Annotated in this window: 59 protein-coding genes (2 of these 59 running past the window's edge); 21 read left to right on the plus strand and 38 right to left on the minus strand. The window is 71.8% G+C overall.

Annotated features, from left to right (window positions below):
• The 5 genes from ABD285_RS02330 to ABD285_RS02350 all read right to left on the minus strand — a co-directional run.
• On the minus strand, positions 1–864 hold the 5' portion of the coding sequence (locus ABD285_RS02330; RefSeq protein ID WP_425564923.1) for a 1,4-dihydroxy-2-naphthoate polyprenyltransferase. 225 nt of this gene lie to the left of the window's left edge; 864 of the gene's 1,089 nt are visible here — the first part of the coding sequence; the start codon lies at positions 862–864; the stop codon falls past the left edge of the window.
• Positions 865–893: 29 nt separating this feature from the next.
• Positions 894–1,997 carry an AMP-binding protein gene (locus tag ABD285_RS02335; protein ID WP_344199963.1) on the minus strand — a complete coding sequence of 368 codons (1,104 nt, stop codon included), beginning with the start codon at positions 1,995–1,997 and terminating at the stop codon, positions 894–896.
• A gap of 118 nt (positions 1,998–2,115) precedes the next feature.
• Complete coding sequence (locus tag ABD285_RS02340) at positions 2,116–3,009, minus strand: 1,4-dihydroxy-2-naphthoyl-CoA synthase (protein ID WP_344199966.1); 894 nt, start codon at positions 3,007–3,009, stop codon at positions 2,116–2,118.
• Positions 3,006–3,416, minus strand: coding sequence for a hypothetical protein (locus ABD285_RS02345; RefSeq protein ID WP_344199969.1), 411 nt, complete (start codon positions 3,414–3,416; stop codon positions 3,006–3,008). The genes ABD285_RS02340 and ABD285_RS02345 overlap by 4 nt, the downstream gene beginning before the upstream one ends.
• A 7-nt stretch (positions 3,417–3,423) precedes the next feature.
• Positions 3,424–3,924 carry a hypothetical protein gene (locus ABD285_RS02350; RefSeq protein ID WP_284253685.1) on the minus strand — a complete coding sequence of 167 codons (501 nt, stop codon included), beginning with the start codon at positions 3,922–3,924 and terminating at the stop codon, positions 3,424–3,426.
• A 37-nt stretch (positions 3,925–3,961) separates the two neighbouring features.
• Between ABD285_RS02350 and ABD285_RS02355 the strand changes: the two genes are divergently transcribed.
• Complete coding sequence (locus tag ABD285_RS02355) at positions 3,962–4,957, plus strand: o-succinylbenzoate synthase (RefSeq protein WP_284253686.1); 996 nt, start codon at positions 3,962–3,964, stop codon at positions 4,955–4,957.
• An 8-nt stretch (positions 4,958–4,965) separates the two neighbouring features.
• On the opposite strand, the gene ccsB is transcribed toward ABD285_RS02355, so the two are convergent.
• The 5 genes from ccsB to ABD285_RS02380 are packed head-to-tail and all read right to left on the minus strand — an operon-like array spanning position 4,966 to position 9,671.
• Positions 4,966–5,976 (minus strand): c-type cytochrome biogenesis protein CcsB, encoded by a 1,011-nt coding sequence (gene ccsB, locus ABD285_RS02360; RefSeq protein ID WP_425564924.1) that lies wholly within the window; start codon positions 5,974–5,976, stop codon positions 4,966–4,968.
• A gap of 9 nt (positions 5,977–5,985) precedes the next feature.
• Entirely contained in the window at positions 5,986–7,707 is a 1,722-nt protein-coding gene (gene resB / locus ABD285_RS02365; protein WP_344199972.1) for a cytochrome c biogenesis protein ResB, read from the minus strand.
• Entirely contained in the window at positions 7,694–8,419 is a 726-nt protein-coding gene (locus tag ABD285_RS02370; RefSeq protein ID WP_284253688.1) for a cytochrome c biogenesis CcdA family protein, read from the minus strand. The genes resB and ABD285_RS02370 overlap by 14 nt, the downstream gene beginning before the upstream one ends.
• Positions 8,419–9,036, minus strand: coding sequence for a TlpA family protein disulfide reductase (locus tag ABD285_RS02375; protein ID WP_344199977.1), 618 nt, complete (start codon positions 9,034–9,036; stop codon positions 8,419–8,421). Before ABD285_RS02375 ends, ABD285_RS02370 begins: the two co-directional genes overlap by 1 nt.
• A complete protein-coding gene (locus tag ABD285_RS02380) occupies positions 9,033–9,671 on the minus strand; it encodes a histidine phosphatase family protein (RefSeq protein WP_284253691.1) in 639 nt (212 codons plus the stop codon). Before ABD285_RS02380 ends, ABD285_RS02375 begins: the two co-directional genes overlap by 4 nt.
• A gap of 85 nt (positions 9,672–9,756) precedes the next feature.
• On the opposite strand from ABD285_RS02380, the gene aspS reads away from it, so the two are divergent.
• Positions 9,757–11,079 (plus strand): aspartate--tRNA(Asn) ligase, encoded by a 1,323-nt coding sequence (gene aspS, locus ABD285_RS02385; RefSeq protein WP_284253692.1) that lies wholly within the window; start codon positions 9,757–9,759, stop codon positions 11,077–11,079.
• 9 nt (positions 11,080–11,088) lie between these two features.
• Here the strand turns inward: aspS and ABD285_RS02390 are convergent, their stop codons facing one another.
• Genes ABD285_RS02390 through ABD285_RS02400 form a run of 3 tightly spaced genes read right to left on the minus strand, consistent with a single transcriptional unit; the run spans position 11,089 to position 12,511 of the window.
• Positions 11,089–11,673, minus strand: a complete 585-nt coding sequence (locus ABD285_RS02390) for a hypothetical protein (protein WP_284253693.1) — start codon at positions 11,671–11,673, stop codon at positions 11,089–11,091.
• Complete coding sequence (locus ABD285_RS02395) at positions 11,673–12,224, minus strand: NADPH-dependent FMN reductase (RefSeq protein WP_284253694.1); 552 nt, start codon at positions 12,222–12,224, stop codon at positions 11,673–11,675. The genes ABD285_RS02390 and ABD285_RS02395 overlap by 1 nt, the downstream gene beginning before the upstream one ends.
• Before the next feature lie 32 nt (positions 12,225–12,256).
• Positions 12,257–12,511 carry a glutaredoxin family protein gene (locus tag ABD285_RS02400; RefSeq protein ID WP_284253695.1) on the minus strand — a complete coding sequence of 85 codons (255 nt, stop codon included), beginning with the start codon at positions 12,509–12,511 and terminating at the stop codon, positions 12,257–12,259.
• 63 nt (positions 12,512–12,574) lie between these two features.
• On the opposite strand from ABD285_RS02400, the gene ABD285_RS02405 reads away from it, so the two are divergent.
• Positions 12,575–13,336, plus strand: coding sequence for an HAD family hydrolase (locus ABD285_RS02405; RefSeq protein ID WP_284253696.1), 762 nt, complete (start codon positions 12,575–12,577; stop codon positions 13,334–13,336).
• Positions 13,337–13,509: 173 nt separating this feature from the next.
• On the opposite strand, the gene ABD285_RS02410 is transcribed toward ABD285_RS02405, so the two are convergent.
• The 3 genes from ABD285_RS02410 to ABD285_RS02420 all read right to left on the minus strand — a co-directional run bounded on the left by ABD285_RS02410 (position 13,510) and on the right by ABD285_RS02420 (position 14,464).
• Positions 13,510–13,608: a 30S ribosomal protein bS22 gene (locus tag ABD285_RS02410; protein WP_003792170.1), complete on the minus strand. Its 99-nt coding sequence runs from the start codon at positions 13,606–13,608 to the stop codon at positions 13,510–13,512.
• Between the two features lie 92 nt (positions 13,609–13,700).
• Positions 13,701–13,898: a helix-turn-helix domain-containing protein gene (locus tag ABD285_RS02415; RefSeq protein ID WP_284253697.1), complete on the minus strand. Its 198-nt coding sequence runs from the start codon at positions 13,896–13,898 to the stop codon at positions 13,701–13,703.
• A gap of 95 nt (positions 13,899–13,993) precedes the next feature.
• Positions 13,994–14,464 (minus strand): ArsR/SmtB family transcription factor, encoded by a 471-nt coding sequence (locus ABD285_RS02420; RefSeq protein ID WP_344199984.1) that lies wholly within the window; start codon positions 14,462–14,464, stop codon positions 13,994–13,996.
• A gap of 116 nt (positions 14,465–14,580) precedes the next feature.
• Between ABD285_RS02420 and ABD285_RS02425 the strand changes: the two genes are divergently transcribed.
• Both ABD285_RS02425 and ABD285_RS02430 read left to right on the plus strand, forming a co-directional pair.
• Positions 14,581–15,999: a TrkH family potassium uptake protein gene (locus tag ABD285_RS02425; RefSeq protein ID WP_344199987.1), complete on the plus strand. Its 1,419-nt coding sequence runs from the start codon at positions 14,581–14,583 to the stop codon at positions 15,997–15,999.
• Entirely contained in the window at positions 15,992–16,687 is a 696-nt protein-coding gene (locus ABD285_RS02430) for a potassium channel family protein (protein ID WP_425564925.1), read from the plus strand. The genes ABD285_RS02425 and ABD285_RS02430 overlap by 8 nt, the downstream gene beginning before the upstream one ends.
• Positions 16,688–16,801: 114 nt before the next feature.
• On the opposite strand, the gene proC is transcribed toward ABD285_RS02430, so the two are convergent.
• The gene (gene proC / locus ABD285_RS02435; RefSeq protein WP_284253699.1) at positions 16,802–17,632 is read right to left on the minus strand and encodes a pyrroline-5-carboxylate reductase; all 831 of its coding nucleotides are present in this window, start codon (positions 17,630–17,632) and stop codon (positions 16,802–16,804) included.
• Between the two features lie 42 nt (positions 17,633–17,674).
• Between proC and ABD285_RS02440 the strand changes: the two genes are divergently transcribed.
• Positions 17,675–18,637, plus strand: a complete 963-nt coding sequence (locus ABD285_RS02440; protein ID WP_284253700.1) for a cation diffusion facilitator family transporter — start codon at positions 17,675–17,677, stop codon at positions 18,635–18,637.
• 13 nt (positions 18,638–18,650) lie between these two features.
• Here ABD285_RS02440 and ABD285_RS02445 read toward each other — a convergent pair whose 3' ends face one another.
• Positions 18,651–19,493: a helix-turn-helix transcriptional regulator gene (locus ABD285_RS02445; protein ID WP_284255645.1), complete on the minus strand. Its 843-nt coding sequence runs from the start codon at positions 19,491–19,493 to the stop codon at positions 18,651–18,653.
• Positions 19,494–19,599: 106 nt separating this feature from the next.
• Here ABD285_RS02445 and ABD285_RS02450 point away from each other — a divergent pair, with 106 nt between their 5' ends.
• Positions 19,600–20,382 (plus strand): SDR family NAD(P)-dependent oxidoreductase, encoded by a 783-nt coding sequence (locus ABD285_RS02450; RefSeq protein WP_284253701.1) that lies wholly within the window; start codon positions 19,600–19,602, stop codon positions 20,380–20,382.
• A 105-nt stretch (positions 20,383–20,487) separates the two neighbouring features.
• Here the strand turns inward: ABD285_RS02450 and tadA are convergent, their stop codons facing one another.
• Positions 20,488–20,973: a tRNA adenosine(34) deaminase TadA gene (tadA, locus tag ABD285_RS02455; RefSeq protein ID WP_284253702.1), complete on the minus strand. Its 486-nt coding sequence runs from the start codon at positions 20,971–20,973 to the stop codon at positions 20,488–20,490.
• Positions 20,974–20,985: 12 nt separating this feature from the next.
• On the opposite strand from tadA, the gene upp reads away from it, so the two are divergent.
• Together upp and ABD285_RS02465 are read left to right on the plus strand one after the other, a co-directional pair.
• A complete protein-coding gene (gene upp, locus ABD285_RS02460; protein ID WP_284253703.1) occupies positions 20,986–21,618 on the plus strand; it encodes a uracil phosphoribosyltransferase in 633 nt (210 codons plus the stop codon).
• 310 nt (positions 21,619–21,928) lie between these two features.
• Positions 21,929–22,624, plus strand: coding sequence for a winged helix-turn-helix domain-containing protein (locus ABD285_RS02465; protein ID WP_284253704.1), 696 nt, complete (start codon positions 21,929–21,931; stop codon positions 22,622–22,624).
• 4 nt (positions 22,625–22,628) lie between these two features.
• Here ABD285_RS02465 and ABD285_RS02470 read toward each other — a convergent pair whose 3' ends face one another.
• From ABD285_RS02470 to ABD285_RS02490, 5 genes are all read right to left on the minus strand, one after another.
• The gene (locus ABD285_RS02470) at positions 22,629–23,636 is read right to left on the minus strand and encodes a lactonase family protein (protein ID WP_284253705.1); all 1,008 of its coding nucleotides are present in this window, start codon (positions 23,634–23,636) and stop codon (positions 22,629–22,631) included.
• Entirely contained in the window at positions 23,633–24,472 is an 840-nt protein-coding gene (locus tag ABD285_RS02475) for an ATP-binding cassette domain-containing protein (RefSeq protein WP_284253706.1), read from the minus strand. The genes ABD285_RS02470 and ABD285_RS02475 overlap by 4 nt, the downstream gene beginning before the upstream one ends.
• Positions 24,469–26,262 carry a dipeptide/oligopeptide/nickel ABC transporter permease/ATP-binding protein gene (locus tag ABD285_RS02480; RefSeq protein WP_284253707.1) on the minus strand — a complete coding sequence of 598 codons (1,794 nt, stop codon included), beginning with the start codon at positions 26,260–26,262 and terminating at the stop codon, positions 24,469–24,471. Before ABD285_RS02480 ends, ABD285_RS02475 begins: the two co-directional genes overlap by 4 nt.
• Entirely contained in the window at positions 26,259–27,200 is a 942-nt protein-coding gene (locus tag ABD285_RS02485; RefSeq protein WP_284253708.1) for an ABC transporter permease, read from the minus strand. The genes ABD285_RS02480 and ABD285_RS02485 overlap by 4 nt, the downstream gene beginning before the upstream one ends.
• Positions 27,201–27,262: 62 nt before the next feature.
• Positions 27,263–28,837, minus strand: a complete 1,575-nt coding sequence (locus ABD285_RS02490; protein ID WP_284253709.1) for an ABC transporter substrate-binding protein — start codon at positions 28,835–28,837, stop codon at positions 27,263–27,265.
• Positions 28,838–29,061: 224 nt separating this feature from the next.
• On the opposite strand from ABD285_RS02490, the gene ABD285_RS02495 reads away from it, so the two are divergent.
• Together ABD285_RS02495 and ABD285_RS02500 are read left to right on the plus strand one after the other, a co-directional pair.
• The gene (locus ABD285_RS02495) at positions 29,062–30,105 is read left to right on the plus strand and encodes an aldo/keto reductase (protein ID WP_284253710.1); all 1,044 of its coding nucleotides are present in this window, start codon (positions 29,062–29,064) and stop codon (positions 30,103–30,105) included.
• Between the two features lie 27 nt (positions 30,106–30,132).
• Positions 30,133–31,017 (plus strand): aldose epimerase family protein, encoded by an 885-nt coding sequence (locus tag ABD285_RS02500; RefSeq protein WP_284253711.1) that lies wholly within the window; start codon positions 30,133–30,135, stop codon positions 31,015–31,017.
• Here the strand turns inward: ABD285_RS02500 and ABD285_RS02505 are convergent.
• Complete coding sequence (locus ABD285_RS02505; RefSeq protein ID WP_284253712.1) at positions 31,001–31,153, minus strand: hypothetical protein; 153 nt, start codon at positions 31,151–31,153, stop codon at positions 31,001–31,003. The genes ABD285_RS02500 and ABD285_RS02505 overlap by 17 nt on opposite strands.
• A gap of 10 nt (positions 31,154–31,163) precedes the next feature.
• Positions 31,164–31,499, minus strand: a complete 336-nt coding sequence (locus tag ABD285_RS02510) for a hypothetical protein (RefSeq protein WP_284253713.1) — start codon at positions 31,497–31,499, stop codon at positions 31,164–31,166.
• A 110-nt stretch (positions 31,500–31,609) separates the two neighbouring features.
• Here ABD285_RS02510 and ABD285_RS02515 point away from each other — a divergent pair, with 110 nt between their 5' ends.
• The 3 genes from ABD285_RS02515 to ABD285_RS02525 all read left to right on the plus strand — a co-directional run bounded on the left by ABD285_RS02515 (position 31,610) and on the right by ABD285_RS02525 (position 35,099).
• Complete coding sequence (locus tag ABD285_RS02515; RefSeq protein WP_284253714.1) at positions 31,610–33,067, plus strand: sugar porter family MFS transporter; 1,458 nt, start codon at positions 31,610–31,612, stop codon at positions 33,065–33,067.
• A gap of 236 nt (positions 33,068–33,303) precedes the next feature.
• Complete coding sequence (locus tag ABD285_RS02520; protein ID WP_284253715.1) at positions 33,304–33,744, plus strand: MarR family winged helix-turn-helix transcriptional regulator; 441 nt, start codon at positions 33,304–33,306, stop codon at positions 33,742–33,744.
• Positions 33,741–35,099 carry a cryptochrome/photolyase family protein gene (locus tag ABD285_RS02525; protein WP_284253716.1) on the plus strand — a complete coding sequence of 453 codons (1,359 nt, stop codon included), beginning with the start codon at positions 33,741–33,743 and terminating at the stop codon, positions 35,097–35,099. The genes ABD285_RS02520 and ABD285_RS02525 overlap by 4 nt, the downstream gene beginning before the upstream one ends.
• Here ABD285_RS02525 and ABD285_RS02530 read toward each other — a convergent pair.
• From ABD285_RS02530 to ABD285_RS02550, 5 genes are read right to left on the minus strand one after another with little or no spacing between them, the layout of a single operon-like run.
• Positions 35,096–35,989, minus strand: coding sequence for a carbohydrate kinase family protein (locus ABD285_RS02530; protein WP_284255647.1), 894 nt, complete (start codon positions 35,987–35,989; stop codon positions 35,096–35,098). The genes ABD285_RS02525 and ABD285_RS02530 overlap by 4 nt on opposite strands.
• 2 nt (positions 35,990–35,991) lie before the next feature.
• Positions 35,992–36,900 (minus strand): pseudouridine-5'-phosphate glycosidase, encoded by a 909-nt coding sequence (locus tag ABD285_RS02535; protein WP_344200005.1) that lies wholly within the window; start codon positions 36,898–36,900, stop codon positions 35,992–35,994.
• Position 36,901: 1 nt separating this feature from the next.
• On the minus strand, positions 36,902–38,749 hold the full coding sequence (locus tag ABD285_RS02540; RefSeq protein WP_344200007.1) for an FAD-binding oxidoreductase: 1,848 nt from the start codon (positions 38,747–38,749) through the stop codon (positions 36,902–36,904).
• Complete coding sequence (locus tag ABD285_RS02545; RefSeq protein WP_344200010.1) at positions 38,746–39,489, minus strand: lysophospholipid acyltransferase family protein; 744 nt, start codon at positions 39,487–39,489, stop codon at positions 38,746–38,748. Before ABD285_RS02545 ends, ABD285_RS02540 begins: the two co-directional genes overlap by 4 nt.
• Positions 39,486–40,277: an SDR family NAD(P)-dependent oxidoreductase gene (locus ABD285_RS02550; protein WP_284253720.1), complete on the minus strand. Its 792-nt coding sequence runs from the start codon at positions 40,275–40,277 to the stop codon at positions 39,486–39,488. The genes ABD285_RS02545 and ABD285_RS02550 overlap by 4 nt, the downstream gene beginning before the upstream one ends.
• A gap of 80 nt (positions 40,278–40,357) precedes the next feature.
• Between ABD285_RS02550 and ABD285_RS02555 the strand changes: the two genes are divergently transcribed.
• From ABD285_RS02555 to ABD285_RS02570, 4 genes are read left to right on the plus strand one after another with little or no spacing between them, the layout of a single operon-like run.
• The gene (locus tag ABD285_RS02555) at positions 40,358–41,212 is read left to right on the plus strand and encodes a hypothetical protein (protein WP_344200014.1); all 855 of its coding nucleotides are present in this window, start codon (positions 40,358–40,360) and stop codon (positions 41,210–41,212) included.
• Positions 41,209–43,500, plus strand: coding sequence for an SDR family oxidoreductase (locus tag ABD285_RS02560; RefSeq protein ID WP_284253722.1), 2,292 nt, complete (start codon positions 41,209–41,211; stop codon positions 43,498–43,500). The genes ABD285_RS02555 and ABD285_RS02560 overlap by 4 nt, the downstream gene beginning before the upstream one ends.
• A 13-nt stretch (positions 43,501–43,513) precedes the next feature.
• On the plus strand, positions 43,514–44,344 hold the full coding sequence (locus ABD285_RS02565) for a ferritin-like domain-containing protein (protein ID WP_284253723.1): 831 nt from the start codon (positions 43,514–43,516) through the stop codon (positions 44,342–44,344).
• 24 nt (positions 44,345–44,368) lie between these two features.
• A complete protein-coding gene (locus tag ABD285_RS02570) occupies positions 44,369–45,217 on the plus strand; it encodes an LLM class F420-dependent oxidoreductase (RefSeq protein ID WP_284253724.1) in 849 nt (282 codons plus the stop codon).
• A gap of 33 nt (positions 45,218–45,250) precedes the next feature.
• Here ABD285_RS02570 and ABD285_RS02575 read toward each other — a convergent pair whose 3' ends face one another.
• The 5 genes from ABD285_RS02575 to ABD285_RS02595 form a co-directional block, all read right to left on the minus strand.
• Positions 45,251–46,600, minus strand: a complete 1,350-nt coding sequence (locus ABD285_RS02575; protein ID WP_284253725.1) for a sensor histidine kinase — start codon at positions 46,598–46,600, stop codon at positions 45,251–45,253.
• The gene (locus ABD285_RS02580; protein ID WP_284253726.1) at positions 46,597–47,277 is read right to left on the minus strand and encodes a response regulator transcription factor; all 681 of its coding nucleotides are present in this window, start codon (positions 47,275–47,277) and stop codon (positions 46,597–46,599) included. Before ABD285_RS02580 ends, ABD285_RS02575 begins: the two co-directional genes overlap by 4 nt.
• A gap of 81 nt (positions 47,278–47,358) precedes the next feature.
• Positions 47,359–47,568 carry a hypothetical protein gene (locus ABD285_RS02585; protein WP_284253727.1) on the minus strand — a complete coding sequence of 70 codons (210 nt, stop codon included), beginning with the start codon at positions 47,566–47,568 and terminating at the stop codon, positions 47,359–47,361.
• A 61-nt stretch (positions 47,569–47,629) separates the two neighbouring features.
• A complete protein-coding gene (locus ABD285_RS02590; RefSeq protein WP_344200020.1) occupies positions 47,630–48,577 on the minus strand; it encodes an aldo/keto reductase in 948 nt (315 codons plus the stop codon).
• Positions 48,578–48,605: 28 nt separating this feature from the next.
• Positions 48,606–49,280, minus strand: coding sequence for a winged helix-turn-helix transcriptional regulator (locus tag ABD285_RS02595; protein WP_344200023.1), 675 nt, complete (start codon positions 49,278–49,280; stop codon positions 48,606–48,608).
• A 77-nt stretch (positions 49,281–49,357) separates the two neighbouring features.
• Between ABD285_RS02595 and ABD285_RS02600 the strand changes: the two genes are divergently transcribed.
• Positions 49,358–50,854 (plus strand): DHA2 family efflux MFS transporter permease subunit, encoded by a 1,497-nt coding sequence (locus tag ABD285_RS02600; protein ID WP_284253730.1) that lies wholly within the window; start codon positions 49,358–49,360, stop codon positions 50,852–50,854.
• Positions 50,855–50,869: 15 nt separating this feature from the next.
• On the opposite strand, the gene ABD285_RS02605 is transcribed toward ABD285_RS02600, so the two are convergent.
• Positions 50,870–51,778 (minus strand): BadF/BadG/BcrA/BcrD ATPase family protein, encoded by a 909-nt coding sequence (locus tag ABD285_RS02605; protein ID WP_284253731.1) that lies wholly within the window; start codon positions 51,776–51,778, stop codon positions 50,870–50,872.
• An 84-nt stretch (positions 51,779–51,862) separates the two neighbouring features.
• Here ABD285_RS02605 and ABD285_RS02610 point away from each other — a divergent pair, with 84 nt between their 5' ends.
• Positions 51,863–53,083, plus strand: a complete 1,221-nt coding sequence (locus ABD285_RS02610; protein WP_344200028.1) for an MFS transporter — start codon at positions 51,863–51,865, stop codon at positions 53,081–53,083.
• Positions 53,084–53,206: 123 nt separating this feature from the next.
• Positions 53,207–54,217, plus strand: a complete 1,011-nt coding sequence (locus tag ABD285_RS02615; protein WP_344200031.1) for a GDSL-type esterase/lipase family protein — start codon at positions 53,207–53,209, stop codon at positions 54,215–54,217.
• On the opposite strand, the gene ABD285_RS02620 is transcribed toward ABD285_RS02615, so the two are convergent.
• On the minus strand, positions 54,136–54,602 hold the 3' portion of the coding sequence (locus ABD285_RS02620) for a hypothetical protein (protein WP_344200034.1). It continues 187 nt past the right edge of the window; only the last 467 of its 654 coding nucleotides appear in the window; its start codon lies off the right edge, out of view — the gene reads right to left on this strand; the stop codon is at positions 54,136–54,138. The two genes, ABD285_RS02615 and ABD285_RS02620, sit on opposite strands and share 82 nt — an antisense overlap.

The following is a 54,602-nucleotide window of genomic DNA, read 5'->3' on the forward strand; positions in this document are numbered from 1 at the left end:
GTAGAGCACGAGGGTCGGCACCCGCCCGATGAGCACCGCGAGGGTGCGCTTGCGCGCGGCGCGGTCCCGGTCGATGTCGCGGAGGTTGTTGACGACGAGCACCGCGCACGCGAGCGCCCCCGCGGCCACGCCGCCGAGCCATCCCTCCACGTTGACCGTGCCGATCCTGGCCGCGCTGCTGGTCAGGACGAAGACCGTGCCCGCGACCGGGACGATGCCGAAGAAGAGGAAGACGGCGAGTTCGCCGAGCGCCGAGTAGCCGTACGGGCGCTTGCCACCCGTGTAGAACCACGCGGCGGCGATGCACACCGCGCCGACGGCCAGCAGCCACCACTGGCCGCTGCGCCAGACGACGAGCACGCCGGCGATCGCGGCGATCGCGAAGAACACGAGCGCGACCGTGAGCACCGCTCGGGGCCGGGCGCGACCCGAGCCGACGAGCCGCTGCGGCCCGACCCGGTGGGCGTCGGTGCCGCGCACGCCGTCGGAGTAGTCGTTGGCGTAGTTCACGGCGATCTGCAGCGCGATCGCGACGACGAGGCAGCCGACCGCGCGGAGCCAGTGGTCCCAGAGCTGGACGCCGAACGCCGCGGTGTTGGAGGCGGCGCCGTAGCCGATCGCGACCGCGGCGAGCGCGAGCGGGAGGGTCTGCGGACGCGCCCCCGCGATCCAGGTGCCGAGGGTGGCGGGACGGGCCTCGACGATCGGACGGCCGCCCGGGCGTCCGCTTCGCCCGCGGCCCTTCGAGCCGGATGCCCTGCCCTTCGCGGGCGCGGACTTCGCCTTCGCGGGGACGGCCTTGCCGCCGGATGCCGCCGCCGTGCGCCGGCCGACGTCGATGCGCTGCTGCTTCGGGCGTGCCACGGCCGGAAGTCTATCGACCGACCCCCGGGCTACCCGCGCGCCAGCTCGGCGAGGGCGCGTCGGTCGGGCTTGCCGCTCGGCAGCTCGGGCAGCGCATCCAGGTGCACGAGGCGGGCGGGCCGCGCGGCGGCGCCGAGTTCCGCGCCGACCGCGGCGATCGCGGCCTGGGTGTCGGCGTACCCGGCGGTGAATGCGACCGGGGTCTCGCCCCAGCGCGGATCGGGGGCGGCGACGACCACGGCATCCTGCAGCCCGGGCTGCTCGCGCAGCACCCGCTCGATCTCGGCCAGCGCGACCTTGACGCCGCCGGAGATGAGCACGTCGTCGCGGCGTCCCGTGACGGTCAGCATGCCGTCGCGGAGCGAGCCGCCGTCGGCGGTGCGGAACCAGCGCGCCCCGCCGTGCATGACGAACCGCTCCGCCGTCAGCCCGGGATCGCCGAGATACCCCTCCGCGAGGCTCGGGCCGCCGAGCCACACCTCGCCGTCCTCGACGCGCACCGTCGCCCCGCCGACCGGCCGGCCGTCGTAGACGCAGCCGCCGCTCGTCTCGCTCGAGCCGTAGCTGCGCACGAGGCGCACGCCGGCATCCGCGGCCTGTGCCGCGAGCGTCGCCGGTGTCGCCTGCCCGCCGACGAGCACCGCCTGGAACCGGCGCAGCTCGGTGAGAGCGTTCCGGTCGTCGAGCAGCGTCGCGAGCTGGGCCGGTACCAGGGCGACGAGGCGCTCCGGGATGCCGAGCCGCCGCGCCGCGTCGACGAACCGTGCCGCGGTGAACGGCCCGCCCTCGAGCTCGACCGGATCGACTCCCGCGGCGAACGAGCGCACGAGCACGTTGAGCCCGGCGATGTAGTGCGTGGGAAGCGCCAGCACCCACTGGCCGGGACCGCCGAGCGCGGACTCGCTCGCGGCCGCGCTGGCGAGCAGCGCGTCGGCGCTCAGTGCGACACGCTTCGGTCCCCCGGTCGAGCCGCTCGTCTCGACGACGAGCGCGATCCGCTGCTCGACCGTGCCGGGCAGCCCCTGCGGGTCGGCCCCCGGTGCCGCCGGCAGCACCGCGGGGCCCCCCGCGAGCGCGGCGCGCAGCGCCACCGCGATCTCCGCCCCCCGCACCACCTCGAGCCTCCGCGTCACACCGTCACCCCGCGTTCACGGTGCGCAATCGGGGGTCGAATCCCGTCTCGTACCCCCAATTGGGGGCGGCGAGTGCGCCGCGACCCCCTATTGCGCGCACTCAACGGGCTCGGGCGGGTCAGAAGTGCCACGGGTAGGGGGACCAGTCGGGGGGGCGCTTCTCGAGGAACGCGTCGCGACCCTCGAGCGCCTCGTCGGTGCCGTAGGCGAGCCGGGTCGCCTCGCCGGCGAAGAGCTGCTGCCCGACGAGTCCGTCGTCGACCGCGTTGAGCGCGTACTTCAGCATCCGGATCGACGTGGGGCTCTTGCCGAGGATCGTCTCGGCCATCTCGAGCGCCCGCGCCTCGAGCTCGGCGTGCGGCACGACCTTGTTGACCGCGCCCGTCTCGTATGCGCGCTGCGCGTCGTACTCCTCGGCGAGGAAGAACACCTCGCGCGCGAACCGCTGGCCCACCTGCCGGGCGAAGTACGCGCTGCCGTAGCCGGCGTCGAAGCTGCCGACGTCGGCGTCGGTCTGCTTGAACCGGGCGTGCTCGGCGGAGGCGATGGCCAGGTCGCACACGACGTAGAGGGAGTGGCCGCCTCCGGCCGCCCATCCGGGAACCACGGCGATGACGACCTTCGGCATGAACCGGATCAGTCGCTGCACCTCGAGGATGTGCAGACGTCCGACGCCGACCGAGCCGTCGTCGTACTCATAGCCGCTGCGCCCCCGGATGCGCTGGTCGCCCCCGGAGCAGAAAGCCCACCCGCCGTCCTTGGGGGACGGGCCGTTGCCGGTCAGCAGCACGGCACCGATCCGCGGGTTCTGCCGCGCGTCGTCGAGGGCGCGGGCGAGCTCGTCGACCGTGCGCGGCCGGAAGGCGTTGCGCACCTCGGGCCGGTCGATCGCGACCCGCGCGACCCGCCCGGTGGTGTCGTGGTGGTACGTCACGTCCTCGAGATCGGCGAAGCCGTCGACCTCGACCCAGCGCTCGGGGTCGAACAGCTCGGAGACGCGGTCGGCGCTCATGCGAGGGCTCCCAATCCGTGGAGGAGGACGAGCGGATTTCCGAGCACCGCGATCACGACGCCGAAGGTCGCCGCGACCACGCAGCGACGGCGCACGAGCGCGACGATCCCGACGATGAGCGCGGCGGCGCTGAACGCGTCGGCGAGGAGCGCCAGGACGGTGGCCGCGAGGTACCGCTCGGGGGCGTCGACCCCCAGCGCGACCGCCACCAGCGCCACCATGAGCACCGCGAGCGCGAGCGCGTAACGGCCGAGGGACGGCCTGCGCTCGCGCACGAGGCGATGCGACCGCGCGGGCGGCGAGGCGTCCGACATGGACGACAGCGGGGGGGCCGTGTCCGACGGCGCGGGCGCGGCGGTCGCGCGCGACGCGGCCGGCGTCGCCGACGCCGACCCCTCGGGGATCATGACCGGATCAGACAAGGCCGAACAGCGGCGCGACGATGTAGATGTTGCCTGCGAGCGCCAGCAGCAGGCCGAAGAGTCCGAGCACGCGGCCGAAGCCGGCCACGAGCGTGACGATCGCGAAGAACCCGGCGACGATGCTGAACGCGAGGGCGATCGAGGCGAGCACGACCGACGCGGCGATCGCCGAGAGCAGCAGCAGGATCGCCGCGGCGAGGCCGACGAAGAACGCGATGAACCCGGGCCAGCGCACGCGGCGCGTGCCGTCCATGCGCGTGCGCCGCACGTCGCTGCGCCAGAACTGCCCGAGCGTGGGCGCGACCGTGTACTCCGGCGGGATCGGCGGGATCCCTCCGCGTAGCGGCGCGATCCCGCCGCGCTGCGGGGCGACGCCACCGGTCTGCGGGCGATACCCGCCCTGCTGCGGGGCGATCGGCGGCCCGGACGACATCGAGCGGAGCTGGTTCGGCATCGGCGCGGGAGAACGTCCGGGCTGCTGCGAGTAGCTCATCGGGCCTCCTGACCGAGCGTCAGCCTACTCTGGGCACATGCCCGCGACCCCGCCCCTGCGTGAGCTGCGGGCGGGCGCGCGGGTGGTTGCGATCCCGCTCCGGCGGCGCTTCCGCGGCGTCGACGTGCGCGAGGCCGTGCTGCTGGAGGGCCCGGCCGGCTGGACGGAGTTCTCGCCGTTCGTCGAGTACGACGACGCGGAGGCGGCGACCTGGCTCGCCGCCGCGATCGACTTCGGCTGGAACGCGCCGCCCGCCGCCCGCCGCGATCGCATCCCGGTCAACGCGACGCTGCCCGCCGTGCCCGCGACCGATGTGCCGGCCGTGCTGGCGCTCTATCCCGGATGCCGCACCGTCAAGGTCAAGGTCGCCGAACGCGGGCAGGCGCTCGCCGACGACGTCGCCCGCGTGGCGGCGGCGCGCGCGGCGCTCGGCGCCGAGGGCCGGGTGCGGCTCGACGCGAACGGCGGCTGGAACGTCGACGAGGCCGAGCACGCCGTGCACGCCCTCGCGCCGTTCGACCTCGAGTACCTCGAGCAGCCGTGCGCGAGCGTCGAGGAGCTCGCCGAGCTCCGCTCCCGCCTGCACGACTGGGACATCCCCATCGCCGCCGACGAGAGCGTGCGCAAGGCCGCCGACCCGCTGGCGGTCGCGCGGGCCGGCGCCGCCGACCTGCTGGTGATCAAGGCGCAGCCGCTCGGCGGCATCCACCGGGCGCTCGAGATCGTGGGCGACGCGGGACTGCCGGTCGTCGTGTCGAGCGCCCTCGACACCAGCATCGGGATCGCGATGGGCGCCCACCTCGCGGCCGCCCTGCCCGAGCTGCCCTACGACTGCGGTCTCGCCACCGTCGGCCTGTTCGAGCGCGACGTCGTCGCCGATCCGCTCGTGCCGGTCGACGGCGCGATCCCGGTCACCCGGCCGGTGCCGGATGCCGACGCCCTCGACGCTCTTGCGGCGCCCCCGGAGCGCACGACGTGGTGGCTCGACCGCCTGGAGCGCTGCCACGCCCTCCTCGCCTCGCGGGTCGAGTAGCGGCGAGGTCACATCGTGGAGAGCCCGCTGTACGCGTGCAGCCCGTGGAAGAACAGGTTCACGATCGTGAAGTTGAACAGCACCGCGGCCAGTCCGATGATCGCGAGCCAAGCGGATCGGGTGCCGCGCCATCCCCGGGTCGCGCGGGCGTGGATGTAGCCGGCGAAGATGACCCACACGATGAACGTCCAGACCTCCTTGGTGTCCCAGCCCCAGTAGCGACCCCATGCGTGGTACGCCCAGATCGCGCCGGCCATGAGGGTGAAGGTCCAGAACGCGAAGCCGACGATGATCAGGCGCGACGACATCGCCTCGAGCGTCGCCGACGACGGGAAGGTCGCCAGGAACCGTCCGCGGGTCAGGCGCCCCTTCTCGCGCGCCTGCTGCAGCAGCTGCACGATCGCGAGCCCGCCGCCGACCGCGTAGAAGCCGGTGGCGAGCATCGCGACCGAGATGTGGATGTAGAGCCAGTACGACTGCAGCGGCGGCGACGTCGGCGCGACGGCGACGTAGAAGTTGGTGGCGGCGAGGCCGAGCATCAGCACGACGAAGCCGGTGATGTAGGCGCCGAGGAACTTCACGTCGCGCCAGAGGTTCACGACGATGAAGATGCCGACGATGATCGCCGTGCCGGTGAGCGAGAACTCGTACATGTTCGCCCACGGGCCGCGGTCGGCCGCGATGCCGCGGAGCACGACGGCGCCGACGTGCACGACCCAGGCGATGATCATGAGCGCGAACGCCGTGCGCTGGAACCGGGTCGCCTTGTTGACGCTCTTCGCCTGGCCCTCGGCGATGCGGGTGGTGACGCTGCCGACCCGTTCGAGCAGGGCCGTGCCGCCGCCGGCCCGTGCGGTCGTCGCGGCCGGCACCGCGGCACGAGCACTCGCCTCGGCGACGGGGATCGACCCGGTGCGCCGGCTCAGGTCGAGCACGTACATGACGAACGCGATCGCGTAGACGGCGATCGCCGAGTACGCCATCAGCAGCGAATAGGCGGCGAGGGTATCGGTCGTCACGGTCACATCCTAGGTATCGGTGTTCGGGGGGTCGTCCGGACCGTCGGGGTCGCCCGGGTCACCGAGGGCCGCGCGGTGGCGCGCCGCCACCTCGGCGACGGCGGCCTCGAGGTTCGCGTCCTCGCCGCGGGCGAGGCCGGCGTAGCGCAGTCGCGTGCCGTCCTCGCCGGTGACCGCGGTGATCCACATGCGCCGCCGGGGCACGAACAGGCTGAGAAGCAGGCCGCCGAGGACGAGCAGCGCGAACACCAGCGCGGGAAGGGGCGTCGGGTCGTGGTGGATGTCGAGGCTGACGTAGCGCCGGATGCCGCTGAACGTGATCGTGCCCAGCCCGTCCGGCAGCGTCGCCGTCTGCCCGCGCACGAGGTCGATCGGCCCGCCGCCGACCGTCTTGCTGGTCGCGGGGTCGCGCCCCGCGGCGAGCTTCAGCTTCGCCACGTCGAGCGTGTACACGTTCTGCGGGGTGCCGCCGCCGAGGCCCAGGTCGCCGATGTACACCGACAGGAACACGTCGGCCTTCGGCGACAGCTGCGGCGCGGCCGACAGGATCTGGTCCTTGCCCGCCGGCGGCGTCGGCCGGAAGAAGCCCTGGATGCCGATCTGCGTCGGCTTCCCCGTGGAGTCGGTCAGCCCGTCGGCGACCTTCAGCACGCCGTTGCTCGTGAGGTTGGCATCCTGCGCGAGGAACGGCGTCGGCTCGTTCTTGACGACCGTGCCGTGGGAGTCCCGGATCGTGAGGATCGGCGCGTAGCCGTTGCCGAGCAGGTAGATCTGGGTGCCGCCGACCGTGATCGGCGCGTTGATCTTGAGCTCCTGCTTCGTCCACCCGCCGCCGGGGGTGCGGGTGCTCAGGCGGGTGACGTAGTCCTCCGGGTCCCAGGTGCCGGTCGTCTGGTTGAAGGCGTAGGTCGGCCGGAACGACTCGAGCCGCATCTGGTAGGGCTGCAGGTCGTCCACCGACGAGAACCGGCCCGGGATGAAGGAGTCGTAGTCGCTGCCGACGTTCGTGAACGTGGAGTCCTGCACGAGGATGCGCTGGCCGGTGTAGCCGAAGCCGCCGAAGACGCCGACGGTGAGCAGGATGCCGACGAGCGCGACGTGGAAGATCAGGTTGCCGGTCTCGCGCAGGTAGCCGCGCTCGGCCGAGACCGAGTCGCCGCCGCCGGGCAGCGGGTAGTTCTCGACCCGGTAGCCGAGGCGGCGCAGCACGCGGCGTCCCTCGGCGACGGCGGTGGGGGCATCCACGGCGGTCGTCGCCTCCGTGTAGCCGATCAGCCGCTCGAGCCGGGCGGGCGTGCGCGGCGGCTTCGCCACGAGCGCCTGCAGATGGTGCCGGGTGCGCGGGATGATGCACCCCACGAGCGAAACGAACAGCAGCAGGTAGATGGCCGAGAACCACGGCGACGCGAACGTCGAGAACACTCCGAGCGCGTCGAGGATCTTGTAGCCGTCGGGGTTCTGCTGCTGGAACTGGATGACGCCATTCGGGTCGGAGGTGCGCTGCGGCACGAGCGACCCGGGCACCGCGGCGAGGGCGAGCAGCAGCAGCAGGATGAGCGCCGTGCGCATGCTCGTGAGCTGGCGCCACAGGAAGCGGAGCCAGCCGACCGGCCCGAGCCGCGGCTGCTGGATGCCGGGGGCGGGCTCGGGCGCCTCGGCGTGGCCGTCGGGGCGGGCGCCGAAGCTCGTCGGCGCGTCGGAGTCAGAGCGGGACAGGTCAGAGCGGGACATTCGCGCCCACCCCGATCGAATGCACGACGACGCCCCACAACCCCGACACCATGAGCACGCCGATGACGATCAGCAGCGCGCCGCCCGCGATGTTGACGGCCCGGATGTGGCGCTTGACGAAGCGGACCGACGCGCCGACCCAGCCGAAGCCGATCGCGACCAGCAGGAACGGCACCCCGAGGCCGAGGCAGTACGCGACGCCGAGGAGCACCGCGCGCGCGAGGTCGCCCTGGTCGAGCACGAGCGAGGTCACCGCCACGAGGGTCGGGCCGACGCACGGGGTCCAGCCGATCGCGAAGATCACGCCCAGCAGCGGCGCGCCGATGAGGCCGGTGCGGGGCTGCCATCCGGGCTTCACGGTGCGCTGCAGGAAGCTGACCTGCCCGATGAAGACGACGCCCATGACGATGACGACGACGCCCGCGATCCGCAGGATGAGGTCCGACCACTGGGCGACGAACACGCCGACCGTGCCGACCAGCACCGTCGCGAGGATGAACACGACCGAGAACCCGAGCACGAACAGCGCCGCGCCGAGCAGCACGCGACCCCGGGTGCGCACCGCCCCGCCGGTGACACCGCTGACGTAGCCGAGGTAGCCGGGCACGAGCGGCAGGATGCACGGAGACAGGAACGACACCAGGCCGGCCGCGAGCGCGATCGGCACGGCGAGCCAGAGGCCGCCGCCCGCGACGATCGAGCCGACATCCATCAGGACGACGTCTCGGTCAGGGTGTCCTGGATGACCTCGCGCAGCACGCTGGTCTGATCCGTCGTGATCTCGCCGTCGAAGCGCGCCGCGACCCGGCCCTTCGTGTCGATGACGAGCGTCGTCGGGGTGGTGCGCGGCGAGAACTTGCCGGCGAACGCCGCCGCCATCGGCGCGTTGTTGCCGGTCTCGATCGTGATCGGGTAGCTGACGCCGTGCGCCTTCGCGAAGGCCGTCGCCTGCGGCGCCAGGTCATTGATGTCGACCCCCAGGAACTGCACGCCCTTCTCCCCCGAGCCGAAGTGGGCGTAGAGCTTCTCGAGGCGCGGGGCCTCGGCGATGCACGGCGCGCACTGCGCATACCAGAAGTTGACGACGACGACGTCGCCGCGCAGCTCGGAGCTCGACACCGTGCCGCCGGTCGACGTCGTCGCCGTGAAGCTGATCGGCGCGGTGCGACTGCCGGGCGCGATCACCCGCGTCGTGCCGTCGCCCGAGGTGTAGTCGCCGCCGGTGTAGCTGCCGGCGATCCCGTCACCCGACGAGCAGCCGGCCAGTGCGAGGGATGCCGCCACCAGCACGACCGCCGCCGCCCGCATCCGGCGTCCGCGCGCGCTCACACCGCCCCCTGGTCGACGGCCCCGGCCAGCAGCTCCGCGGCGGGCTCCTCGTAGGAGACCTCGACGAAGCGGCCGTCGCGCAGGGCGAGGCTCGTGATGCTCGACAGGGCGCACCGCCGGTTGCGCGGATCGGTCGCGAGCGGCCTGCCCTGCACGGTGCGGGCGGCCATCCAGATCGGCGACTGGTGGCTGACGAGCACCACCTCGCCGCCGTCGACCGAGGCGTGGGCGTCGTGGATCGCGGCCATCATCCGGGCGGCGATCGCCGCGAACGGCTCGCCCCAGCTCGGCCGCCACGGGTTGCGGAAGTGCCGGGCGAGCAGCGGATTCGCCCGGACCGCGCGCCGGATGTTGGTGCCCTCGAAGACGTTGGTCGGCTCGATGATGCGCTCGTCGATCTCGAGGCCCGCCGCGGGGTGGAACAGGTCCAGCCACGGCTGCGCGCTCTCCCGGGTGCGGGTGAGCGGGCTCGCGATCACGCGCCGGATGTCGTGGCCGGCCAGCGACCGCGCCGCGAGTCGCGCCATGTCGCGGCCCCGATCGCTCAGGTGGAACTCCGGCATCCGGCCGTAGAGCACCCCGGCGGGATTGAAGACCTCGCCGTGGCGCACCAGGCGGACGAGGTCGGCGGACACGCTCCGGATTCTACGGGCGGCTGCCTGAAGCTCCGCCGACGGACGAACCGGCCGCCCGTCGGCGCGGGCCGTAAACTCGGTGCCCGTGACCTCTCGCACGCTCGTCGCCGACCTGGCCGCCGCGATCGACGGACCCGTGTCCGTCGCCGGATGGGTCGACACGGTGCGCGACCAGAAGAAGGTGCAGTTCGTCGTGCTCCGCGACGAGTCCGGCGCCGTGCAGCTCGTGCACCCGCGCACCGACGCGGGCGAGGACCCGCAGCCCGACCCGATCGCCGACGCGATCTCCGCGCTCACGGCGGGCACCTTCATCCGGGTCGAGGGCGACCTCAAGCACGACGAGCGGGTCAAGCTCGGCGGGCTCGAGGTCAAGGTCGGCCGGCTCGACGTCGCCGCCGCCGCGCTCGACTCCCCCATCGCGGAGGACTCGTCGATCGACAAGCGCCTCGACTACCGCTGGCTCGACCTGCGCCGGCCCGAGATGAACCTGCTGTTCCGCGTGCAGACGACGCTGCTGCACGCGATGCGCACCTGGTGGGTCGACAACGGCTACATCGAGATCCACACGCCGAAGCTCATGGCCTCGCCGTCGGAGTCGCGCGCCGAGCTGTTCCAGGTGCCGTACTTCGAGACGACCGCCTACCTCGCGCAGAGCCCGCAGCACTTCAAGCAGATGGGCCAGGCCGCCGGCTTCGGCAAGGTCTTCGAGATCGGGCCCGCCTTCCGGGCCGACCCGTCGTTCACGTCGCGGCATGCCACCGAGTTCGTGTCGGTGGATGCCGAGATCAGCTGGGTGGACTCCCACGAGGACGTCATGGCGATGCACGAGCAGCTGCTCGCCGCCGCGTTCGCCGCCGTGAAGGAGAAGCACGGCGCCGAGATCGAGGCGCTGTTCGGCGTCGAGGTGACCGTGCCGTCGCTGCCGTTCCCGCGCATCCCGCTCGCCGAGGCGAAGGAGATCGTGGCCGCCCGCGGCTACACCGTGCCCCGGCACGACGCTGACATGGACCCGGAGGGCGAGCGCCGCATCTCGGAGTACGTGAAGGAGCAGCTCGGGCACGAGTTCGTGTTCCTCACCGACTACGCGTCGAGCATCCGGCCCTATTACCACCGCCGCCACGACGACGACGCGGGCCTCACCAACAGCTACGACCTCATCTTCAACGGCGCGGAGATCTCCACCGGCGCGCAGCGCGAGCACCGTATCGACGTGCTCGTCGCCCAGGCGCAGGACAAGGGTCTGAACCCCGACGAGATCGGCGAGTACCTCGAATTCTTCAAGTACGGGGTGCCTCCGCACGGCGGCTTCGGCATGGGCCTCGCGCGCGTGCTGATGCTGCTGCTGCACCTGCCGTCGATCCGCGAGGTCATCTACCTGTTCCGCGGGCCGAACCGCCTGGAGCCGTAGCGCGCGCCGTCAGGGCCAGAGACTGCGCACCCGCGGCACCGCGGCGAGGATCGCGGCGCCGTCGACGGTCACGCGGCTCTCCAGGATGCCGCGCTCGCGCCATTCCGCGACGAGTTCCATCGGACCCTCGGGCGGCAGCGGCCACAGCCACAGCCCGTGGTGCTGGTCGTAGCGCTCATCGCCGCCCCCGCCTCCGCCGCCGTTCGCGAACGACAGCGACCACCCCTCGGGCTGCTCGTCCCACGCCCTGCCGTGCGGGAATCCACCGAACTCCGCCGTGGATCCCTCGGCGAGCACGACGCGCCAGTGCAGCTCGTCACCCGGCGGATCCTCCCGCCGTCCGAACCCGCCGTGCAGGATCCAGCTCCAGTCCTTCGCCGTCTCCCCCAGCCGCCGGAGGACGGAATCGACGCGGATCACCACACCCGTCGAGTACACCTCGAGCGCCGACACCGCCAGCACCGTGCCGGCCGTGCGGGCGAGCACCTCGCCGATCGGCAGCAGCACGGGAAGCTCGTCCTGCGGCGGCTGCACCCATGCGGGAACCGCCGGGCGCTCGCCGGGATCGCCGGAACTCGAGTACAGCCGCTGCATCAGCGCGCGGCCACCGAGACGGGCATCGCCTCGGCGAGCTGCTCGACCGCGATGTCGAGCCGCAGGTCGAGGCCGGCGTCGAGCACCTCGCCGTCGGGGCGGATGCGGTTCGGCGCGTGCGAGACGCTCACCGGGTCGACGAGCGCGGCATCCATCGCCAGCAGGGTCGGCACGAGGGCGGCGAGGCCCCGGATGCCGCCCGTCTGCCCGGGCGATGCCGACATGAGCAGCACCGGCTTGCCGTACAGCCCGGTCGACCCGACGAGCCAGTCGAGCGCGTTCTTGGTGACGCCGGACGGGGCGTGCACGTACTCCGGCGACGCGATGATCGCGGCGGCGCAGCCTTCCGCGAGCAGGCGCAGCTCGCGAGCCGCGGTCGGCATCCGGTCGGGAGTGTCGAGCCCGGGATCGAAGAGCGGCAGCTGCGGCACGAGGTCGTCGCCGAGCAGCTGGAGGCCCGGCGCACGGCGCTCGATCGCGCGCAGGAGCCCGCGGTGCAGCGAGTCGGCACGCAGGCTCCCGCAGATCGCGAGCACCGGCGTCCGCAGCATGTCGGCAGGCTAGACCGGGCTCGCGCTCGTGGCTAGACCCGACGTCCTGCCGCGTCGAGGGCGCCGACCAGGCGGGCGCGGTCGACGCGCCAGATCGTATGCACGCGGTCGTCGATCAGCACGACCGGGATCTCCTCCGCGTACTCGCGTTCCAGCTCCGCATCGCCGACGATCGAGCGCTCCTCGAACGCGACCTCCGGGTACCCGCCGAGCACGTCCTGCACCAGCGCGCGCGCGTCGTCGCACAGGTGGCATCCGGGTCGGGTCAGCAGCGTCAGTCGCGGCACGCCGCCAGCCTAGGCGGCGACCTGCCCGGGCGTCCGGTGCGGGCACGCGGCTAGCATGGATCGATGCCCGAGGAGCCGCTGCCGCCGAGCGACCGGCCCATCCTGGCGCTGTTCGACGTCGACAACACGCTCATGCGCGGCACGAGCCTGTTCCAGCTCGGGCGCGAGGCGTGGAAGCGCCGCATCATCCGTGCTCGCGACATCGCGCTGTTCGGCTGGCACCAGGTGCGCTTCATCATGGTGGGCGAGAACGACGAGCACCTCGCGTCGTCGAAGGAGCGGGCGCTCGGGCTGCTCGGCGGGCATTCGGAGGCCCAGATCCTGGAGCTCGCCGACTCGATCTGGGAGCACCGGATCCGTCCGCGGCTCTACCCCGACACCGTGAAGCTCGCCCAGGACCACATCGCCCGCGGGCACCAGGTGTGGCTCGTCTCGGCGACGCCGCTCGTCATCGGCGAGCGCATGGCGCAGAAGCTCGGGCTGACCGGCGCGCTCGGCTCGCAGTTCGAGTCCAAGGACGGCGTCTTCACCGGCCGGATCATCGGCCACATCCTGCACCACGAGCGCAAGGCGGAGGCGGTCCGCGAGCTCGCCGAGCGCGAGGGGGCCGACCTCGCCGAGAGCTGGGCGTACTCCGACAGCCGCAACGACATCCCGCTGCTCGAACTCGTCGGCCACCCCACGGTCGTGAATCCGGATGTCGCCCTCATGAAGCACGCGCACGATCACCACTGGCCGATCATGCGGCTGCGACCCTCGAGCATCCGCGAGGCCCGGCGACGCCTGCGCCGCGAGGCCCGCGACGCGAAGAAGGTCACGGAGTAGCAGCTCGCGTTCGGCATCCGCACCCACGCTCCGCAACCGCTACACGGTTTGCCATCCGTGCAGGTGCGCGCGGGCACCATCCGATGGCAAACCGCCGATCGGTTGCGCAGCAAAGCCGGGGGCGGTGCACCCCGCACATGCAGAACGCCCGGCCGGAGCCGGGCGTTCGTGCACTACTTCTTGTTGCGACGCTGGTGCCGCGTCTTGCGCAGCAGCTTGCGGTGCTTCTTCTTCGCCATGCGCTTGCGGCGCTTCTTGATGACGGAGCCCATACTTCACCTCATTCGATTCGATCGGACCACCGGCCGGGTTCCGAAACGAACCGCGGGGAAAGTCAACCGCAGAAGTCTAGCCCAGGCCGGATTCAGCCCGCGTCGCGCTCGGCCCCGGGGGCCGCGATGACCTGCGCGACCGCCGACTCCGGGATCCGGTAGGAACGCCCGAAGCGCACGGCCGGCAGTTCGCCGGCGTGCACGAGCCGGTAGACGGTCATCGACGAGACGCGCATCATGTCGGCGACCTCGGCGACGGTGAGGAAGCGGACGTCCGAGAGATCGGCCATCGACACCCCTTCTGTGGGGGGCGCTCGCTGTTGTCTATGTGACTGCTGTGACGCGAGTGCCCAGCGTCAATATAGGGAATCGCGAGCCCCCGTGTCTAGGAGCGGCGACCCCATCTCGGCAGCCGCACCGAAACCCGCCGCTGCGCGCCCTGCAGCTTCTCCTGCGCCGCCTCGAGCGCCGCACGCGCCTGATGCGCGGTCTCCGCTGCCGTGCGGCCGAGCCGACCGCCGACCTCGGCGCCCGCCCAGGCCGAGAACGCACCCGACTCCAGCAGCGCGCCGGATGCCGTCCCGTCCGCCGCGGCGCCCCCCGCGAACGGCGCGAGCCAGGCCTCGATCTCGCCGAGCGGTGCGGCATCCAGCCGGTAGTACCGGTGCTGCCCCTCCTCGCGCACGCTCACCAGATCGTGGTCGCGCAGCACCTTGAGGTGCTTGGAGACGGTCGGCTGGCTGATGCCGAGCTCGCTGACGAGTTCACTCACGCTCACCTCGTCGCCGCGATCGCGCAGGCTCCGGAGGAGTTCGCGCCGGGTGCCGTCGGCGAGCACGTCGAAGATGTCGCTCATCGCTCCAGGGTCGCACAGCACGCTCCCCGCTGGGAGGGGAGGTCGTTTCCGACCTCCCCCGCGGAGCCGGTGCCGCCGGCCGTCTCGGCCGGCGGTTCCGGGGATAGCATCCAGGGATGGCCGGAACGCCGATCCGCCGGGGTTCGCTGCCGACCCGCATGGCCGACGCGATCGGCGACTTCTCGGTCGCCACGCCGGCCCGCTTCGCGCTCCTCGTGTTCGCCGGGCTGACCGCCCTCTTCGCCGTGCTCTTCTCGCTGCCGCCGGCCACCAGCTCCGGGCACGCCGCACCCCTGGTCGATGCGATCTTCACGGCCGTGTCCGTCATCTGCGTCACCGGCCTGTCGACGGTCGACATGGCGACGTTCTGGTCGCCGCTCGGGCATGTCTTCATCTTCGTCGGCGTCGAGATCGGCGGCATCGGGGTGCTCACCCTCGCGTCGATCCTCGGCCTCATCATCAGTCGCAAGCTCGGGCTGCGGCAGAAGCTGCTCGCCGCCGGCGACGCCAACCCGCTCAACCTGCGCAAGGGGCTGCGGGTCGACGCCCAGGCCCTGCAGCTCGGCGACACCGGCGGACTCATCGTGACGGTCGCCGTGAGTGTGCTCGTGATCGAGCTCGCGGCGGCGGTGCTGCTGTTCCCCCGGATGCTGCTGGCCGGTGACGATCCCTGGACCGCGGGCTGGCAGTCCGTCTACACGGCCGCCATGGCGTTCACGAATACCGGCTTCCTCCCCTCGAGCGCCGGCCTCGGTCCGTACGCGCACGACGCGTGGTTCCTCATCGTGCTGATGATCGCGGTCGGATTCGGGGCCATCGGCTTCCCGGTCATCCACACGCTGTCCCGGAACCCGTGGCATCCCCGCCGCTGGAGCCTGCACGTGAAGCTCACGATCGCGACCTTCCTCCTGCTGCTCGCGGGCGGGGCGCTCGCGCTGCTGCTGCTGCAGTGGGATGGTGCGCAGCGCGGCCTCGACCCCGGCCAGCGGATCCTGCAGAGCTTCTTCCAGTCGTCGATGGCACGCTCGGGCGGGTTCTCGACCGTCGACGTCGGCCACCTCGACGGGGCGAGCCTGTTCGTGACCGACATGCTCATGTTCGTGGGCGGCGGCTCCGCCTCGACCGCGGGCGGCATCAAGGTGACGACCCTGGCGATCCTGTTCCTGGGCGCATTCGCGGAGGCACGGGGCGTCGACGACATGGAGTCGTTCCGGCGGCGCATCCCGTCGGATGTCATGCGCCTGGCCGTCAGCGTCGTGCTGTGGGGGGCCACGACCGTCGCGGCCGCGACCATCACGCTGCTCGTCATGACCCGCGCGCCGCTGGACGACGTGCTGTTCGACGTCATCAGCGCGTTCGCGACGTGCGGGCTCTCGACGGGTTTCACCGCGAGCGCGTCGGAACCGGCGCAGTACGTTCTGGCGGCCACCATGTTCCTGGGACGCATCGGCACCGTGACCCTCGCCGCCGCGCTGGCGGCGTCGACCCGGCGCCAGCTGTTCCGCCGACCGGAGGAGAGGCCCATCGTTGGCTGACGCATCCACCCCCAGCGACATCGCGAGCGACATCCCCGCCGACGCGCCCGTGCTCGTCATCGGGCTCGGCCGGTTCGGCGCCGCGACCGCCGGGCAGCTGGCCCGGCTCGACCGCGACGTGCTGGCCATCGACGAGGATCCGGCCCTCGTGCAGAAGTGGGCCGACCGGCTGACGCACGCGGTGCAGGCCGACGCGCGCTCGGTCGAGGCGCTGCACCAGCTCGGCGCCGGCGACTTCCCGGTCGCGGTGGTCGCGGTCGGCACCTCGATCGAGTCGAGCGTGCTCATCGCGGCGAACCTCGTCGACCTCGGCATCCGGCAGATCTGGGCGAAGGCGGTCAGCCAGGCGCACGGCACGATCCTGTCGCGCATCGGCGTGCACCACGTGGTCTACCCGGAGGCGGAGGCCGGCGAGCGGGTCGCGCACCTCGTCTCGAATCGGATGCTGGACTACATCCGCTTCGACGACGACTTCGCGATCGTCAAGATGCACCCGCCCAAGCCGCTGCGCGGCATCCCGCTCGGGCAGAGCGGCCTGCGCTCGAAGCACGGCGTCACGGTCGTCGGGGTGAAGCAGCCCGGCGGCGATTTCACCTACGCCTCGACCGAGACGGTGCTGCATGAGCGCGACATCGCGATCGTCAGCGGCTCGATCGGCGACCTGGAGCGGTTCGCTCGACTCAAGTGACGCTCGGCGCGACCCTCTCGCGCATCCGATCGACCGTTTGCCATCCGATGCGGCGCGCGGGGGGACGATCGGATGGCAAAACGTCGATCGGATGTGGGGCGCGGCCCGCGCGGGTCACGCGTCGCCGTGGGCGAGCTCGCGGGCGCGATCGAGGGCTGCGGCGGTGGCGCGGTCGAACAGCCCGGTGAGGTCGGCCTCCTCGAGCACCGCGATCGCGCGCTCGGTCGTGCCCTTCGGGCTCGTGACGCGGCGGCGCAGCTCGGCAGGATCGACGTCGGATGCCGCCAGCAGCTCCGACGCGCCGCGGAACGTCTGCTGAACCATGAGCCGAGCGTCGGCATCCGAGAACCCCATCCGCAGCGCGGTCGCGGTGAAGCTCTCGACGAGCAGGAACACGTACGCCGGCCCCGAGCCGGAGATCGTGCTCAGGGCGTCGATCCGGTCCTCGGGCACCTCGACCACGGCGCCCGAGGTCTCGAAGAACGCGCGGGCGACGGCCGTCTGCTCGGCCGACACCCGCGGCCCGGATGCCAGCCCCGTGACCCCGAGGCGCACGACCGCCGGGGTGTTCGGCATCGCCCGCAGCACCGGGTTCGGCACGAGCGCCTCCATCGACGCGATCGTCACGCCGGCCGCGACCGAGACGACCACGGCATCCGGGTCGAGGTCGGTGCGGATCGACGTCAGCAGCTCGGGGATCATCGCGGGCTTGACGCCGAGCACCACGAGCCGCGCGCCGTCCAGGGCGGTGCGCTGGGCATCCGGATCGCGCTCCAGCGCCAGCGACGTGACGCCCGGCCCGCCGAGCGCCGCGGCCTTCGCGGCGGTGCGGTTGGTGACGGTCACGCCGCCGTGCCCGACGCCGGAGGCGATGAGTCCGGCGAGCAGCGCACCGCCCATCGAGCCGGCTCCGAGCAGGGCGATCCGGGGCAGCGAGGGGCTCACGGGTCGCGATCCTAGCTGGCGGGCCAGGGTAACTTGGAGCGCGTGAGCGCATCCGGCGGCGGCAAGGCGATCATCGCGGCGATGGCCGCCAACCTCGGGATCGCGCTGACCAAGCTCGTGGCGGCGCTGTTCTCCGGCTCGGCCGCCATGCTCGCCGAGGCGGTGCACTCGTTCGCCGACACCATCAACCAGGTGCTCCTGCTCGTCGGCGGCCGCCGCTCGCGCAAGTCCGCCGATCAGGAGCACCCGTTCGGTTACGGCCGCGAGCGCTACCTCTTCGCCTTCATCGTCTCGATCGTGCTGTTCTCGGTCGGCGGCGCCTACTCGATCTACGAGAGCATCCAGAAGTTCTTCGAGCCGCACCACGAGATCACGAACTGGTGGCTGCCGATCGCCGTCATCGTCATCTCGATCGGCCTCGAGGGTTTCTCCTTCCGCACCGCGCGCAAGGAGTCGCTGCCGTTCAAGGGCACCGGCTCCTGGATCTCGTTCATCCGCCGTGCGAAGGCGCCGGAGCTGCCGGTCGTGCTCTTCGAGGACACGGCGGCGCTCATCGGCCTGGTGTTCGCCCTGCTCGGGGTCGGCCTGACGGTGATCACCGGCAACCCGGTCTTCGACGCGCTCGGCACCCTGCTCATCGGCCTGCTGCTCGTGACGGTCGCGATCATCCTCGGCAGCGTCACGAAGAGCCTGCTGATCGGCGAGGGCGCCGAGCCGGATGTCGTGGAACGCATCCGCGACGCGTTCAACCAGCACCCGCAGACCGAGGCGCTCATCCACCTGCGCACGCTCTACCTCGGCCCGGACGAGATGCTCGTCGCGGCCAAGGTCGCCTTCCCGCACACCACGAAGCTCGAGCAGGTCGCGGAGGCGATCGACCAGATGGAGGTCGACATCCGCGCCGCCGTGCCCGTGGCGCGGGTCATCTACATCGAGCCCGACATCCTGCGCCCCGAACGCGAGGCGATGACGACCGACGCGATCGTCATCAAGTCGGCCGACTGAGCCCGTCGATCGCCTACTCGGCCGCCGGTTCGTACGTGCCGATCACGGCCAGCAGTTCGAGCTTCTGCGCGCTCTCCGAGCCCGGCGTCGCGGTGAACACGAGCAGCCGCTGCTGCGTCTCCGGGTCGAGCAGGGTCTCGCAGTCGAGCGTGAGCTCACCGACCTCCGGATGCACGAACCGCTTCGTGCGCACCTGCTTCTGCGCGACCTCGTGCTCCGCCCACAGCGCACGGAACTCCGCGCTCTCGCGCTCGAGCGCCGCCACGAGCTCGGCCGCCCGGGAGCCCGCCCCGCCTCGCCCGAGCGCATCCCGCAGCTCTGCGACCCAGACCCGGCCGTGCACGGCGTGGTCGTCCGAGTGGTACACCGCGCGTGAGGACGGGTCGGTGAACCAGCGGTAGACCGTCGAGCGGGCGAGCCCGGTCCACCGGGTCGCGTCGCCCAGCAGCGCGACCGCGAGCGGCGTCTGGAGCAGCGTCTCGCCGGTCTCGCCGATCACCATGGCCGGGGTGTCCTGCAGGCGGTCGACGATGCGCAGGATGCCGGGGGCGATGTGGTCGATGTCGCCCCGGCGGTCGGGCGCCGGGTGTCCCGCCAGCCGGAACAGGTGATCGCGCTCGGCGCGCGTCAGGTGCAGCCCGCGCGCGAGCGCCGTGAGCATCTGCACGGAGGGCTGCGGACCGCGCGACTGCTCGAGCCGTCCGTAGTAGTCGGCCGACATCCCGACGAGCTGGGCGACCTCCTCGCGCCGCAGGCCGCTCGTGCGACGACGCGGCCCGCGCGTCAGGCCGACGTCCTCGGGCTGCAGGGCCTCGCGCCGGGTGCGCAGGAAGTCGGCGAGCTGCGCGCGATCCATCTCCACGTCTCCATCGTCCTCGCCCTGCGCCGCCCGTGCCAGGGATCGCCGCTCCCCGGATAAGCGCGCCCTGGATGCCGTCCCCGCATCGGCGCATCCTCGAGGCATGACACGCATCGCCCTCATCACCGGCGGATCCCGCGGCCTCGGCCGGGCATCCGCGCTCGCCCTCGCCGATCACGACGTGGACGTCATCCTCACCTACCGCACCGGCGTCGACGAGGCCGCGGCGGTCGTCGCCGACCTCGAGGCGGCGGGCCGCACGGCCGTCGCGCTCCCGCTCGACACCACGATGCCGGAGACCTTCCCCGCCTTCGCCGCGACCCTGCGCGAGACGCTGCACGCGACCTGGGGTCGCGACGACCTCGACATCCTCGTGAACAACGCGGGCTACGCGCTCGACACCTTCTTCGGCTCGACCACCCGCGAGCAGATCGAGTCGCTGCTCGCCGTGCACGTCACCGGTCCGGTGCTGCTCACCCAGGAGCTGAGCCCGCTGCTGGCCGACGGCGGCGCCGTGCTCAACATCTCGACCGGCCTGACGCAGAACCTCGTCAACCCCGGGTACTCGGTCTACGCCGCGATGAAGGGCGCGGTCGAGGTCTGGACGCGCTACCTCGCCAAGGAGCTCGGAGCGCGCGGCATCCGGGTCAACGTGCTCGCTCCCGGAGCAACGGCCACCGACTTCGCCGGTGGCCAGATCCGCGACAACGAGGCCTACCAGGCCGGCATCATCGCCTCGAGCGCGCTCGGCCGCGTCGGGCAGCCGGACGACATCGGCCGCGCCGCCGCGGCGATCCTCTCGGAGGAGTTCGCCTGGGTCACCGGTCAGCGGCTCGAGGCATCCGGCGGCCAGGGCATGGGCAGGTGGACCCGTCCGGCCGCCTAGTCAGTCGACTGACCTGTTCCCCCCGCGTCGAGCGCCTACGTTCGCATCGAACGGGCACGTTCGACCGCGCCTCGCAGATGCAAACGTAGGCGCTCGGCGCGGGAGTCAGAGCTCGGAGCCGCGGCGGCCCCGGAAGAAGTCGAGCAGGATCTCGCCGCACTCCTCCTCGAGAACGCCCGGCAGCACCTCGACCCGGTGGGGCAGGCGCCGGTCGCGCAGCAGGTCGTACCTGCTGCCGGCCGCGCCGGCCTTCTCGTCCCACGCCCCGAACACGACCCGCGGGATACGTGCGGCGAGGATCGCGCCGGCGCACAGCACGCAGGGCTCGAGCGTCACGACGAGCGTGCAGTCGTCGAGATGCCAGTCGCCCCGGATGGCGGCCGCCGCCCGGATCGCGACGACCTCGGCGTGCGCGGTGGGATCGCGGTCCTCCTCACGGCGGTTGCGTCCGACCGACAGCACCGCGCCATCCGGATCCAGCAGCACCGCGCCGACCGGCACGTCGCCGCCGGAGCGGGCGAGCTCCGCCGCCGCGAGGGCGGCGCGCATCGCGTCCTCATATGCCTCTGGGACGGCAGCGGCGGCGGCCATACCCTTGACCCTATGCGCGTCCATGTCGCCGACCACCCGCTCATCACCCACAAGCTCACCGTGCTGCGGGATGCGCGCACGCCGTCGCCGACGTTCCGCAACCTCGCGGAGGAGCTCGTGACGCTCCTCGCGTACGAGGCGACCCGCAACGTGCGCACGACCCCGATCACGGTGCAGACGCCCGTGGCCGAGACCCAGGGCCTCGCCATCAGCGATCCACGCCCGCTCGTGGTGCCGATCCTGCGCGCCGGGCTCGGGATGCTGGGCGGCATGGTCAAGCTGGTCCCGACCGCCGAGGTCGGCTTCCTCGGCATGGTGCGCGACGAGCAGACGCTGCAGCCCGCGATCTACGCGGAGCGGCTGCCCGACGACCTCTCCGACCGGCAGTGCTTCGTGCTCGACCCCATGCTCGCCACCGGGGGCTCGCTGATCGCCGCGATCGACTACCTCTTCGCCCGCGGCGCGGTCGACGTGACCGCGATCTGCCTGATCGGCGCCCCCGAGGGCCTCGCGGCGGTCGAGCGGGCGACCGAGGGCCGCAACGTGACGATCGTGCTCGGCGCGAAGGACGAGCGGCTCAACGAGGTCGGCTACATCGTGCCCGGCCTCGGGGATGCCGGCGACCGCCTCTACGGCACCGTCTGACCCCGCCCTGGGCGCCGCCGCGAACGGTCCGCGTCGCGCCGGACCCCGCGGCCATGGCACAATGTGACCCATGACCGCCCATCCGCGTACCCTGATCGCCCGCGAGGCCCTGGGGAACGCCGGCATGATGATGCCGGCGGCTGCGGTCATGTGCTGTCGAATGTGCGCCTGACGGATCTGACCCGTCCGAGTTCTCATCATGAACTCCCGCACGCCGGATCTGCCCGGCGATCCCACGCATATCGACAGCACCGCGTCGCCCGCGACGGATGAATCCGCGGGTGCCGCCTCCGATCAAGGATTCGACACCATGTCTCTGGCCACCCTCGCCCCCGTTCCCACCACCGCGCTCCCACCGGAGCCCGATCCGGCGCCGCGCCGACTGCGCGCGGTCCCCGATGGCACCGAGCCGCGCGGTTTCGCGCTCTACGTCGGCATCGACGAGAACGCCGCCGCCCTCGCGGGCACCGATCTGGGCGAGATCGTCCAGACGCTCAAGCGCGCGCTCGCGGCGATCGCACCGACCGCCGAGACCTACGCGGCGGTCGCGCTCGCGCCATCCGGTACCGGCGGCCGCGACGTCGACGTCGTGCGCCTCGCCCTGCAGGACCCGGCCGCCCTCGCGAAGCACCGCCAGACGGCGCCCGCGGCCGAGGCGCCCGAGCCGCGCGGCGGCGTCGTGATCGACATCTCCCGCAAGCGGGTGCAGCTCGACGGCGAGACCTCGCCGCTGACGTACAAGGAGTTCGAGCTGCTGCAGTTCCTGGTGCTGCGCGAAGGGCGCACGATCGACCGGCACGAGATCATCGCCACGCTGTGGGGCGACACCGACGACGACGAGACGCCCAACGAGCGCACGATCGACGTGCACGTGCGGCGGCTGCGTTCCAAGCTCGGCGCGTACGAGGACATCGTGCGCACCGTGCGGGGCGCGGGATACCGGTTCGACCGGCACGCGGATGTCACGATCCGCTACGCGTCGACGCCCTCTCCGGACGTCTTCTAGGAGGCTAGGCCGCCGCGAGCGCGACCACGCTCGTCGGCCCCGACACCCGGTGCACCGCGAGCAGCTGGTGCGGCTCGATCCCGCCGACGACGTGCACCGCGTCGGCGCGATGATCGGCCACGACCACGAGGTCGCCGGCGACGACGAGGTCACGCGGCCACGTGCCACCGGAGGCGAATTCGTGCGCGTCGACGAGGCCGCCCGGGGTGCGTCGCGCGTCGAGCACCGTGCCCGGCCCGCGGTTGGCCACCAGGATGCGATCGCCGACCAGGCGGATCGCCGACGGCATGATCTCGTCGGCCCCGGTCGCCGAGGAGCCGATGCCGCTCGCGAAGCCCGCCGCCCCGTCGAAGCCGTCCCAGCGCACCTCGCCGGAGAGCTCGCACGCGACGTAGAGCAGCCCGTCCGCGGCGACGGCATGCCGGGGTCCGCTGCCCGGCGGGACCGCGAGGCGAGCCGTCTCCCGGAGGGCGCCGCCGGGCGTGATCGTGATGCGGCGCACGAGGTCCGCGCCGAGATCGGGCACGAAGAAGGCGCCGTCGACCTCGACGACCTGGTGCGGGTGCGAGCTCTCCTGCCGCGCCGACGGACCGGACCCTTCGCAGCGCAGCTCGTCGAGCCGGCCGGCGATCGATCCATCGGCCTCGAGGCGGAACAGGCTGACGGAGCTGGTGCCGTAGTCGGCCGTGAGGAGGTGGGCACCATCGCTCGACACGCACAGGTGACTGGGCCGGCCCGGCGAGCGCCCGGCGCTGCGCTGCTCGAGCGCGCCCTCCGCATCCCACGCGTACGCGGTCACGACGCCCTGCGATCCGTCCTCGCTCGCCGCGTAGAGCAGCGGCAGCCGGGGATGCCGGGCCAGATAGGCGATGGGGCCGGTGGTGACGGCGCTCGCGACCCGCACCACCGAGTCGCCGGCCGGTGACGGGGCGAGCTCGAGGATCTCGATCCGGCCCCCGCCGGCGGAGCGGTGCGCCGATCCCACGGCCACGCGCCGCGGCTCGGCGCTCACGCGACCGCCTCCGTCGACCGCTCGAGGTCGAGGAGCCGGCGCCGCTCGCGCCGGCGCTCGGCCTGCCGGTCGGGGTCCGCGACGGGCGCCGCGAGGATGAGGCGCCGGGTGTAGGCGTGCGTCGGGCGCGAGATCACGTCGTCGACCTGTCCGGTCTCGACGATGTCGCCCCGGTACAGCACACACGCGCGGTCGCTGATGTGCCGGACGACGGCGAGGTCGTGCGAGATGAAGAGGTAGGCGACACCGGTGCGCTGCTGGATCTCGGCGAACAGGTCGAGCACGCGCGCCTGCGTCGTGAGATCGAGGGCGGAGACCGGCTCATCGCAGACGATCAGCCGGGGCTCCGGCGCGAGCGCGCGCGCGATGGCGACGCGCTGACGCTGTCCGCCCGAGAACTCCTGCGGACGCCGATCCGTCGCGTCGGAGGGCAGGCCGACCTGGTCGAGGAGCGTGCGCACCCGCGCGCGGGCATCCCGTCTGGACACGCCCTGCATGATGAGAGGCTCGGAGAGGATGTCGCCGATCGCCATCGCGGGGTTGAGTGAGCTGTAGGGATCCTGGAAGACGACCTGGATGTCCTTCGCGAGCGCCCGGCGCTCCCGCCGCCCGGCCGAGGTGATATCGCGCCCGTCGAAGCTGACGGCGCCACTGTGCGCCTTCACCAGTCCGAGCACCGTCCGGCCGATCGTGGTCTTGCCGGAGCCCGACTCCCCGACGAGGCCGAGGGTCTCCGACGGGGCGATCTCGAAGCTCACCCCGTGCAGCACCTCGGTCGCCCGCTTGCCGGTCCCGAACCGCACGCGCAGCTGGTCGACCGCGAGCAGCGCGCTCATCGCCCGGCCCCCACGGTCGACGCGTCGCCGCCGGCCGGTGCGCCCTCGTCGAGGATCGCATCGAGCAGCCCGCGCGTGTACGCGTGTCTCGGCGCCCGGAACACCTCCCGGGTCACGCCGGTCTCGACGATCTCGCCGCCGCGCATCACCGCGATCCGGTCGCAGATGTCGGCGACGACACCGAAGTTGTGGGTGACGAGCAGGATCGCCATGCCGAACTCCTTCTGCAGGTCGCGCAACAGATCGAGGATCTCCGCCTGCACCGTCACATCCAGCGCCGTCGTCGGTTCGTCGGCGATCAGCAGCCGCGGCCGGCACGCGACGGCTCCCGCGATGAGCACGCGCTGCGCCATGCCGCCGGAGATCTGGTGCGGATACGAGCGGAACACTCTCGGCGGATCCGGGATCTCGACCCGCGCGAGCAGGTCCAGCACCGTCTGCCGCGCCGCGCGCCGCGAGACCCGCAGGGTGTGGCGCACCCGCTCGGTGAGCTGGGATCCGACGGTGAACGACGGGTCGAGGTTCGACATCGGCTCCTGCGGGATGTACGACACGACGCGCCCGCGCAGCGACCGGAGCGCCGACTCGGAGAGCCCGACGAGCTCGCGCCCCTCGAGGCGGACCGAGCCCCGCGTGACGCGGGCCTCGGGGGCGAGCACTCCCAGGACGGCGAACGCGGTCTGCGTCTTGCCGGAGCCGGACTCGCCCACGAGCCCCACGACCTCGCCCTGGTCGACGGTCAGGCTCACGCCCTTGACCACCTCGCGGGCACCCGTGGTGCCAGGGAACGAGATCCCGAGATCCTCGATGGCGAGCATCGGCTCGTCGTCCCGCTCGACCGTCGCCGTGACCACCGATGTCGGGATCGCGGACGTGACCAGTCGAAGACCCTGTGCCGGCTTCTGCCGCTTGATGCGCGGGCCGCTGAACGCGTCGCGCAGCGAGTTGCCGAACAGCACGAGGCATCCGGTGAAGATGCCGAGCGAGATGCACGGCCACACGAACTGCAGAGGGCTGGCGTAGATGTTGTTGAAGCCGGAGTAGATCATGAGGCCGAAGCTCGGCACGTCCTTCGCCCCGACGCCGAGGAACGCGAGACCGGACTGCGCCGCGATGGCCGACCCCATGAGAAACGCCGTGTTGACGATGATCGGACCGCGCACGGCAAACAGCACGTGGCGGGCGAGGATCCGGACGTCGCCGAGGCCCGACACCTTGGCGGCGTCGATGTAGAGCTCCTTCTTCACGCCCAGCACGAGGTTGCGGACGATCCGGTAGGTGCCCGGGCTCATCAGCACGCCGAGCACGAGCATGGTCCATCGATAGTCGCCGTGGGTCAGCGGGAGCAGCACGATGAGGGTGATGAGACCCGGGAAGGTCATGATCAGGTTGAAGAGCCACTCCGTGCTGCTGCGCACCGCGGTGCCGAAGTAGCCGCCGACCAGGCCGGCGATCACCCCGATCGCGAGGGCGACGCTCGCGCCGATGAGCGCCGAGACGGTGGCGGTCTGGAACGAGTAGAGCAGCCGCGACAGGATGTCGCGCCCGCTCTCGTCGCCGCCGAGCAGATATCCGGGCGTGCCGGTGGGCAGGTTGATCGCGTCGAGGCTGGCGGCGTTGGGGTCGTGCGGCGAGATGAGCGGGCTCAGGAGGCCGGCGAGGAACAGCACGATGAGGATGATCGCGGTCGCGACCGCCTGCGGATCGCGCCGCAGATGTCGCCACACCGAGCGGCGCGGCACCACCGAGATCTGCGCGTCGTCGGGCTCCGGGATCAGCGTGGTGCTCAATGCAGTCTCGCTTTCGGGTTGAGGTAGCCGTTGGCGACGTCGGCGATCAGGTTGATGACCGTCACCAGCACGACGCTCACGAGCGTGACGCCCATGATGACCGGCACGTCGATGTTCTGCGCCGAGCTGAAGGCGAACGATCCGAAGCCCGGGAGCGCGAACACGTTCTCGATGATCACCGAGTGGCTGAAGAGCGAGATGAACTCCAGCGAGATGACCGTGAGCGCCGGGCTGCCGGCGTTGCGCAGCGCGTGCTTGAGCACGATCGACCGCGCGGGGAGGCCGGCCGTGCGCAGGGTGCGCACGTAGTCCTTGCTCAGTTCCTCGATCATCGATCCGCGGACCTGCGCCGTGATGCTCGCCATGCCCGCGATCACGAGCACGACCACCGGAAGGGTGACGCTGCGCAGCCAGCCGACCGGGCTGTCGATGAACTGGACGAAGCCGGTGGCCGGGAAGATCTTGAGCTCCACGGCGAAGACGACGACCAGCACGATCGCGGTCAGCAGCGCCGGGATCACGTGCCCGACGAGCGAGATGCTCTGCGCGATCCGGTCGGGGGCGCCGCTTCGCGATGCGGCCCACACGCCGAGCGTGACGCTGAGGATCACCGCGATCAGGAGCGCCGGGAAGACGATCGACATCGTGACAACGATGTGCGACAGCACCGTGGGGGCGACCGCCGAGCTGGTGAACAGCGATGTGCCGAGGTCGCCGCGCACGGCGTGACCCAGCCAGTCGACGTACTGCACGACGACCGGGCGGTCGTACCCGAGGGCGTGTGTGCGTCGCGTGATGTCGGCCGCGGTCACGTCGGGCCCGAGCAGGGTCGAGACCATATCGCGGAACGACCCGCTCAGCAGCAGGTAGGTGATGAAGGTCACCAGGACCGCGAGCACCACTCCGATGAGCAGGCGCCGGAGCACGTAGGCAAGCACGGGATCGAACTCCTTCTGCCCGAAGGGGCCGCCGCACGCGCGGCGACCCCTTCGGGTCAGTATTACTTGCCGGCGACGCCGAACTGTCGGATGTCGGCAGGCAGTCCGGCGCGGTCCACGAAGGTCACGCCCTGCGACGTCGCCCACAGGCCGCTGGTCATCGTGACCGGGGCGGCGAGCGCCTGGTCGACCGCGTACTTGTTCAGCTCCTTGTAGATCGCCAGTGACTTGTCGGTGTCGACCGTCGTCGTGATCTTGTCGTACAGATCGGTGATGGTCGGGTCCGTGTACTTCTCCGGGTTGACCGTTCCGCCCTGCGGCGTGAAGTAGAGCGCTGCCGTGTACGGGTCGGAGACGATGCCCGACTGCTTCAGGTAGAGCTGGTACTGGCCGGTCAGGATGATGCTGGCCGTCTGCGACTCCGGGATCGGCACCCACTTCAGCTTGATGCCGACCGCCCCGAGCTCCTGCGACAGCGTCGGCTCGAACTGCGTGGTGGCCTGGCTGCTCGGGATCTCGATCGTGAAGCCGTCCGGGTAGCCGGCCGCGGCCAGCAGCTTCTTCGCCTTCGCCGGGTTGTAGGCGTACACCTTCTCGAGCTTCGAGTCGAAGACCTCGCGCGAGGGGAAGAAGACCTGATCGGTCGGCGTGGCGTAGCCCTGGAGGAGCTTCTTGGCGATGCCCTCGCGGTCGAGGGCGTAGTTGACGGCCTGACGGACCCGCACGTCCTTGAACTCCGGGTTGGCGCTCTTGCCGTACTTGTCGAGAAACAGCAGCCAGTACATCGTGCTCGCCGTGGTCTGCGTGACGGTGGCACCCGACACGGCCTTGGCCGCGGCCGCCTGCTGCGCCGTGACGGCGGTGGCGTTCACCTGTCCCGCCTTGAACGCGTTGAGCTGCGCGGTCGGGTCGTTGGTGATCGTGATGTTGATCGTCTTGAAGGGGAAGGCCTTGGCATCCCAGTAGTCCTTGCGCTTCTGCAGGACGTACTTGGTGCCGGCGACCGTCGCCTTGGTGTCGAGCGTGTACGGACCGGAGCCGATCGGGTTCGTGGCGATGTCCGGGCTGTTGAGGTCCGACGCCTTGGCGATCACGCCGGCCTCGCGCCCGAGCAGGGAGACCCACTTGGGGTCGTAGTTCTTGAAGTGCACCACGACCGTCTTGTCGTTCGTCGCCTCCGCGGAGTCCACCGCGGTGTCGATCGACTGGATGTAGCCCGCGGTGTTGACGCTGCGGTTGATGGTCGCCGCGACGTCCGACGCGTGCACGGCGCTGCCGTCGCTGAATGTCAGGCCGTTGCGCAACTCGATGGTGAGCGTCTTGCCGTCGGGTGAGTACGTCCACTTCTTGGCGGCCCACGGGGTGACGGCGCCGGTCTTCGGGTCCCAGTAGGCGAGCGACTCGTAGATCGAACCCCAGATGTACCGGCTGACGGTCGGCTGCATGAGGGCGGGATCGAGCGTGAGCGCGCTCGGCGGGATGGCGAGGTTCAGTGTGTCGGTGGCCGTCGACGAGGTCGACGATCCGGAGCCGGACGAAGGGTTGCCGGCGGAGCAGGCGGCCAGGGGCAGAGCGACGGCGAGTGCGGCCGCGACGGCCGCGACTCGAAACCGTCGCCGGGCAGGTGAGCGGAACAATTCAGACTCCCTCGTGTGAATGCGGTCAGGACCGGGTGGTGCGGGTCCGGGCGGCGCCCGGACCGTCGACGCGAACGCCGAGGTGACCGGGCCCGCGCCCCCGTCCGATCACACCGGCCCGATGGGGGCGCCGGGACACGATCGGCCGTGCCGGGAGCGTAACTCGGCTGTGCTAGATTCCACAATACGTAGTTTTGTTTCCGTATCATGGAATTGAGGCGACCATGCAGTATCGCGAACTCGGCAGCTCCAACGTCCTGGTCAGCCAGCTGTGTCTGGGAACGGGCGCCTTCGGCTACAACGAGTCGTGGGTCGGCGACCTCGGGGCCACCGGCGAGGCCGAGGCCTTCCGCATCATGGACGCCGCGCTCGACCTGGGCATCACCTTCTTCGACACCGCGAACGTCTACGGCAACCACGGCCGCGGCACGAGCGGCGACACCGAGCGCATCATCGGCAAGTGGTTCGCCCAGGGCGGCGGCCGGCGCGAGAAGGTCTTCCTCGGCACCAAGGTCGGGCGCACGATGTTCGACAACGACGACGACGGCGCGAACACCAAGGACGGCCTCTCGCTCTGGAAGATCCGTCGCCACCTCGAGGCGTCGCTCCGCCGCCTCGGCACCGATCACGTCGAGCTCGTGCACATGCACCGGATCGACCGCAACGCGCAGTGGGACCAGCTCTGGGAGGCCTTCGAGGGCTTCGTCCGCTCGGGCAAGCTCGACTACGTCGGCAGCAGCCAGGCCTACGCCTGGGAGATGATGAAGGCGCAGGAGGTCGCGCGCCGCCGCAACTTCATGGGTCTGGTCAGCACCCAGCACCGCTACGACATGCTGACCCGCGCCGCCGAGATCGAGGCGTTCCCCTGCGCGATCGATCAGGGCATCGGCGTCCTGCTGTTCAGCCCGATCCGGCGCGGGGTCTTCGCGGTCGACCTGCTGGAGCCCGACGACCACAAGATCCACGAGACCGACGTCTGGTACGTCGAGGCGTACCGTCCGCAGCTGACCGAGTACGCCAAGCTCTGCCACGACCTCGGCCTCAAGCCCGCCGTCGTGCATCTGGCCTGGCAGCTGACCCAGCCGGCGGTCACCGCGCCGATCATCGGGCCGGCCAACGTGCAGGAGCTCGAGGAGCTGGCCACGAGCGTCGACGTCACCCTCACCCCCGACGTGCTCGCCGAGATCGACCGGATCTTCCCGGCGCCCGAGGACCACTTCTATCCGAACCAGAACCCGCGCGTGGTCCGCCCGCTGTCGTGGGCCTGACCCGGACGGACGGCTGAGAGCACCCGCGTGCGCATCACGATCGCCGACGACGAGGTCGCCTTCGTCTCGGACAGCCACGGTGCCGAGTTGCACTCGCTCCGGTTCCTGGACGAGGAGCTCGACTACCTCTGGATGCCGCCCGAGCCCGGGCTGACGCGTACCTCGACCTGCTTCCCGCTGCTCGGCAGGCTTCCGGACGGCCGCTACGAGCTCGACGGGCGCGAGTACGAGATGCCGATGCACGGCTTCGCCCGCGACACCGAATTCGAGGTCATCGACCGGACGGACGCGAGCGTCACCTACGAGATGCGCGACACGCCCGCGACGCTCGCGACCTACCCGTTCCCGTTCCGGCTGCGAGTGCGGTACTCGCTCGAGGGGCCGACGCTGGTCACCGACTACGAGATCCACAACCCGGGCGAGGAGACGATGCTCTACTCGGTCGGATCGCATCCGCGGTTCACCTGCCCCGTCGATCCGGCCGAGGGTCTCGCGTTCACCGACCACCACCTCGCCTTCGATGCGCCCGAGGGACCGGAGAAGGTCGTGCGGACGTTCGGGCCGCGCTCGGCCATCGAGGACGCGTTCAGCGCCGACGGCCGCCGGCTGCGGCTCGACCCGAGCCAGTTCCCCGACGGCGCGTTCTGCCTCGGCGACCTGGCCTCCGATCGGGTCGTGCTCGGGAGCGACCAGACCCGCCGTGCGCTCGCGCTCGACCTCCCCGGTGCGACCTACCTGCAGGTCTGGAACGTGCCGGGCTCGCCGTTCGCCGCTCTCGAGCCCTGGTACGGCTCGATCAGCGGCAACCCGATGCGCGAGGAGGACGGCCACTGGGAGCGGCGCCGCGGCACGCTCGAGCTCGCACCCGGCGCGACGAAGACGATCTCGTTCCGGATCACACCGATCCGCTAACCGCGCCGCCCGGCACGTAGCGACCGTCGATCTGCTCGAACCAGATCTCGATCCGCCGCGGCCGGCCGCTCGACCGTCCCACCGTCGTGATCCCGATGACGCGGTCGGACGCGAGAGCCTGCTCGACGGATGCCACGACCTCGCGCTCACACGGCCAGGAACGCCTGCGCCTCCACGACGAGCGGTTCCCAGTCGCCCTCCGGCGGGATGCGCACCCACTCGCGCATGGTGCGCTCTCGGATCGTCATCGGCTCGCCCGCGGCGCTGTCGATGAGCGCGCGCACGCGCGCCTCGGGGAGCTTGATCATGAGCTCACCGCTCCCGCCGACGAACGCGAACACCTTGCCGCCGCGCCGCCACCCGGTCGTCGAGAACATCGGCCCCTGATCGACCGGCTCGCCGGCGAGGCGGTCGACGACGATCCGGTCGAGACGCTCCTGCCCCGCGATCCGCTGCTCGTTCACGAGGACCATCGTGTCCACGTCCGCCGACGTTGTCACGAGGCGTGAGCTGAGTCGAATCACGTCCGCACTCCTCTGGGAGTCTCCTGTGTCGATGATCCGCGCTGCGGCAGCGGCGTAGCGTCCGCGTCATGCAGAGCACGAAGGCCGGGCTGCTCGAGACGCTCGACACCCGCGACATCGGCCGGTTCTACATCTACCTGGCGATCCTGGCCACCATCGGCGGGTTCTTGTTCGGGTTCGACTCGTCGAACATCGGCTCGGCCCTGGTCTTCCTCCCCTTCAAGCTCAGCCCGTTGGCGATCGGCATCATCGTCGGCGGCGCGTCGCTGGGCTCGTTCGTGGGGGCGATTGCGGCCGGTCCGCTGACCGACCGATTCGGGCGCAAGTCCCTGCTGCTCGTGGACTCGGGCCTGTTCGCGCTCGGCTCGCTCATCTCGGCGTTCGCGTTCGAGCCGACCACGCTGATCATCGGGCGCGTCATCATCGGCATCGCGATCGGAGCCGACTCGGCGATCGCCACCGCCTACATCTCGGAGTTCGCGCCGAAGCGCCGCCGCGGGTCGCTCTCCATCATCCAGCAGTGGATGATCACCATCGGCATCCTGGCCGCGTACGTGATCGCCGTGATCGTGCTGGAGGTCGCCCCGAAGGCGGCGTCAACCATCGATTGGCGGATTCTGCTGGGCGTCGGATTCATCCCGGCGATCATCTCGCTCCTCCTGCGGGCTCGGATGCCGGAGTCCCCGCGCTGGCTGCTCGAACGCGGCCTGGAGGAGAAGGCGCTCAAGGCGTTCCAGACCCTCGGGGTGGAGGCGACGGCGGAGCAGGTGCACGCGGAGGCGGAGGCGGCACGGGCGCAGATGCAACGCGCGACCTCGAAGACGAAGTGGACGCCGCCGGTCAAGCGTGCGCTCGTCATCGTGTGCGTCTTCTTCATCTTCCAGCAGATCACCGGCATCAACGTCGCGTTCTACTACGGGCCCCATCTGCTGACGCCCTACTTCACCCACCCGGGCACGTCCATGGTGCAGTCGGAGGTCTTCGGCGTCATCGCCGCGGGCATCCTCGCCGTGGTGAATGTCATCGCCACGTATTTCGCGTTCCGCTTCATCGACACCGTGGGGCGCCGGCGGCTGGCCATCGGTGCGTACATCGGGATGGCGGTCTTCCTGCTCATCGGCTCGTACGGCGCGTCGTTCCTGTCCGGGGTGCCGCAACTCATCGTCATCATGGTCGGGTTCGCCCTGTTCATCGCCTGCTTCGCGATCGGGATCGGCGGAACGGGCTGGCTGCTGCAGGGCGAGGTGTTCCCGACGACGGTGCGCGGACGGGCATCCGGAATCGGCGCGGCGGTCGACTGGCTCGCGAACTACGGTCTCGTGCTGGCGTTCCCGATCATGCAGGCGGGGATCGGCCTCGGCTGGGTGATGATCGTGTTCGCGGGCCTGTGCGTGATCGGCGTCCTCTTCGTCTACTTCTTCCTGCCCGAGACGAAGGGGCACTCCGTCGATGAGATCGTGCGGCTGTTCGACGGGCCGGTCAATCGGAAGGATCCCGGGCAGCCGTCGGCGAGCGCCCGGTCGTGATCGGGAAGATGTGGGCGTTCGCGCTCTTGGCGATTTCCCAGGAAAAATAACGAACAGGTAACTAGACACCGTTACCTGTCCGTTATACATTTCAAGAGCGTTAGTTGTTTGCTGTGGCAGCTACCGCGGAATGTGATTGCAGGACACTCTTGGTGCAAGGGAGTGGGCCGGTCGCTTGCCTCTGCGACCGGCCCACAATCATTTAAGGCGCGCCCCGGTTTCGTAGGCTTGGCCGGGTGAACGACCGTCGAGAGGCCGTGGACGCCTGGGAGGCGCTCTACCGCGCGCAGGTCGCCGTGCTGCGTCGGCTGCGCGCCGTCTTCCCCGACGACGAGATCTCCATCAGCGAGTACGACGTGCTCTTCAACCTCTCGCGCACACCCGGCGGTGCCGCCCGCATCCGAGACCTCAATCGCCGCCTGCTGCTCACCCAGCCGAGCGTGAGTCGCCTGCTCGACCGGATCGCCGCACGCGGCCTGGTCACGAAGAGCGACGACCCGAGCGACGCGCGCGGCACGATCGTGACGCTGACCGAGGAGGGCGCCGCGGTGTTCCGCCGCGTGGGCAGCCACCACGCGGCCGCGATCGCCGAGCTCATGTCGGTGCTCGAACCCGACGAGCTACGGGATCTCGCCCGCCTCACCGACAAGCTGCGGCACGAAGTCGACCCGTTGTGACCTCGCCCGCCGTCGTCTGGTTGCGCGACGATCTGCGGATCGCGGACAACCCGGCGCTGCGGGCGGGGGTCGATCGGGGCGGCCCGGTCGTCGCGCTGTACGTGCTCGACGACGAGAGCCCCGGTATCCGGCCCCTCGGCGGTGCGACGAGGTGGTGGCTTCATCACAGCCTCGCGGCGCTCGACGACGCGGTGGCGTCGCGGGGAGGCAGGCTCGTGCTGCGGCGCGGTCCCGCCGCTGCCGTGGTGCCCACCGTCGTCGCCGAGACCGGCGCCGGTGCCGTGTTCTGGAACCGGCGGTACGGTGCGAGCCGCGAGATCGACGCCCGGCTCAAGGCGACGCTGCGCGCCGACGGAGTCGAAGTGGCGAGCTTCGCCGCGAACCTGCTGCACGAGCCATGGACCGTGGCGACCGGGCGCGGGGGCGCGTTCCAGGTGTTCACACCGTTCTGGCGGGCGGCGCAGCAGCTGCCGGTCCGGGAGCCCGTCCCCACGCCCCGCGAGGTGCCCGGACCGCGGCAGGTCGACTCCGAGGAGCTCCATGCGTGGGCGCTGCTGCCGACGCGGCCGGACTGGGCCGCCGGCCTCCGCGCCCGCTGGGAGCCCGGCGAGGACGCCGCGCACCGGCGGGTCGAGCGCTTCGCCACGGAGGTGCTGGCCGACTATCACGAGCGCGACATCCCGGCGCAGGAGGCGACCTCCCTGCTCAGCCCCCGGCTGCGATTCGGCGAGCTCAGCCCCGTGCAGCTCTGGCATCGCGTGCACGGCGAGCTCAGTGCGGCGGCCCGGCGCAATGTCGGCGCGTTCCTGCGCGAGCTGGGGTGGCGCGAGTTCGACGCGAGCATCCTGTACCACCGCCCCGACGTCGCAGAGCGCAACGTCCGCGCGGAGTTCGACGCGTTCCCGTGGCAGCCGCCGCGGGAGGCGGAGCTCGCGGCCTGGCAGCAGGGCCGCACCGGCATCCCGCTCGTGGATGCCGGCATGCGCGAGCTGTGGACGACCGGCTACCTGCCGAACCGGGTGCGCATGGTCGTGGCGAGCTTCCTGGTCAAGAACCTGCTCGCCGACTGGCGGATCGGCGAGGCCTGGTTCTGGGACACGCTCGTCGACGCCGACGAGGCGGACAACCCCGCCAACTGGCAGTGGGTCGCGGGCTCGGGGGCCGACGCGGCGCCCTACTTCCGGGTGTTCAACCCGGAGCTGCAGGCGCGCAGGTTCGACCCGCACGGCGAGTACGTGCGGCGGTGGGTGCCCGAGGCCGGCACCGATGCCTACCGGACACCGATCGTCGACCTCGCCGCGTCGCGTGCGGACGCCCTCGCGGCGTTCGAGCACATGCGGGCCGCGAACCGCTAGCGCGCAGCGGGCGGGCGGCCTCCCACGATCCCGATGGCGCGGGCCGCCGTGGCGATGCCGCTCCCGACCGCCGCGGCGAGCCCGGCGCCGCCGAGCCGCGCGGCGAGGAAACCGGCGGCCATCGCGTCGCCCGCACCGGTGGGATCGACGAGCGTCGCCGCCGGCACGGGCACCTCGAGCACCGCGGAGCCGCCCTCGGCCGCGAGCACGGGGAGCGATCCCCGCGTCACGACCGCCGTGCCGTGCCGCACGGCGAGCGCCGACGTCGCGGCCGACGGGTCGTCGGTCGCGGTGAGCAGCGCGGCCTCGTCGAGGTTGGCCAGCAGCACGTCGACGCCGGCGGTGTCGGCGGCGAAGCGCTCGACGCCGTAGTCGGCGATGTACCCGACCGACCCCGGATTCATCGAGACGGTGATCCCGCGCTCGTGCGCACGTTCGATGAGCCGCCGGATGCCCGGTGCCCGCGGTCCGTCGAACAGGCTGTACCCCGTCACGTGCAGCCACCCGGCGGCGTCGAGCAGCTCGTCGGTGACCTGCCCCTGATCCAGCGCCGCGTTCGCGCCCCGGTCGGTGAGCATCGCCCGCCCGTCCCCGTCGACGACGATGACGATCGTCGCGGTCTCGAGGCCGTCGGCGATGCCGAGATGCGGCACGACGCCGTGGGCGGCGAGCCGGTCGGCGTGCTGGGCCGCGTCCGCCAGCCCCACGCTGCCGACGAAGTCGACCGGCGCTCCCAGAGCACCGAGCCACGCGGCCGAGTTCGCGGCCGAACCGCCCGCGGCCCGGCGGATGCGCGCCGTCGTGTCGGTATCGGGGCGCACCGCGGTGACCGGCACGACGACGATGTCGTTGACCACGTCGCCGACGCAGACGATCCGCGCGCCGGTCATCGTCACCTACGGGCGGCCCACGCGATCGCGACCTCGGCCGCGACCCGCACGTTATTGCGGGCCAGGTCGAGGTTGACCTCGAGGCTGCGGCCGCCGGAGAGCTCGACGATGCGGCCGAGCAGGAACGGTGTGACGGCCTTGCCGCGGAGCCCGGCGGTGTCCGCCTCGGCGAGGGCGGCATCCAGGATCCGGTCGTGCTCCCCCGGATCCCACTCCTCGGCCTCGGGCACCGGATTGGCGACCAGGATCCCCGCGCTCGACCCGCCCTCGTCGCGCGCCGCCATGATCGCGGCGACCTCCTCGGCGCCCTCGACGGTCCAGTCCAGGTCGTGGCCGGAGTCCCGCAGCCAGAACGCGGGGAAGCGGCGCGTTCGGTAGCCGACGACCGGCACCGAGAGCGTCTCGAGCCGCTCGAGCGTCGCGGCGATGTCGAGCACGCTCTTCACGCCCGCGCTCACGACCGTGATGGGCGTGGCGGCGAGGGTGGGGAGGTCGGCCGACTCGTCGAAGGAGTCGCTCGCCCCGCGGTGCACGCCGCCGAGCCCGCCGGTCGCGAACACCCGCACACCGGCGCGGTTCGCGAGGTGCGCCGTGGCGGCGACCGTCGTGGCGCCGGACGCCCCGCGCGCGGCGAGGATCGGGAGGTCGCGCACGCTGGCCTTCGCGAGGTCGTCCTCGGCGATCCGGCGCACGCCCTCGGCGTCGAGCCCGACGTGCGCCACCCCGTCGAGCACGGCGACGGTCGCGGGCGTCACGCCCGCGTCGCGCAGCTGCTGCTCGAACTCGAGCGCGGCCGCGTGGTTGCGGGGGTGCGGCAGGCCGTGCGAGATGATCGTCGACTCGAGCGCCACGACGGGACGCCGTGCGGCGATCGCATCGGCGACCTCGGCCGACAGGGTGAGCGCGACCACCTCAGGAACGCGCGGCGGCCGTGCGACGCGTCGTGCTCTTCTTCTCGGCGGCCTTCGTGTCGGGCGCCTTCTTCTCCGCGGCCTTCGCGCCCGTCTTGGCACCCGTCTTCGCGGCGGCCGTCGTCGCGCGCCGGCGGGCCGGCGCGGCGGCCGCGGGGGCGACATCCGGCACGATCTTGCGCGGGTTGAACGTGCCGGCCGGGTCGGTCGCCTCGAACAGTCCGCGCATGACGGCCACGCCCTCGGGCGAGATGTCCTGCTCGAGCCACGGCGAGTGCTCGACGCCCACGCCGTGGTGGTGCGAGATCGAGCCGCCGTTGTCGACGAACGCCTGCTGGATCGCGCGCTTCACCGTGTCGTACTCGCCGATCGGGTCGTCGCCGAAGACGAACGCGAACGTGAAGTAGAGGCACGCGCCCGAGTGGTACGAGTGCGAGAGGTGGGCCATGATCCAGCCCTGGATGCCGATCTCGTCGAACGCCTTCTCCGCCGCCGCGACGACGGCGTCGTAGAGCGGGATGACCTGCGACCACGGCATGGCCGACTCGGAGACGTCGCCCGCGGCGCCCCGGTCGAGCAGGAAGTCGCGCAGGTACGGGGTGTCGAACTTCTTCTGGTCGTAGAGCACGCCGGGACCGGTGCCGACGCCGAGGCCTCCGTGCTTCTTGATGATCGCCTCGACGAGCTTGCGCTGGCGCTTGGCGTACGACTCCTCGCCCTCGTAGCCGATGAACGAGAGGCAGATGTCTTCGAGGTTCTTCCACCCCTTGCGGCGCATGAGGAACGGCAGCACCGTGTCGGCGGCGAACTTGTCGAAGCCGTGGCGTTCCTTGCTCGTCGCGAGCGAGAAGCCCGACTCGCGCGCGTCCGAGACGCGCGTGATCGAGGGGTGGGCATCCGACTCGGCGACCTCCTGCATCGCCTCGACGCCCGCGCGCCAGTTCGGGAAGAAGTAGGCGTAGACGTCGCGCTTGGCCGGGATCCGGTGCACCTGCACCGTGACCTCGGTGATGACGCCGAGGCGCCCCTCGCTGCCGAGGATCATCTCGCGCACGCTCGGGCCGTTCGACGCCGACGGGATGCCGCGGATCACGAGCGCGCCGCTGCGGCCGTCGGTGCTCGGCCGCACGACGCGCAAGCCCCGGGCGATGTCGGCGATGTCGCCGTACTTGTCGGACTGCATGCCGGAGCTGCGGGTCGCGACCCAGCCGCCGAGGGTGGAGTGGGTGAAGCTGTCGGGGAAGTGGCCCAGGGTCCAGCCCTGCGCGCCCAGCTGCTCCTCCATGTCGGGGCCGAGCACGCCGGCCTGGATGCGGGCCAGGCCCGACGTCTCGTCGATCGACACGACCTTGTTGAGCCGGCCGAGGTCGAGCGAGATGACCGTGCGCTTCTCCTCGGAGCGGGGCTCGAGGCTGCCGGCGATGTTGCTGCCGCCGCCGAACGGGATGATGACCGCGTTCTCGGCGACCGCGGCGTCCACGATCGCCTGCACCTGCTGCTCGTCGTCGGGGTAGACGACGACGTCGACGTAGCGCTCGACGGCGTTCGCGCGCATGCGCACGAGGTCGCGCAGGCTCTTGCCGTAGGTGTGGACGACGCGCTCCATCGGGTCGATCGTCGCGTCGTCCGCGCCGACGATCCCCTGCAGCGTCTTCAGGAAGGCCTGCTTCACGACCGGTCCGGCGATCGACAGGTCGTCGAAGACGGGCGGGTCGACGGGTTGGGCCTGGTGCAGGTCGAGGCCGACGGCCTTCAGCACGAAGGGGGCGAAGCCGGGCTTGTCCTCCCAATGGAAGCCGACGCCCTCGACGCCCCACCCCCACCACTTCATGTGCTTGACATCGCTCATGTGGACACTCCTCCGGGCTCTGTCCCAGCCTGCTGATCGGTCTTCGAAGCGAGGATACGCGGACCGTGCTCCGCGATCAGGCCCTCGATGACGACCTTCACCCGCGCCATGAACTCGGCCGCGGTCTCACCGGGCTCGGCCTGCATCGGCTCGGCGTACACGACGCCGACCGGCAGCCGGCCGGGCTTGGGCCAGCTCGAGCCGCGCGGGTGCGCCTCGCCGGCGCCGATGAGGGCGACCGGTAGCACCGGCACGCCCACGGAGGTGGCGAGCGCCGCCGCCCCCGGCTTGAACGCGTGCAGCTTGAGATCCTTCGAGCGCGTGCCCTCGGGGAAGACCAGGAGCGGCACCCCGCGCTGCAGGAGCTCCTTGGCGCTCACCCGGCGCGGGTGATTGCCGCTGCGGTCGACCGGGAACGCGTTGAAGAACAGGGCCGTCAGCCCGCGACGCCACCAGACGTCGAAGAAGTAGTCGGCGGCGGCGCCCGCCGCGAGGTAGCGCGACATCCGCCGCGGGAGCGAGCCGAGGATGAGGGGGGCGTCGAGGTGGGAGGAGTGGTTGGCGACCACCACGAAGGCCCCGCTCGTCTTGCGCACCTTCTCGCGCCCGATGATCTGCACCGTCACGAGCGACCAGACGACCGGCTTCAGGATGAGATGCTGCGCCACGAAGCGGCCGGCAGCGTGCCCCTTCGAATTGAACCGGTCGCGTGTGGGCTTCGCCGCGACGTCGTCGGTCATTGGCTAACCGTATCGCGCCGGCGCAAAGCGATCCTGCGGGAGACGGCGCGCATCGACGTGCTCGGCAGGTGCCGGGTGAACCAGGTGAGCACCTTGAAGCGCACGCTGGGGATGGAGATGACCTTGCCACGATCCGCGTCGCGCAGGCAGCGCTCGACGAGGTAGTCGGCGTCGAGCCAGAGGAAGCCCGGGATGCTGGAGGAGCGCAGCTCGGCGCGCTGATGGAACTGCGTGTGCACCCACCCCGGCTCGAGGTCGGTGACCGTGACGCCGGTGCCGTGCAGCTCGTTGGCGAGCACCTCGCTGTAGGTGTTGACCCACGCCTTGATCGCCGAATACGCGTTCATCGAGGTCTCGCCCGAGACGCTGCCGACGTTGATGATCGCGCCGCGGCCGCGGCCGCGCATCTGCTCCGCCGCCGCCGCGCCGAGCACGAAGACCGCGCGGATCATGACGTCGAAGGCACGCTCGTGCTCCGCGACATCCGGGGTGACCAGGCGGGTGCGCAGGCCGAACCCCGCGTTGTTGACCAGGACGTCGATGGGGCGGCCGGTATCGCGCAGCCGCTCGGCGACCCGTGACGTGTCGGCGCGGTCGGAGAGGTCGGCGGTGATCGTCTCGACATGGCTGCCGAGCGCGCGCAATTCGGCCGCCATCGCCTCCAGCGGCCCGGCCGATCGGGCCACCAGCACGATGTCGTGCCCGCGCTTCGCGAGCGCCCGCGCGAAGGCCGCACCGATGCCCGACGTGCCGCCGGTGACCAGCGCCGTGCCCACGGGGATGCCCATGTGGCTTACGATACGGTGCTAGCGGATGCGGCCACCTGCCTTCGGGGTGCCCCCGCACCGGCCAGGAAGGGCCCGCTCCGATGACCCCCCAGCACTCCGACGCGTCGAGCGCGACGCTCGCGTCGGCGACGCCCGGGGAACCCGCCGGTGATCACGCGTTCGACATCCGCGAGTTCGCCCGCACGGCACGGGGCAATCTGCGCGACCAGCTCGACCTGAGCGGGATCGCCCCGGGCAACCTGCCGGTCGAGGTGCTGCGCCTCGTGCGCACGCTGCGCGACCTCGAGCGCGCCACCATGCAGCGCATGCGCAACGTGCTCGTGACGGCCACCCACAAGGACGCGCGGGTCACCGCCTTCCTCACCACGTGGGCGTTCGAGAAGTTCTGGATCGCCGACGCGCTCGACGCCGTGCTCGACGCCGCCGGCGAGGAGCGCGCGTCGACCGAGTTCACGGCCGCGCCGCGTCGGTCGCTGCGCGAGCGCATCGAGCGGCGCGGCCCGGTCCGGCGCGCCCTCGCCGCGAACATGGCCGGCCCGGCCCTCGTCGACGCGCACATCACGACGCAGCTGGTCGACGAGTGGATCGGCCAGACCGCCTATCGCAAGCTCGGCGAGCTCGCCTCGACGCTCGGCTCCGTGGTCGAGCTGGTGCTCGACGTCAAGTCCCGCCACATCCGCTTCTTCACGGAGGAGGCGCAGCGTCGGCTCACCGACTCGCGCCGCGGACGCCGCCTGACCCGCAAGGAGCTGCGCCGGATGGCATGGCCGGTCGGCGCGACCGAACTCCCGTCCGACGAGCGCGCGGCCTTCGAGGCGACCGTGTTCGGCGGCGCCTCGGGGCCGACCGAGCGGGGCCGGATCGCCTCGCTCATCGCCTCCCTCCCCGGTATGCAGTCCGTCGCCCCGATGGTCGCCACCAGGCTTGCTCCGTGACGCCGAAGCGCGCCGCGACCGACCTCGGCCGTGCGCACGTCTTCCTGACGGGCGGCACGGGTTTTGTGGGACAGGCGATCCTCGAGCGGCTGCTGGCCGACCATCCGGAGACGACGATCTCGCTCCTCGTGCGCGGCAAGGGCTCGGCCGGCGGCGCGGACCGCCTCCGCACCCTGCTGCGCAAACCGGTCTTCAAGGCATGGCGCGAGAAGGTGGGCGACGCCGTCGTCGAGAAGGCGGTCGCCGAGCGCATCCGGATCGTCGACGGGTCGCTGTCGCGCGTGCCGGAGCTGCCGAAGGACCTCGACGTCGTCATCCACTCCGCGGCGTCGGTCTCGTTCGACCCGCCCATCGACCAGGCGTTCGACACCAACGTCGGCGGCGCGATGAACCTCTATGAGGCGCTGCTCGCGACGGGCGGCGACCCGCACGTCGTGCACGTCTCCACCTGCTACGTCGGCGGCCTGCGCCGGGGCGTCCAGCAGGAGGCCAGCCTCGTGCACAACGTCGACTGGCGCGCCGAGTACGCCGCCGCGCGCTCCGCACGCGAGGAGATCGAGCTGGTCTCGCGCCGCCCCGAGACGCTGCGCCGGTTCATGGACGCCGCGCGGGAGCAGCACGGCAAGCAGGGCCCGCAGGCGGTGGCGAAGGCGACCGAGGCGGCGCGTATCGAGTGGGTAGAAGCCGAGCTGGTGGATGCCGGCCGTGCCCGCGCCCAGAGCCTCGGCTGGACCGACGTGTACACCCTCACGAAGGCGAGCGCAGAGCGCGCCGCGGAGGAGCTGTGGGCCCAGAACGGGCACCGCCTCTCGATCGTGCGTCCCACGATCATCGAGTCCGCGCTGCACCATCCGTTCCCCGGCTGGATCGACGGCTTCAAGGTCGCCGACCCGCTGATCATCGCCTACGGCCGCGGGCAGCTGCCCGAGTTCCCGGGCCTGCCCGACTCGATCCTCGACCTGATCCCGGTCGACCTCGTCGTCAACACGGTGCTCGCCGCCGCGGCCAACCCCGAGAAGCCGCGCGAGCCGCAGTACTTCCACGTGAGCTCGGGCGCCTCCAACCCGTTGCCGTTCCACCGCATGTTCGACAACGTCAATCGCTACTTCCTCGAGCATCCGATGCCCAAGCCCGGCGAGCCGGGCGAGATCCGGGTGCCGACGTGGAAGTTCCCCGGCGGGCGCAAGGTCGAGCGCGGGCTGGTGCGCAAGGAGAAGGCGGCCGCGCGCGGCGCCGCGGTGCTGCGGCTGCTGCCGAAGACGCCGGCCGTGCGCCGCAACCTCGCCAAGCTCGAGACCGGCGTGCACGACCTCGGCACGCTGCGCAACTTCACGCAGCTGTACCGCGCCTACGTGCAGACGGAGATCATCTTCGACGACACGAACACGCGGGCGCTGAACGACGCGATCCCGAAGACCAAGCGCGCCGACCGCGGCATCGACGTGCCGGGCATCGACTGGGAGGACTACCTCCAGAACGTGCACTTCCCGGCGATCACCGGCATGACGCGGGCGTACTCCAAGCGCGCCTCGGCGGCGTCCGCCGCGGCGACGCCGAAGAAGCGCCCGGCGCTGTCCGAGCGCAAGGACGTCGTCGCCGTCTTCGACCTCGAGGGCACCGTCGTCGACTCGACGATCGTGCACCAGTACCTCTGGGTGCGATCCGCGGGCTTCCGCAAGGCCGCCTGGCCGGCCGAGTTCGCGCGGCTCGTCGCCGCCGCCCCCGGCTACCTCCGCACCGATCGCCGCGACCGGGGCGAGTTCATCCGCGCCTTCCTCCGCCGCTATCAGGGGATGCCGGTCTCCCGCCTCGAGCGGATCGTGCAGGGCGGCTACGGCGACACGCTCCTGCGCCACACGAGCCCGGACGCGATCGCCGCGATCAAGGCGCATCGCGAGGCGGGGCATCGCACGGTGCTCGTCACGGGCTCGATCGGCACGCTCGTGCTGCCGCTCGCCGGCCTGTTCGATGAGGTGGTCGCGAGCGACATGCACTCGCGCGACGGCGTGCTCACCGGGTTCCTCGACCGTCCGCCGCTCGTGGCGGAGGCCCGCGCGGCGTGGCTGCAGCGCTACGCGGAGCAGAACGGGCTCGACCTCGCGGAGTCGTACGGCTACGGGGACTCGCACGCCGATCTCGGCTGGCTGGAGCTGCTCGGGCACCCGCACGCCGTCAATCCGGACACCCAGCTGCTGCGCGAGGCGCAGCGGCGGCACTGGCGCATCGACAGCTGGAAACGCAGCGCTCGTTCACCCAAGCGTGATGAGATAGCGGCACCGGCCCGGTAGGAAGGACGAGGCGATGGCCTTCGACATCGACAAATACACGACGAACTCCAAGTCCGTCGCGTGGGACGACCTCGACTTCGACGCGTTCGACACTGACCCGCTGCCGCCCGAGACGCTGCGCACGCTGCGCTACATGGCCGACGTCGAGTACCACACCGTCTGCTACCTCCGGGATCTGCTGACCACCCCGTCGCACAAGGAGCCGGAGATCGGCGCCTTCATGACGATGTGGAACCGCGAGGAGTTCTGGCACGGCGAGGCGCTCGCGACGGTGCTCGGCAAGCACGGGATCACGCTCGACTTCGACGAGCTCAAGGCCAACCGCGTGAAGCTGGGCTGGAAGGACCGCCTCGATCCGATCAAGCAGTCGCTCATGGGCGGCCTGGTCGGGCACGACTTCGTCGCGGTGCACATGTCGTGGGGCGCCGTCAACGAGTGGTCGGCCAACGCCGCGTACCTCCGGCTGGCCAAGCAGCAGAACCACCCGGTGCTCGGGGAGCTGCTGAAGCGGATCGCCGCGCAGGAGACCAAGCACGTCGCGTTCTACGCGTCGCAGGCCCGCGCCCGCCTGGCGGACAGCAAGAAGGCGCAGGTCATCACCCGGTTCGCGCTGCGCAAGTTCTGGCGGCCGGTCGGCTCCGGCATCAGCCCGGACTCCGAGGTGGAGCACGTCATGGGCGCGCTGTTCGCGGGATCCGAAGGCCGCAAGCTCATCCAGGACGTCGACTCGCACATCGCGAAGCTCCCCGGCATGGAGGGCCTGCGGATCGTCGAGAACTCGCTCGAGCGCTTCAACATCTCCGCCGAGGACGAGGTGCCGTCCGGCGAGCTCGTCGCCGCCTGACCCTTTTCGTTTTCAGGAGCCTGCGTGACGGACTGGAAGGCGAGCCTCGGGACCTTCGGCGTCTGGGAGAGCGGGCGCACCTTCGACCCCGCGATCGCGCCCGAGCTGGAACGGCTGGGGTATCCGGCGCTGTGGCTCGGCAGCCAACCCGGCGACCTCGAGGTCGTGGAGCAGATCCTCGACGCCACGACGCGGCTGGTCGTCGCGACCGGCATCGTCTCGATTCTCACCACGCAGCCGCGGACGCTCGCCGAGTCGTATCAGCGGGTCGTCGAGGCGCATCCCGGTCGGCTCCTTCTCGGGATCGGGGTGGGGCATCCGGAGCGGGTCCCCGCGACGCAGTGGCGGCCGTACACGGCGTTGAACGAATTCCTCGACGGGCTGGATGCCGGCGGCGTGCCGGTCGGTGAGCGCGCCCTCGCCGCGCTGGGGCCACGGGTGCTGCGCCTCAGCGCCGAGCGGTCGGCCGGTGCCCACCCCTACCTCGTGACGCCGGAGCACACGCGCGAGGCGCGCGGCATCCTGGGCGCCGGGCCACTGCTCGCCCCTGAGCAGCGGGTCGTGCTGCGCACCGACCCCGCCGAGGCGCGCGCGATCGGCCGGCCCTCGGTCGTGTCGCCCTACCTCGGGCTGCGCAACTACCGCGAGAGCCTGCAGCGCCTCGGCTACACCGACGACGACCTGGCCGGCGAGGGCAGCGATCGGCTCATCGACGATCTCGTGGTGTCGGGCGACCCGGCGTCGATCGTGGCGGGACTGCGACGGCACCTGGATGCCGGGGCCGATCACGTCGCCGTGCACGTGATCCCGGGGCCGGGCGACGATCCCGTCGAGAGCTACGCGGCGATCGCGCAGGCCGCCGGGCTGCGCTGAGGCCGTCGCCGTCGTCCGGACGCGGTCGTCGCTCTATGCTCCGGCGCGCGGGAGCGAGATGCGGAAGACCGCGCCGCCCGGCGTGGAGTGCGCCGTGATCGTGCCCCCGAGGCGCTCGACGAGACGCGCCGCGATCGAGAGGCCGAGGCCCGTGCCGACGGGGCGGACGTCGCGGTACCGGTCGCGGAGCCGCCCGCGCTCGAAGGCCTGCGCGGCGTCGTCGGGCGTGAGCCCCGGGCCGCCGTCGGCGACCTCGACGATCGCCGCGCCGTCCTCGGCGCGACCGGCGCGCACGACGATGCGCGACCCGGCCGGACTCACCCGCAACGCGTTCTCGAGCAGGCCGTCGACGACCTGGCGCACCCGCGCGGCGTCGGTGCGGGCGACGACGGGGCCGACCGCATCCACCTCGATCTCGACACCGCCGACGCTCGCCGTCGCCAGCCAGGCGACCTCGGCCTCGCGCAGCACGGCGCCGAGCTCCACGTCGGCCTCCTGCAGCGGGAAGTCGTCGGCCTCGAGCCGCGCGAGGGCGAGCAGGTCGTCGGTGAAGGCGGTGAGCCGGGTCGACTCGGCCTCGAGCGTGCGACCCACCTCGGGCAGCTGCTCCAGCGGCACGACACCGTCACGGAGCGCCTCCGCGTACCCCCGGATCGCCGTCAGCGGCGTGCGCAGCTCGTGGGAGATCGACAGCAGGAACTCCCGCTGCCGCCCCTCGGATCGCGCGAGCGCCCGATCCAGCGACCCCAGCGCCGCCTCGACATCGGCGACCTCGTCGATCCCGCTCGGCTCGAGCGCGACGTCGCGCTCGCCGTCGGCGAGACGCCGTGCGGCGCCGGCGAGCCGCACGAGCGGACGCGAGAGGGCCCGCGCGACGACGAGCGCCGCCACGAGCGCGACGACGATGCCGATCGCGAGGGCGATCGCGAGCCGGGTGAGGACCGCGGGGGTGAGAGTCCTGGCCGTGGACGCATCCTGAGCTCCGACCACTCCGCCGCCGCCGCCGGCGACGGGCCGTGCCTCGACGAGGTAGCTGCGACCATCGCGGCGCACCGTCGTCGACACCGGGCGACCGGCGCGCAGCTCGAGCCGGACGCGCGGCACGGCCTCGGCCGAGGCCGACCCGGCGACGGCACCCCGTGGCGTCACGAGCGCGACGAGCACGCCCTGATCGCCGAGCTGGGAGAGGCCGTCGACGACCGCCTGACGCGCCGCGGGCGTGGCGCTCGCGAGCCGCTGCACCTGCGCGGCCAGGGCATCCCGGCCCGCCGAGTTGTCGACGCCGCGCACCAGGGTCAGGGCGGCGATCGTCGTCACGACCACGGCGACCAAGGCCGCCACGAGGGTGGCGACGAGTACGCGCCGCCGGATCGGGCCCCTCACCCCGCCGCCTCGAGCGCGTAGCCGACGCCGCGCACCGTGCGGATCGGATCGGGGTCGCCGAGCTTCGCACGCAGCTGCGCGACGTGCACGTCGACCGTGCGGGTGCCGCTGTAGTCGGCGATGCCCCAGACCGCCGAGAGCAGCTGCTCGCGCGTGAACACCTGGCCGGGACGCGAGAGCAGATGCGCGAGCAGGTCGAACTCGGTGGTGGTGAGCGCGACCTCCGCGCCACCCACCCGCACCCGGCGCTCGCCCTCGTCGAGCTCGATGCGGCCGGCGCGGCGCACGGATCCGGCGGCCGGTCCCGACGAACGGCGCACCAGTGCCTTGACCCGGGCCACGAGCTCGCGGGGCGAGAACGGCTTGGTCACGTAGTCGTCGGCCCCGAGTTCCAGCCCGAGCACCCGATCGATCTCGCTGTCGTGCGCGGTGACGAACACGACGGGCACCCAGTCGCCGTCGGCGCGCAGCCGGCGCACGACCTCCGTGCCGTCGAGACCCGGCAGGCCGATGTCGACGATGACCGCGACGGGCGACAGGCGCCGGATGTCGTTCAGGCCCGCCTGCCCGTCCGCGGCGACGTGCACGCCGAACCCCGCCTGCTGCAGGTAGAGACGCTCCATCTCCGCGATCGCGCGCTCGTCCTCGAGCACGACGACGAGCCCGCGGTCGTTCACCCGCTCACCGTACCGAGCGGTGCTCCCCGCGATCGTGAACGGAAGGTTCGGGGAGCGTAAGGGGTGAGAGGGGCGCGGGGCTCAGGCGCCCTTCTCGGCCCCGTCGTCGGCGTGCGCGCCGTCGTGGTGCCGCTCCTCGACCGCCTCGTCGCGGTCGACCTCGCGGGTCGTCTCGCGATCCGAGGTGCCCTGCCCGGTCAGGCTGTTCTCGATGTCGTCCGACTGGCCGGAGTTCACCGAGTCCCAGGTCTGCGCCGAGTCCGACTGATTGCCACTTGCATTGCTCGCCATGCGCCCAGTCTGCCGTGACCGGAGGGCCGCGGGCGCCGGTGCCCCGCCGACACCCAGGCGGTCAGCGCTCGGCGTCGAGCCAGACGGACGGTTCGGGGAGCAACGCGGCGGCGCGCTCCCAGAACTCGTCGGGGATCGGCGCGGCGATCGCGGTGAGCATCGCGTCGAAGCGCGCGGGATTCGTGGAACCGACCAGCGTCGCGTCGATGCGGGGGTCGCGCAGTGACGCGACGACGGCGGCGGTCGGAAGGTCGACTCCCGATTCGTCGGCGAGGTCATGCAGCCGCTGGGCGGCCTCGCGGACCTCGGGGCGGGCCGGACGGTAGCCGTATCGCTCCCCGCCCCGGGACTCCAGCATCCCGCTACCGAGGATCCCGGCGTTCATGACGCCGATCCCCGCCTCGTGCGCGCGCTGCACGAGGGCGTCGGCTCCCCGGTCGAGGAGCGTGAGGCGCGAGTGGGTGAGGACGACCTCGAAGACGCCCAGGTCGAGCAGGCGCTCGATGGTCGGGGTGTGCCCCGCGCCGATGCCGAGGTGCTCGATGACGCCCTCGTCGCGCAGGGCGACCAGCGCCTCGATCGCGCCCCCCGGAAGGTCGAATCCGGCCTCGGGATGGTACTCGGGGTCGTGCAGGTGCACGAGCGGGAAGGTCTCCAGACCCAGGCGGTCCTGACTCTCGTGGATCGAGTCGCGGATGCGCGCACCCGAGTAGTCGCCGCCGCGCGCGTCGACCTTGGTCGCGATGAGGTAACCGTCGGGCAGCCCGCCGTGCTGGGCGATCCCGGCGCCGATGCGCTTTTCGCTCGCGCCGTCCGAGTAGCCGTTGGAGGTGTCGATGACCCGGATCGGGCTGTCGAGCAGGTGGCGCACGAGGCCGATGGCCTGCCTCGCGTCCGGCATCCCGCCGAGCGGTCCCCCGCCCGCCCCGATCGCCGACACGGTCAACCCGGTCGTGCCGAGCGGGCGCAGCCACTCGGGCGATCCGGGAACGGGCACGGCAGCGGTCATGATGCCCAGACTAGGCATCGGGCTCGGGTCAGGCGCCCGCCGGCACGTGGGGGCTGTACGGAACGCGCAGGGTGTCGGCGAAGCGCTCGAACAGTGCCGGGTCGCCCTCGAGCCGGACGACGCCCGTACTGACGGCCGTCTGCGCATCCAGCTCCCCGGCCAGCACGTCACGGATCTGCGGCCCGGCGACGATGATGAGGTCCGGGTTCTCGGCGGCGCCCGGGCCGACCGTGATGACGCCCGCGCGCATCACGAGGTGCGCGACGATCTCGCCGACCTGCACGGTGTAGGTCGTGTTCCAGCTCTTCGGCACGACCCCGTCGCCGGCCGCCACCTTCAATGCGGAGACGATGGATGCCGTGGTGACGATCTCGCCCTCGCGCGGCGTGCGCATGCCGCCGGCGCCCCAGCGCGAGAGCGCGTCGAGCGCCGGACCGAGCTCCTCCCCCCGCGGAGTGAGGCCGTAGACCACCGATCGATCGCCGCCGGCGGGCGCGGCACGCATGACGAGGCCCGCCTCCTCGAGCTCCTTCAGCCGCGAGGCGAGCGTGTTGGTCGGGATGCCGGGCAATCCCCCGACGAGGTCGGAGTATCGGCGGGGTCCCACGCTCAGGTCGCGCAGGATCAGCAGGGTCCAGCGCTGACCGACGATCTCGGCCGCGCGGGCGAGCCCGCAGAACTGCCCGTACTCCTGGTTCGTCATGACATCGAGGCTACCACTTGACTTCACTTAATGCAGTGTGCTTTATTTTTTGCAGCAATCGAGCTGAGGAGCCTCACATGACCGACACCTTCGCCCGCGACGAGGTCGCCCTCGCGCCCGCCTCCCCTTCCGCCGTCACCCCCGACGCGGCGGTGGCCCGCCGCAACCGCACCGCCCTCGCGCTGCTGCTCGCCGCCGTCTTCGTGGTCTTCCTGAACGAGACGATGATGGCCGTCGCGCTGCCGCGCATCCAGGAGTCGCTGCACATCGATGCGACGAAGGGTCAGTGGCTGACGACCGCGTTCGCGCTCACGATGGCCGTCGTCATTCCGATCACCGGATGGCTGATGCAGCGCCTGAACACCCGCACGGTCTTCACCGTCGCGATGTCGAGCTTCGTGACCGGCACGATCGTCGCGGCTCTGTCACCGGTCTTCGAGATCCTGGTGGCCGGCCGCGTCATCCAGGCGGTGGGCACGGCGATCATGATGCCGCTCATGATGACCACGGTCATGACGATCGTGCCGGCACAGGAGCGCGGCCGGGTGATGGGGCGCGTCTCGATCGTCATGTCGGTCGCGCCCGCGGTCGGGCCGATCGTCTCGGGCGCGCTCATCCAGGTGCTGCCGTGGCAGGGGTTGTTCTGGGTCATGCTGCCCATCGCGCTCACGATGCTCCTCATCGGCGTGCGCCGCGTGCCGAACGTCTCGGAGACCCGCCGCGTACCCCTCGACACGGCCTCGGTGATCCTGTCGGCCCTCGCCTTCTCCGCGCTGGTCTTCGGCCTCAGCCAGATCGGTGCGGGCGCGGTCGGCGAGGCCGCGGTGCCGCCGTGGATCCCGATCGTGGCCGGCCTGCTGACCCTCGGCGCCTTCGGGTGGCGGCAGGTCGTGCTGCAGCGCACCGATTCCGCGCTGCTCGACCTGCGGACCTTCCTCTCCCGCGACTTCGCGGTCTCGGTCGCCATGATGACGGCCGCGATGGTCGCGCTGTTCGGCGCGTTCATCGTGCTGCCGCAGTTCGCGCGCTACACCCTCGGGCTCGAGCCCATCTGGGTCGGCGCCCTGCTGCTGCCGGGTGGGCTGCTGATGGGACTCGCAGGACCGACGGTGGGCCGGCTGTACGACCGCTTCGGCCCGCGTCGCCTGGTCATCCCGGGATCCATCGGCCTCGCCGTGTCGCTCTGGACGCTGGCGCTGGGGCTCGGCGAGGGCTCCTCGTGGATCGTGCTGCTGGGCGCCCACATCGTGCTGATGCTGTCGCTCGCGTTCCTGTTCACGCCGGCGTTCAGCGCCTCGCTCGGCTCGCTGCCCCCGCAGCTCTACTCGCAGGGCAGCGCCACGATCGCGACACTGCAGCAGGTGGCCGGCGCGGCCGGGACGGCGATCTTCGTCGCCCTGTACGCGACCGGGATCACGGCCACCGGCACGGCGGACCCCGACCTCCCGTCGGCCGCGGCCGCCGCCGATGGCGCGCACCTGGCGTTCCTCGCCGGCGGCATCCTGTCGTTCGCGGTCATCGCGCTTGCACTGTTCGTGCGCAGGCCCGCTGCGACGACCCACCCGGAGCACTGACGCCGGGCGCCTCCGTCAGACCGCCGCGGCGTCGGCGGCCAGGCGCAGTGCGCCGTCGACCGGGGGCGCCTCGAGCAGCTGCAGTCCGAGCGGGCGCGGGAGGACGGCGAGGCGCGCGGCGAGGGCCGCCCGCAGCCGAGGCTGCGACGAGACGACCCCGCCCGCGGCGACGACCTTCTCGCCGAGGGCGCCGCGGCGCTGCACCGACGCGATCTCGGCGACCAGGCGATCCGCGGCATCCTCGATCGTCTCCAGCGCGACGGCCGATCCGGCATCCGCCGCCGAGAAGACGACGGGTGCGGCGTCGCCCCAGCGGTCCTGCGAGGCGTCGACCGTCGTCGAGGTCGCGAGGTCGTGCACCGCCACCCCGAACGCGTCCGCGAGCAGCGGGATGATCGCGTCCTCGATGCCGTCGTCGACCAGCGGCAGCACGCGCACGAGCGCTTCGCGCACGAGACCGGGCGCGCTGCCCCAGTCGCCGAGCATCCACCCGTGGCCGCCCGCTCCGATCTGCCGCCCATCGGCATCGCGCCCCGACACGATCGAACCCGTGCCCACGACGAGGGCGATCGCCGGCTCCGGGCCGGCCGCGGGCACGATGAGCTCGCCGTCGTTCTCGACGCGCACCCGGATGCCGAGGCCGCCCGACAGCACGTCCCGCGCGAGCGCGAGCTGCTGCTCCGTGTCACCGTCGTGCAGGCCGACCGCCACGGACGTGCCCGGTCCTACGACGGCGTGGGTGGCGATCCACTCGGCGAGCCGGGGCAGGTTGCCGTCGTCGGAGAACAGCATGTCGTGTCGCCAGTCGGCCGATGGCCGGATGACGTCGCGGCGCGCGCCATCGGGTCCGATCGCCGCGAGATGCGTCTTGGTGCCGCCGACGTCGATGCCGACGAGACGATCGAGGCGGGAGACGTTGTTCACGAAGGACATTCTGTCGGCGCGCCGGAGGGGATCCGAATCCGGCCGCACCGAGCGGACCGAGAAACAGGACGATATCGTCCTATCGTGACGATTCGAGACGCGGGCAGGCGGGGAGGGATGCGCGGACTCGCGTTCGTCTCCGCCGTGATCTCCCTGGTGGCGGTGTTCGCCGGGGTGGGCTCGACGATTCCACTGTTCAACGTCTACCGGGCCGAGGACGGGTTCACCAACGCCGGCATCGCCATCGCCGTCGTCGCGTACTCCGCCGCCACCCTCGTCACGCTGCTGATTCTGGGACGCCTGTCCGGCCATCTCGGTCGACGGCCCATCGCGATCGCCAGCCTGGTGCTGCTCGTGCTGGGCTGCGGCCTGCTCTTGAACGTGCACGACATCGGCATCCTGATCGCCGCCCGGGTGCTCATGGGCTTCGGTGCCGGACTGGCCAGCAGCAGCCTGACCGCCTACATCGTCGACGCGGCACCCGCCAGGCCGACCTGGCTGGCCTCCGTCGCCTCCAGCCAGACGGTCATGCTCGGTCTCGCCATCGGCGCCATCGGGTCGGGCGCCCTGATCCAGTTCGCTCCGTGGCCGCGCGATCTCACCCTCCTCGCCGTCATCGGTCTGCTCCTCGCGTCCGTCGCGCTCATCGCACTCAGCCCGGAGACGGCCGACCCCATGCCGGGCGCCTGGCGTTCGCTGCGGCCCAGCGTCCGCGTCGCCCCCCGGGTCAGGCCCGTGCTTCCCGTCGCCGCCGCGGTCCTGCTGGCCACGTGGGCGACGGGCGCCTTCTACCAGGCGTTCGTGCCCGCGCTCGTCGAGAATCAACTCCATACCGGCAGTTCCGTCGTCCTGGGGCTGGTGTTCGCCGCGTACATGGCGCCCAGCGCACTGGGCGCTCCGCTCGGCGGTCGGTTCACGCCCGCGGGAGCGCAACGCATCGGCATGGCGGCCTTCCTCGCCGGATGGATCGGTGTGATCACGGCGATCACCAGTGGCGCGTTGCCGCTGTTCATCGGAGCGACCGTCGTCGCCGGAGCCGGTCAGGGGATCGCCATCAGTGCCGCGACGCGCGGCCTGCTGTGGGGCAGCACCGTCGTCGACCGGGCACCGATCTTCGCCGTGATCTACCTCCTCAGCTACAGCGGTGCCACGATCCCCAGCCTCATCTCCGGCCAGCTCTCCCGCACGCTGTCACTGCCGGATATCGCGCTCGGATACGGTGCGCTGGCTCTCATCGCCACGGTGTTCGTCATCATCGCGGCACGCAGTCCGGCCTGGCGCACCGGCGGTGCTGGTCTCGATTGACCGCGGCCCTAGGCTGACCCCGGACGACGACCGCTGGCGACGGGCAACGGCCCAGCGGACGAGAGCCGAAGACGGAGCGATGCGCAGACCACACGGACCCGATGCCATGCCCGGCGACGTCTCGTGACCGCCGGTTCGGTCGACCCGGCGACGCGGCCCGAGCTGTGGCGCGGCGCCGTGACCTGGGAGCGGGTCGCGGGCGGCATCCGGCCGTGGCGCCTCGATCCCGAGGATGCACCGCTCGCCTTTGCGCCCGAGCTGTTCGAACGTGCGCGCGCCGCCGCGGGGGTCCGGCTGGAGATGCGCACGGATGCCCGCCGGCTCGAACTCGAGCTCGATGTGGCGGGCGCGGAGCCCCTGCCGTTCGACCTGGTGGTGGACGGGGAGCTGCGAGCGCGCCGGAAGGTCGCGGGACCGGCATCCCTCGACTTCGACCTGCCGGGATCGGATGCCGCCGTCGCGCTCTGGCTGCCGCAGGGCGGAGAGGTCGTCGTACGACGCGCGGCCGTGCGCGACGCGGCCGCCGCAGAGCCGTCGAGAAGCGCCCCGCGGTGGGTCGCCTACGGCAGCTCGATCACGCAGTGCGTGGCCAGCCCGGGCCCCTCCGAGACCTGGCCCGCGCTCGTGGCGCGGCGGCTCGATCTCGACCTGACGTGCCTGGGCTTCAGCGCCGAATGCCATCTCGACCCGGTCGTCGCCCGCCAGATCGCGGCGCTGCCGGCAGAGCTCATCAGCCTGTGCCTGGGCATCAACGTGTACGGGCGGCTCTCCTTCTCCGCCCGCAGCTGGCGTGGCCAGGTGGCGGACTTCATCCGCCGGGTCCGGGAGGGGCATCCGGGCACCCCGCTGCTCGTGACCTCGCCGATCGGCTGCCCCGCGCGCGAGTCGACCCCGAACGCGAACGGGATGACGCTCCGCGATCTCCGCGACGGCGTCCACGAGGTGGTGCGTGATCTGGCCGGACGGGGAGACTCTGCGATCCACCTGGTCGACGGGCGCGACCTCCTCGCCGAGTCGGAGGCGCGTCACCTGTTCGACGGGCTTCACCCCGATCAGGAGGGGAATGTGCTGATCGCCTCGCGTGTCGCCGCGGCGCTGCGCGCGGCGGCGGGCGACATCGTTCCTGCCGGCTGAGCGTCGGGACCGTCCGTGGCCGACCTCGCCGGGCGGGCGGGGACGGCCAGGAGGGGCGCCAGCGCCAGATCGAGCGCGGCGATCAGCGGCCACGGGTCCTGGGCGAGCTGGCTCAGGATGCTTCCCCCGTGCAGCGCCGCCAGGACCAGCACCGCGGTCCTGTCGCCATCGATGTCGCCGGACGCGCCGGCCGTCGCGCTCGTGGCGCCGGACCGGAGCAGCCGATCCACCGTCTCGGCGATGAGCTCGCGCCATCGATCGAGGAAGTCGGCCCGGTCGGTCACCTCACCCGTCGGACGCAGCGCGAGTGCGTACGGCGACTGCGGCGCCGACAACTCGTCGACCACGCCGCGGCTCCAGCCGGCGAGCGTGGGTCCGTCGGTGA

The sequence above is a fragment of the Pseudolysinimonas kribbensis genome (genome assembly GCF_039531715.1).
Taxonomy (GTDB): domain Bacteria; phylum Actinomycetota; class Actinomycetes; order Actinomycetales; family Microbacteriaceae; genus Pseudolysinimonas; species Pseudolysinimonas kribbensis.

Bases quoted from the DNA above. Each gene is read 5' to 3' on its own strand.
- ABD285_RS02340 (WP_344199966.1), bottom strand. From the start codon at position 3,009: ATGAGCGCCGACCGCGTCTCCGAGCTGTTCGACCCCGAGCGCTGGGTC.
- ABD285_RS02345 (WP_344199969.1), bottom strand. From the start codon at position 3,416: ATGATCCCCGAGGGGTCGGCGTCGGCGACGCCGGCCGCGTCGCGCGCG.
- ABD285_RS02350 (WP_284253685.1), bottom strand. From the start codon at position 3,924: ATGAGCTACTCGCAGCAGCCCGGACGTTCTCCCGCGCCGATGCCGAAC.
- ABD285_RS02355 (WP_284253686.1), top strand. From the start codon at position 3,962: ATGCCCGCGACCCCGCCCCTGCGTGAGCTGCGGGCGGGCGCGCGGGTG.
- resB (WP_344199972.1), bottom strand. From the start codon at position 7,707: ATGTCCCGCTCTGACCTGTCCCGCTCTGACTCCGACGCGCCGACGAGC.
- ABD285_RS02370 (WP_284253688.1), bottom strand. From the start codon at position 8,419: ATGGATGTCGGCTCGATCGTCGCGGGCGGCGGCCTCTGGCTCGCCGTG.
- ABD285_RS02390 (WP_284253693.1), bottom strand. From the start codon at position 11,673: ATGCAGCGGCTGTACTCGAGTTCCGGCGATCCCGGCGAGCGCCCGGCG.
- ABD285_RS02395 (WP_284253694.1), bottom strand. From the start codon at position 12,224: ATGCTGCGGACGCCGGTGCTCGCGATCTGCGGGAGCCTGCGTGCCGAC.
- ABD285_RS02405 (WP_284253696.1), top strand. From the start codon at position 12,575: ATGCCCGAGGAGCCGCTGCCGCCGAGCGACCGGCCCATCCTGGCGCTG.
- ABD285_RS02410 (WP_003792170.1), bottom strand. From the start codon at position 13,608: ATGGGCTCCGTCATCAAGAAGCGCCGCAAGCGCATGGCGAAGAAGAAG.
- ABD285_RS02415 (WP_284253697.1), bottom strand. From the start codon at position 13,898: ATGGCCGATCTCTCGGACGTCCGCTTCCTCACCGTCGCCGAGGTCGCC.
- ABD285_RS02420 (WP_344199984.1), bottom strand. From the start codon at position 14,464: ATGAGCGACATCTTCGACGTGCTCGCCGACGGCACCCGGCGCGAACTC.
- ABD285_RS02425 (WP_344199987.1), top strand. From the start codon at position 14,581: ATGGCCGGAACGCCGATCCGCCGGGGTTCGCTGCCGACCCGCATGGCC.
- ABD285_RS02445 (WP_284255645.1), bottom strand. From the start codon at position 19,493: ATGGATCGCGCGCAGCTCGCCGACTTCCTGCGCACCCGGCGCGAGGCC.
- ABD285_RS02450 (WP_284253701.1), top strand. From the start codon at position 19,600: ATGACACGCATCGCCCTCATCACCGGCGGATCCCGCGGCCTCGGCCGG.
- tadA (WP_284253702.1), bottom strand. From the start codon at position 20,973: ATGGCCGCCGCCGCTGCCGTCCCAGAGGCATATGAGGACGCGATGCGC.
- upp (WP_284253703.1), top strand. From the start codon at position 20,986: ATGCGCGTCCATGTCGCCGACCACCCGCTCATCACCCACAAGCTCACC.
- ABD285_RS02465 (WP_284253704.1), top strand. From the start codon at position 21,929: ATGTCTCTGGCCACCCTCGCCCCCGTTCCCACCACCGCGCTCCCACCG.
- ABD285_RS02475 (WP_284253706.1), bottom strand. From the start codon at position 24,472: ATGAGCGCGCTGCTCGCGGTCGACCAGCTGCGCGTGCGGTTCGGGACC.
- ABD285_RS02495 (WP_284253710.1), top strand. From the start codon at position 29,062: ATGCAGTATCGCGAACTCGGCAGCTCCAACGTCCTGGTCAGCCAGCTG.
- ABD285_RS02515 (WP_284253714.1), top strand. From the start codon at position 31,610: ATGCAGAGCACGAAGGCCGGGCTGCTCGAGACGCTCGACACCCGCGAC.
- ABD285_RS02530 (WP_284255647.1), bottom strand. From the start codon at position 35,989: ATGACCGGCGCGCGGATCGTCTGCGTCGGCGACGTGGTCAACGACATC.
- ABD285_RS02540 (WP_344200007.1), bottom strand. From the start codon at position 38,749: ATGAGCGATGTCAAGCACATGAAGTGGTGGGGGTGGGGCGTCGAGGGC.
- ABD285_RS02545 (WP_344200010.1), bottom strand. From the start codon at position 39,489: ATGACCGACGACGTCGCGGCGAAGCCCACACGCGACCGGTTCAATTCG.
- ABD285_RS02550 (WP_284253720.1), bottom strand. From the start codon at position 40,277: ATGGGCATCCCCGTGGGCACGGCGCTGGTCACCGGCGGCACGTCGGGC.
- ABD285_RS02555 (WP_344200014.1), top strand. From the start codon at position 40,358: ATGACCCCCCAGCACTCCGACGCGTCGAGCGCGACGCTCGCGTCGGCG.
- ABD285_RS02565 (WP_284253723.1), top strand. From the start codon at position 43,514: ATGGCCTTCGACATCGACAAATACACGACGAACTCCAAGTCCGTCGCG.
- ABD285_RS02585 (WP_284253727.1), bottom strand. From the start codon at position 47,568: ATGGCGAGCAATGCAAGTGGCAATCAGTCGGACTCGGCGCAGACCTGG.
- ABD285_RS02590 (WP_344200020.1), bottom strand. From the start codon at position 48,577: ATGACCGCTGCCGTGCCCGTTCCCGGATCGCCCGAGTGGCTGCGCCCG.
- ABD285_RS02595 (WP_344200023.1), bottom strand. From the start codon at position 49,280: ATGACGAACCAGGAGTACGGGCAGTTCTGCGGGCTCGCCCGCGCGGCC.
- ABD285_RS02600 (WP_284253730.1), top strand. From the start codon at position 49,358: ATGACCGACACCTTCGCCCGCGACGAGGTCGCCCTCGCGCCCGCCTCC.